52 protein-coding genes (1 of these 52 only partly in view) are annotated in these 57,273 nt (G+C 64.0%); 27 read left to right on the top strand and 25 right to left on the bottom strand.

Annotated elements, in window-relative coordinates:
- The 3 genes in view from AB4Z51_RS29610 to AB4Z51_RS29600 are tightly spaced (at most 22 nt apart) and all read right to left on the bottom strand, a layout consistent with a single transcriptional unit that may run on beyond the window.
- Window positions 1-238 carry the beginning of an invasion associated locus B family protein gene (locus AB4Z51_RS29610; protein WP_135216473.1) on the bottom strand. It extends 347 nt beyond the left edge of the window, so 238 of the gene's 585 nt are visible here — the first part of the coding sequence; its start codon is at window positions 236-238; its stop codon lies beyond the left edge, outside the window.
- 22 nt (window positions 239-260) lie between these two features.
- Window positions 261-1,148 (bottom strand): alpha/beta hydrolase family protein, encoded by an 888-nt coding sequence (locus AB4Z51_RS29605; protein WP_166100652.1) that lies wholly within the window; start codon window positions 1,146-1,148, stop codon window positions 261-263.
- Window positions 1,149-1,159: 11 nt separating this feature from the next.
- Window positions 1,160-2,848: an aspartate:alanine exchanger family transporter gene (locus AB4Z51_RS29600; protein ID WP_441498588.1), complete on the bottom strand. Its 1,689-nt coding sequence runs from the start codon at window positions 2,846-2,848 to the stop codon at window positions 1,160-1,162.
- A 133-nt stretch (window positions 2,849-2,981) separates the two neighbouring features.
- Between AB4Z51_RS29600 and AB4Z51_RS29595 the strand changes: the two genes are divergently transcribed.
- From AB4Z51_RS29595 to AB4Z51_RS29575, 5 genes are all read left to right on the top strand, one after another.
- Window positions 2,982-3,656, top strand: a complete 675-nt coding sequence (locus AB4Z51_RS29595) for a YoaK family protein (RefSeq protein WP_063981858.1) — start codon at window positions 2,982-2,984, stop codon at window positions 3,654-3,656.
- Window positions 3,653-5,350 (top strand): SulP family inorganic anion transporter, encoded by a 1,698-nt coding sequence (locus AB4Z51_RS29590; RefSeq protein ID WP_135216470.1) that lies wholly within the window; start codon window positions 3,653-3,655, stop codon window positions 5,348-5,350. Before AB4Z51_RS29595 ends, AB4Z51_RS29590 begins: the two co-directional genes overlap by 4 nt.
- A gap of 182 nt (window positions 5,351-5,532) precedes the next feature.
- Window positions 5,533-8,286 (top strand): beta-eliminating lyase-related protein, encoded by a 2,754-nt coding sequence (locus tag AB4Z51_RS29585; RefSeq protein ID WP_085402450.1) that lies wholly within the window; start codon window positions 5,533-5,535, stop codon window positions 8,284-8,286.
- A 12-nt stretch (window positions 8,287-8,298) separates the two neighbouring features.
- Entirely contained in the window at window positions 8,299-9,996 is a 1,698-nt protein-coding gene (locus AB4Z51_RS29580) for an aspartate:alanine exchanger family transporter (RefSeq protein ID WP_063981861.1), read from the top strand.
- Between the two features lie 35 nt (window positions 9,997-10,031).
- Window positions 10,032-10,466 carry a hypothetical protein gene (locus AB4Z51_RS29575; protein ID WP_441498587.1) on the top strand — a complete coding sequence of 145 codons (435 nt, stop codon included), beginning with the start codon at window positions 10,032-10,034 and terminating at the stop codon, window positions 10,464-10,466.
- 55 nt (window positions 10,467-10,521) lie between these two features.
- Here AB4Z51_RS29575 and ppk2 read toward each other — a convergent pair whose 3' ends face one another.
- Together ppk2 and AB4Z51_RS29565 are read right to left on the bottom strand one after the other, a co-directional pair.
- Complete coding sequence (gene ppk2, locus AB4Z51_RS29570; protein ID WP_085402452.1) at window positions 10,522-11,322, bottom strand: polyphosphate kinase 2; 801 nt, start codon at window positions 11,320-11,322, stop codon at window positions 10,522-10,524.
- A 2-nt stretch (window positions 11,323-11,324) separates the two neighbouring features.
- Window positions 11,325-11,777, bottom strand: a complete 453-nt coding sequence (locus tag AB4Z51_RS29565) for a hypothetical protein (protein WP_441498586.1) — start codon at window positions 11,775-11,777, stop codon at window positions 11,325-11,327.
- Between the two features lie 174 nt (window positions 11,778-11,951).
- On the opposite strand from AB4Z51_RS29565, the gene AB4Z51_RS29560 reads away from it, so the two are divergent.
- The 6 genes from AB4Z51_RS29560 to AB4Z51_RS29535 all read left to right on the top strand — a co-directional run bounded on the left by AB4Z51_RS29560 (window position 11,952) and on the right by AB4Z51_RS29535 (window position 18,851).
- Entirely contained in the window at window positions 11,952-12,362 is a 411-nt protein-coding gene (locus tag AB4Z51_RS29560) for a hypothetical protein (RefSeq protein ID WP_063981864.1), read from the top strand.
- A complete protein-coding gene (locus AB4Z51_RS29555; RefSeq protein WP_063981865.1) occupies window positions 12,355-13,587 on the top strand; it encodes an HlyD family secretion protein in 1,233 nt (410 codons plus the stop codon). The genes AB4Z51_RS29560 and AB4Z51_RS29555 overlap by 8 nt, the downstream gene beginning before the upstream one ends.
- A gap of 143 nt (window positions 13,588-13,730) precedes the next feature.
- A complete protein-coding gene (locus tag AB4Z51_RS29550) occupies window positions 13,731-15,620 on the top strand; it encodes a sensor histidine kinase (protein ID WP_085402453.1) in 1,890 nt (629 codons plus the stop codon).
- A gap of 141 nt (window positions 15,621-15,761) precedes the next feature.
- On the top strand, window positions 15,762-17,486 hold the full coding sequence (locus tag AB4Z51_RS29545; RefSeq protein ID WP_167768276.1) for a DUF3300 domain-containing protein: 1,725 nt from the start codon (window positions 15,762-15,764) through the stop codon (window positions 17,484-17,486).
- Window positions 17,483-18,403 carry a DUF2950 domain-containing protein gene (locus AB4Z51_RS29540; protein ID WP_441498585.1) on the top strand — a complete coding sequence of 307 codons (921 nt, stop codon included), beginning with the start codon at window positions 17,483-17,485 and terminating at the stop codon, window positions 18,401-18,403. The genes AB4Z51_RS29545 and AB4Z51_RS29540 overlap by 4 nt, the downstream gene beginning before the upstream one ends.
- Window positions 18,387-18,851: a hypothetical protein gene (locus AB4Z51_RS29535; protein ID WP_063981868.1), complete on the top strand. Its 465-nt coding sequence runs from the start codon at window positions 18,387-18,389 to the stop codon at window positions 18,849-18,851. The genes AB4Z51_RS29540 and AB4Z51_RS29535 overlap by 17 nt, the downstream gene beginning before the upstream one ends.
- 17 nt (window positions 18,852-18,868) lie before the next feature.
- Here AB4Z51_RS29535 and AB4Z51_RS29530 read toward each other — a convergent pair whose 3' ends face one another.
- A complete protein-coding gene (locus AB4Z51_RS29530) occupies window positions 18,869-19,216 on the bottom strand; it encodes a RidA family protein (protein ID WP_038958155.1) in 348 nt (115 codons plus the stop codon).
- 308 nt (window positions 19,217-19,524) lie between these two features.
- Between AB4Z51_RS29530 and AB4Z51_RS29525 the strand changes: the two genes are divergently transcribed.
- Window positions 19,525-21,846: a molybdopterin guanine dinucleotide-containing S/N-oxide reductase gene (locus AB4Z51_RS29525; protein WP_135216468.1), complete on the top strand. Its 2,322-nt coding sequence runs from the start codon at window positions 19,525-19,527 to the stop codon at window positions 21,844-21,846.
- A gap of 391 nt (window positions 21,847-22,237) precedes the next feature.
- Here the strand turns inward: AB4Z51_RS29525 and AB4Z51_RS29520 are convergent, their stop codons facing one another.
- Window positions 22,238-23,215 carry a helix-turn-helix domain-containing protein gene (locus AB4Z51_RS29520; RefSeq protein WP_441498584.1) on the bottom strand — a complete coding sequence of 326 codons (978 nt, stop codon included), beginning with the start codon at window positions 23,213-23,215 and terminating at the stop codon, window positions 22,238-22,240.
- A gap of 348 nt (window positions 23,216-23,563) precedes the next feature.
- On the opposite strand from AB4Z51_RS29520, the gene AB4Z51_RS29515 reads away from it, so the two are divergent.
- Together AB4Z51_RS29515 and AB4Z51_RS29510 are read left to right on the top strand one after the other, a co-directional pair.
- Entirely contained in the window at window positions 23,564-23,971 is a 408-nt protein-coding gene (locus tag AB4Z51_RS29515) for a winged helix-turn-helix domain-containing protein (RefSeq protein ID WP_441498583.1), read from the top strand.
- A gap of 42 nt (window positions 23,972-24,013) precedes the next feature.
- Window positions 24,014-26,443 (top strand): ATP-binding protein, encoded by a 2,430-nt coding sequence (locus tag AB4Z51_RS29510; RefSeq protein ID WP_441498582.1) that lies wholly within the window; start codon window positions 24,014-24,016, stop codon window positions 26,441-26,443.
- A gap of 6 nt (window positions 26,444-26,449) precedes the next feature.
- Here AB4Z51_RS29510 and AB4Z51_RS29505 read toward each other — a convergent pair whose 3' ends face one another.
- The 7 genes from AB4Z51_RS29505 to AB4Z51_RS29475 form a co-directional block, all read right to left on the bottom strand.
- Window positions 26,450-27,169, bottom strand: a complete 720-nt coding sequence (locus AB4Z51_RS29505; protein WP_441498581.1) for a hypothetical protein — start codon at window positions 27,167-27,169, stop codon at window positions 26,450-26,452.
- A 105-nt stretch (window positions 27,170-27,274) separates the two neighbouring features.
- Window positions 27,275-28,318, bottom strand: coding sequence for an alpha/beta fold hydrolase (locus AB4Z51_RS29500; RefSeq protein ID WP_441498580.1), 1,044 nt, complete (start codon window positions 28,316-28,318; stop codon window positions 27,275-27,277).
- Between the two features lie 38 nt (window positions 28,319-28,356).
- Window positions 28,357-29,313 (bottom strand): alpha/beta fold hydrolase, encoded by a 957-nt coding sequence (locus AB4Z51_RS29495; protein ID WP_441498579.1) that lies wholly within the window; start codon window positions 29,311-29,313, stop codon window positions 28,357-28,359.
- A gap of 41 nt (window positions 29,314-29,354) precedes the next feature.
- Window positions 29,355-29,516 carry a hypothetical protein gene (locus AB4Z51_RS29490; protein WP_441498578.1) on the bottom strand — a complete coding sequence of 54 codons (162 nt, stop codon included), beginning with the start codon at window positions 29,514-29,516 and terminating at the stop codon, window positions 29,355-29,357.
- Window positions 29,517-29,546: 30 nt separating this feature from the next.
- Window positions 29,547-30,245 (bottom strand): type 1 glutamine amidotransferase domain-containing protein, encoded by a 699-nt coding sequence (locus tag AB4Z51_RS29485; RefSeq protein WP_441498577.1) that lies wholly within the window; start codon window positions 30,243-30,245, stop codon window positions 29,547-29,549.
- Window positions 30,246-30,441: 196 nt separating this feature from the next.
- Window positions 30,442-31,149: a hypothetical protein gene (locus AB4Z51_RS29480; protein WP_441498576.1), complete on the bottom strand. Its 708-nt coding sequence runs from the start codon at window positions 31,147-31,149 to the stop codon at window positions 30,442-30,444.
- 118 nt (window positions 31,150-31,267) lie between these two features.
- Window positions 31,268-34,111, bottom strand: coding sequence for an ATP-binding protein (locus AB4Z51_RS29475; protein WP_441498575.1), 2,844 nt, complete (start codon window positions 34,109-34,111; stop codon window positions 31,268-31,270).
- 326 nt (window positions 34,112-34,437) lie between these two features.
- Between AB4Z51_RS29475 and AB4Z51_RS29470 the strand changes: the two genes are divergently transcribed.
- The 7 genes from AB4Z51_RS29470 to msrA all read left to right on the top strand — a co-directional run bounded on the left by AB4Z51_RS29470 (window position 34,438) and on the right by msrA (window position 39,924).
- Complete coding sequence (locus tag AB4Z51_RS29470; protein ID WP_441498574.1) at window positions 34,438-35,106, top strand: sensor histidine kinase; 669 nt, start codon at window positions 34,438-34,440, stop codon at window positions 35,104-35,106.
- 33 nt (window positions 35,107-35,139) lie between these two features.
- Window positions 35,140-35,841 (top strand): VOC family protein, encoded by a 702-nt coding sequence (locus AB4Z51_RS29465; protein WP_441498573.1) that lies wholly within the window; start codon window positions 35,140-35,142, stop codon window positions 35,839-35,841.
- A gap of 259 nt (window positions 35,842-36,100) precedes the next feature.
- A complete protein-coding gene (locus AB4Z51_RS29460; RefSeq protein ID WP_441498572.1) occupies window positions 36,101-37,414 on the top strand; it encodes an epoxide hydrolase family protein in 1,314 nt (437 codons plus the stop codon).
- A 65-nt stretch (window positions 37,415-37,479) separates the two neighbouring features.
- Window positions 37,480-38,328: an enoyl-CoA hydratase/isomerase family protein gene (locus tag AB4Z51_RS29455; RefSeq protein WP_441498571.1), complete on the top strand. Its 849-nt coding sequence runs from the start codon at window positions 37,480-37,482 to the stop codon at window positions 38,326-38,328.
- 121 nt (window positions 38,329-38,449) lie between these two features.
- On the top strand, window positions 38,450-38,872 hold the full coding sequence (locus AB4Z51_RS29450; RefSeq protein WP_014493564.1) for an OsmC family protein: 423 nt from the start codon (window positions 38,450-38,452) through the stop codon (window positions 38,870-38,872).
- Window positions 38,873-38,983: 111 nt separating this feature from the next.
- Complete coding sequence (locus AB4Z51_RS29445; RefSeq protein WP_441498570.1) at window positions 38,984-39,379, top strand: cupin domain-containing protein; 396 nt, start codon at window positions 38,984-38,986, stop codon at window positions 39,377-39,379.
- A gap of 29 nt (window positions 39,380-39,408) precedes the next feature.
- Complete coding sequence (msrA, locus tag AB4Z51_RS29440; RefSeq protein ID WP_441498569.1) at window positions 39,409-39,924, top strand: peptide-methionine (S)-S-oxide reductase MsrA; 516 nt, start codon at window positions 39,409-39,411, stop codon at window positions 39,922-39,924.
- Window positions 39,925-40,018: 94 nt separating this feature from the next.
- Here msrA and AB4Z51_RS29435 read toward each other — a convergent pair whose 3' ends face one another.
- Window positions 40,019-40,660 (bottom strand): TetR/AcrR family transcriptional regulator, encoded by a 642-nt coding sequence (locus AB4Z51_RS29435; protein WP_441498568.1) that lies wholly within the window; start codon window positions 40,658-40,660, stop codon window positions 40,019-40,021.
- Between the two features lie 139 nt (window positions 40,661-40,799).
- Between AB4Z51_RS29435 and AB4Z51_RS29430 the strand changes: the two genes are divergently transcribed.
- From AB4Z51_RS29430 to AB4Z51_RS29420, 3 genes are all read left to right on the top strand, one after another.
- On the top strand, window positions 40,800-41,942 hold the full coding sequence (locus tag AB4Z51_RS29430) for an HlyD family secretion protein (protein WP_441498567.1): 1,143 nt from the start codon (window positions 40,800-40,802) through the stop codon (window positions 41,940-41,942).
- Entirely contained in the window at window positions 41,939-43,432 is a 1,494-nt protein-coding gene (locus AB4Z51_RS29425; RefSeq protein ID WP_441498566.1) for an MDR family MFS transporter, read from the top strand. Before AB4Z51_RS29430 ends, AB4Z51_RS29425 begins: the two co-directional genes overlap by 4 nt.
- Window positions 43,433-43,515: 83 nt before the next feature.
- A complete protein-coding gene (locus AB4Z51_RS29420; protein WP_441498565.1) occupies window positions 43,516-44,454 on the top strand; it encodes an aldo/keto reductase in 939 nt (312 codons plus the stop codon).
- Between the two features lie 45 nt (window positions 44,455-44,499).
- Here the strand turns inward: AB4Z51_RS29420 and AB4Z51_RS29415 are convergent, their stop codons facing one another.
- Window positions 44,500-47,340, bottom strand: coding sequence for an ATP-binding protein (locus tag AB4Z51_RS29415; protein ID WP_441498564.1), 2,841 nt, complete (start codon window positions 47,338-47,340; stop codon window positions 44,500-44,502).
- A 287-nt stretch (window positions 47,341-47,627) separates the two neighbouring features.
- On the opposite strand from AB4Z51_RS29415, the gene AB4Z51_RS29410 reads away from it, so the two are divergent.
- Window positions 47,628-48,617 carry a Bug family tripartite tricarboxylate transporter substrate binding protein gene (locus AB4Z51_RS29410; RefSeq protein WP_063981885.1) on the top strand — a complete coding sequence of 330 codons (990 nt, stop codon included), beginning with the start codon at window positions 47,628-47,630 and terminating at the stop codon, window positions 48,615-48,617.
- A gap of 6 nt (window positions 48,618-48,623) precedes the next feature.
- On the opposite strand, the gene AB4Z51_RS29405 is transcribed toward AB4Z51_RS29410, so the two are convergent.
- From AB4Z51_RS29405 to AB4Z51_RS29370, 8 genes are all read right to left on the bottom strand, one after another.
- Window positions 48,624-49,784 (bottom strand): MFS transporter, encoded by a 1,161-nt coding sequence (locus AB4Z51_RS29405; RefSeq protein WP_063981886.1) that lies wholly within the window; start codon window positions 49,782-49,784, stop codon window positions 48,624-48,626.
- A gap of 1,313 nt (window positions 49,785-51,097) precedes the next feature.
- Entirely contained in the window at window positions 51,098-51,358 is a 261-nt protein-coding gene (locus AB4Z51_RS29400; RefSeq protein ID WP_084795022.1) for a hypothetical protein, read from the bottom strand.
- A gap of 117 nt (window positions 51,359-51,475) precedes the next feature.
- Window positions 51,476-51,739, bottom strand: coding sequence for a hypothetical protein (locus AB4Z51_RS29395; protein ID WP_080586857.1), 264 nt, complete (start codon window positions 51,737-51,739; stop codon window positions 51,476-51,478).
- Window positions 51,740-52,011: 272 nt separating this feature from the next.
- Window positions 52,012-52,188: a hypothetical protein gene (locus AB4Z51_RS29390; protein ID WP_166086818.1), complete on the bottom strand. Its 177-nt coding sequence runs from the start codon at window positions 52,186-52,188 to the stop codon at window positions 52,012-52,014.
- A 201-nt stretch (window positions 52,189-52,389) separates the two neighbouring features.
- Entirely contained in the window at window positions 52,390-52,578 is a 189-nt protein-coding gene (locus AB4Z51_RS29385; RefSeq protein ID WP_084795023.1) for a hypothetical protein, read from the bottom strand.
- Window positions 52,575-52,781, bottom strand: a complete 207-nt coding sequence (locus tag AB4Z51_RS29380; protein WP_084795024.1) for a hypothetical protein — start codon at window positions 52,779-52,781, stop codon at window positions 52,575-52,577. The genes AB4Z51_RS29385 and AB4Z51_RS29380 overlap by 4 nt, the downstream gene beginning before the upstream one ends.
- A gap of 533 nt (window positions 52,782-53,314) precedes the next feature.
- A complete protein-coding gene (locus AB4Z51_RS29375; protein WP_084795025.1) occupies window positions 53,315-53,608 on the bottom strand; it encodes an HdeA/HdeB family chaperone in 294 nt (97 codons plus the stop codon).
- Window positions 53,609-53,633: 25 nt separating this feature from the next.
- Window positions 53,634-53,918: an HdeA/HdeB family chaperone gene (locus AB4Z51_RS29370; RefSeq protein ID WP_223153946.1), complete on the bottom strand. Its 285-nt coding sequence runs from the start codon at window positions 53,916-53,918 to the stop codon at window positions 53,634-53,636.
- Window positions 53,919-54,648: 730 nt separating this feature from the next.
- Between AB4Z51_RS29370 and AB4Z51_RS29365 the strand changes: the two genes are divergently transcribed.
- The gene (locus AB4Z51_RS29365) at window positions 54,649-55,038 is read left to right on the top strand and encodes a nuclear transport factor 2 family protein (RefSeq protein ID WP_157790253.1); all 390 of its coding nucleotides are present in this window, start codon (window positions 54,649-54,651) and stop codon (window positions 55,036-55,038) included.
- A gap of 944 nt (window positions 55,039-55,982) precedes the next feature.
- Here AB4Z51_RS29365 and AB4Z51_RS29360 read toward each other — a convergent pair.
- Window positions 55,983-56,117, bottom strand: a complete 135-nt coding sequence (locus AB4Z51_RS29360) for a hypothetical protein (protein WP_256376473.1) — start codon at window positions 56,115-56,117, stop codon at window positions 55,983-55,985.
- Between the two features lie 306 nt (window positions 56,118-56,423).
- On the opposite strand from AB4Z51_RS29360, the gene AB4Z51_RS29355 reads away from it, so the two are divergent.
- Entirely contained in the window at window positions 56,424-56,681 is a 258-nt protein-coding gene (locus AB4Z51_RS29355) for a hypothetical protein (protein WP_028154361.1), read from the top strand.
- Window positions 56,682-57,273 lie beyond the last annotated feature (592 nt).

Below are 57,273 nucleotides of genomic sequence, written 5' to 3'. Positions count from 1 at the left end.
CGGTTGGAAACTTGCCGGTGATTGAGGTCCGGCACAGCGTCGGCGCACCGCCTGCCTTGAAGCAGAGCTTCTGCCAGTCTCCGTAGACGATGTCCTTTGCCTCGCGCTGGCCGCGCGTCGCGACCTCGGCGGGTTTATCGGACTGCGCGGATTTGGGCGCGGCGATGCCGGCACATGTCGCGCTTCCGGCGACCGCGACGACCAACAGGCCAGAGAAACAATTGCGGGGACTTGGCATGATGTGCCTCCGAACTTGAACTCTATTTCTGCGGGTCGAGGAACTTCGCCACCAGCGGCGACCACAGCGGGATCGCGTCCGGAGAGCCGATGAAGAAATGGCCCTCGTTGCCGAAGGGCGGCATCAGATGATACTCGGCCCTGCCGCCGGCCGCGGTGAAGGCCTCATGCATGCGCTTCGACAGGGCCGGCCCGAAGAACGTATCGTTTTCGATATAGAACCACAGCATCGGCACCCGCGAGGTCCGGCCAAAATCCGCGGTCGCTTCGACCAGTCTGTCCGGCGCGCAGTTGTTGTTGGGCTTGCCGTCGACGCGTCCGCCGCGACCTGCCGCAAAGGTGATGATCGCCTTGACCTGCGGCGGGTTCACGCTCGAGAGCGCAATGGAAGCCCAGCCGCCGGCGGACTGTCCGATGACGACGACGTCCTTTGGCAGAACGCGTTTCTCGGCGATCATGTAGTCGATGATCCAGAGATCGGCCAGCGCCAACGCTCGTCCGGCGTCACGGAAGTTCGGGTTGGTGCATTTGCCGACCTTGGCGAAGAACGGCCCGTAGAGACCGCGCTCGGGAATGTCGATGGCGGCTGCGCCATATCCGGTGCCGACCGGCGCCACGACGAAATAGCCGCGTTTGGCGAACCACTTCGCTGCATCGCGGAATTCCACCAGCGGAAAGAAGCCGCGATCGACCGGCTTGAGTGACACGCCGTGGTTCATGATCGCGAGCGGGAAGGGGCCGTCGCCGACGGGCCGCACCACATAGGCGAACATCGGAAGCGGCAGCGGCAGCGCCCAGATCTCCTCCTGGATGCGGACATTGTCCTCGGCGCGCACCGGCAGGACGAAGGCGGCGAGGGTAAGTAGAGCCATCACGAACGGTCGGATGATTGCGGCCAATTGCCTGCGCATCGTCGCCTCCGTCAGCCGGTGTAGGTGAGGGCCACGATAATCGGGCCGAGTACGGTCAGGACGACATTGCCGACGGCGTAGGGCACGGCGACGCCGAGCACCGGCGTCTGGCTCTCGGCGACGTCGCAGGCTCCGGTCACCGCAGCATCGACGGTCATGGCGCCCGCCAGCGCACCGCAGGTGATGACCGGATTCATGTGCACCACATAGCGCGCAAACAGCGTCGCGACGATCAGCGGCACCAGCGTGACGACCAGGCCCATTCCGACCAGCAACACCCCGTGGGCCTGGATCGCAGTCCAGGCCGCGGCTCCGTTGCCGAGACCGATGGCGGCGATGAAGCCGCCGAGCCCGAGATCGCTCAGCGTCTGCTGCGCGGCGGGCGGCAAAGCGCCGATAGTCGGCCGGCGCGACCGTAGCCAGCCGCAGACGAGGCCCGTGATCAGCGCGCCGCCGCCGCCGCCCAGGGTCAGCGGAATACCGCCGACCTTGAAGCTGATGAGGCCTGCGAGCAGGCCCGCCGCGATACCGGTTGCGAGAAAAGCGATGTCGGCGCGGTCGCCGGAGCGCAAGATCTGTCCGACTTTCGTGGCGGCGCGCTCGATGTTGCGGGTGCTGCCGACGAGCGTCATGACGTCGCCCACATAGACGCGGGTATCCGGGCCCAGGGGGACCTCGCGGCTCATCCGGGTCAGCGTGCGGAGATAGACGCCGCGTGCGTCGTTGCCGACGCGTTCGGCGATCTCCTTGATCGACCGGCCATGGAGATCGCGGCTGTCGACGAGGACGTTGATCACGTTGCCCGGAATAGCCTTCAGAATCTCGTCGGCRTCGATCTCCTTGCCGATGACCGGCTTTGCAGCGACGAGGGACGCCGTTCGCCCGGCAATGACGATGTCGTCGCCCGATTCGAGAATGGTGTCGAGGCGCGGCTCAACGTCGGCTCCATCCCGCACTATTCGCTCGACGACAGTGCGGCTGCCGATTTCCTCTTCGATATATTTGACCGTGCGTCCCGCGGCGGTCGAGACCCGATAGGCGCGCGCTTGGAATTTCCGATAATGGAGATTTTCGTTCTGTGGCGGATTGCCGCCGGAAAGCTCCGCCTCCAGCTTCGCCGCCTCCTCCTTCAAATCGACCCCCATCAGCTTCGGCGCGACAAACGGCACGTACAGGAGTGTGAGGAYGTAGCCGAGGACGTAAGTTACGGCGTAGCCGGCGGCGATGTTCGCCTCCTGCTGCTTAAAGGCGTCGTTGGGCAGGCCGAGTTGCGCCAGCGCGCCAGAGGCGGTGCCGATGATGGAGGATTGTGTCAGCCCACCGGCGGCAAGTCCCGAGGCCGTGCCCGGATCGAGCTTGAACGTGAAGGCGAATATCAGGACGAGGATCAGACCCGTGCCGCCGAGCACGAGCGCCATGACGACCTGCGCCAGAGTGCGGATGCTGAGGGACGCGAAGAACTCTGGGCCGGACCGGTAGCCGATCGTGAACACGAACAGACTGAACAGAATCACGCGCAGCAGCGAGGGGAACGTAAAGGTCCCGAGCTGGCCGATGAGCACGGCGACGACCAGGATACAGGCCGTCGTTCCGATCGAGAAGCCGCGAATCTTGACGCGACCAAGCACCGTACCAATCGCAATGGCGAGCAGCAGGAAGATCTCCGGAGCCGTGGAGATGATCCACCTAACGGTGCCCATGGCGCATGCCCTCCAGCAATTTCCGCCGAATCTGGTTCGTGGAACCAGGCGACGCTTGATCCAGATCAATCCTCCCCAAGGCAAGCTGTCGCCTATGGCCCATGCAGGAGTTAGGAGAGCCGATGTTTCGGACATGAGCACGATGGATATCGCCGCTGCTTCGTCGATACGCCGCGACGAGACGGTGCAAATTGCGTTGTTGCTCGCCTTCGCCGGCGGCTATCTCGATGCCTACACCTGGATCATCCACGGCGTGATGGCCAACGCGCAGACGGCCAATCTGGTTCTGCTTTGGGTCTATGGTTCGATCGGCAACTGGCCGGAAGCGCTGCATTTTGTCCCGCCGATCCTCGCATTCGCGGTCGGTATCGTGGTCGCAGCGTGGCTTCGCCGGGCGACCGGAGACCGTGCCAGCGCCATCAGCACGTTGATCGAAATACTGCTGCTGATTGCCATCGGCATCTTGCACAATCGCCTGCCGGACCTCGCCGGCACGCTGGGCATCTCGTTCGTCGCCGCCATGCAGACCGCGGTCTTCACCAAGGTCGAAGGTGTGGCCTACAGCTCGGTGATGATTACCGGCAACATGCGGCACGCGATTGAGAGCGTGTTCGCCGCAGTCTCAGGAGGCGGTTCGTTTCGGCGCCCCGGCATTTTTGCCGCACTATGCGGCACTTTCGGCTTTGGAGCCGCCGTCGGCGCCTTCGCGACCAAGCAGATTCCAAATCTGGCGCTTGGTGTCCCCGTGATCGCTCTCCTGATCGTGCTGCTGGGCTGCGAAGCCAACCGCGCCGAGGCCCGCACATGAACACGTTCGGGCCGATATCGCGATTCTTTCCGCCCGCGACCTGGCTTGCGGACTATCGCAGCGCCTGGCTGCGTCCGGATGCCATCGCCGGCATCACGCTCGCGGCCTACGCCATTCCGGTGTCGCTCGCCTACGCGGCGCTGGCCGGATTGCCGCCGCAGATCGGCATCTATGGCTATATGCTTGGTGGGATCGGCTACGCGCTGCTCGGGTCGTCGCGCCAGCTTGCGGTCGGTCCGACCTCCGCGATCTCGCTGATGATTGCGGCCACAGTCGGGGCGCTGGCCGGCGGAGACGCGGCGAAATATGCCGAGATCGCGAGCCTTGCCGCCTGCGCGGTGGCGCTGTTGTGCCTGATCTCCTGGCTGTTCAAGCTCAGCATTCTCGTTCGCCTGGTCAGCGACAGCATATTGGTCGGTTTCAAGGCCGGCGCCGGGCTCACCATCATCATGAGCCAATTGCCGAGCCTGTTCGGCGTCGCCGGAGGCGGTCACAATTTCTTCGATCGCGCCATCAAGCTCAGTGGTCAGCTCGGCGACACGAAGCCGCTCGTTCTGGCGATCGGGGCGATCGCGCTGGTGCTCCTGCTGCTCGGAGAACGGCGTCTGCCGGGAAAGCCGGTCGGACTCACGATCATGGCGCTGTCGATCGTGTTTGCGACGCTGCTTGGCCTTGCGTCCCTCGGGGTGCCGGTCACCGGGACGATCCCCGAAGGGTTGCCGGCGATCGGAATACCCAGGTTTGGTCTGCTTGAGCCCGACGAACTCTTCCCGCTGGCCGCGGGATGCGTGCTGCTGGCCTATATTGAAGGTGTGTCTGCGGCCCGCAGCTTTGCCGCCAAGCATGGCTATGCCCTTGATGTCCGGCAGGAGTTTTTGGGCCTGGGGGCGGCGAACCTCGTCGCCGCATTCGGCCACGGCTATCCCGTCGCCGGCGGCCTGTCGCAATCCGCCGTCAACGACAATGCGGGCGCGCGCACCCCCCTGGCGCTGGTGATCTGCTCGGCGACGCTCGCACTGTGCCTGCTGTTCTTCACGGGGTTGTTGACGAATCTGCCCAAGGCCGTGCTGGCGGCTATCGTCGTTGCGGCCGTCTACAGGCTGGTGGACATCCGCGCGCTGTTGCGGATGTGGCGCGTCAGCCGGTTCGATTTCTATGCGGCGGCGATTGCGCTCGTGTCCGTGCTGCTCCTTGGGATCCTGCAAGGCGTCCTGCTCGCGGCCATCGCGTCGATCGTCCTGCTGCTGGCACGCGCCTCACGTCCGAATGTCGCGTTCCTCGGACGGCTGCCCGGGACCGGCCGCTACTCCGACAACGCGAGGCACGAGGGTGTCGAGCCGCTCGTCGGCGTCATCGCCTTTCGACCCGAAGCTTCGTTGCTTTACATCAACGCCGAAACGATCCTGGAGTCGGTGCTGGATGCCTTGCTGAGATCGGTCGATATCAGGCTGGTGATTTGCGACCTCTCCGCATCGCCTTACATCGATCTGGCCGGCGCGGGCATGTTGCGCGACCTTTACGATGAGCTCGCCTCCCGGCATGTCGCCTTCTGCATCGTCGGTGCGCATGCGCAGCTGCGCGATCTGTTGCGGGCGGAGGGACTGGCGGAGAAGACTGACAGCGGCGACTGGCTGCGGTCGCTGGACAGCGTTCTTGGCGATGCCCAGCCCAACGATGCCCGAGGAACGGTCTGATCTCTCCGCTGCCCTCCAATCGGTCGGCGACGGCCTATTGCGTTGCGAAGAGGCGTCACGGCCGTGCTCCCCGCCCCGGCATATCGCGCGACCGTTGACTTGGATCAATAGAGCAAGCGGCGCTGCACTCACGATCCGGCATCACTCATGCCCTACGGCTTGATATGGATCGGGAGTGAAACATGTCCAAAGACGCCAAGCCCGCGCAGAAGCGCATCGATCAGTTCCTGTCTGGCCCCGGTGGACGGGCGGACGACTGGCGCGATCTGGTGGAAGCGGCAAAGGTGTGGGCCCGCGGCGGCGATCGTGCAAAATACGATGCCGCGCTGGCCGATCTGTCTGTGACGGAAGAGTTTCACGGCTATCCCGGTCTGCAACTGATGGGGGCCCTGCGGGAAGCAGCCGCCACTGGCGATGCGGCAACGTCGCTCGCCCTCGCGACGCGGCTGACACAGGCCCTGACGACGAGGTCCTTCCGCCAGCATACCGGCGACTGGAATGTGAATGATGAGGACAATGGCGACGCCTCCGATCTGGTGCCGCAGATGTTCGGGCAGCACACCGCGCGTCGCCCCTACTTCGAAACCCTGATCGTCACCGGCCTCTCGTCCGCCAAATGGCTCGCGCTCGCCAACGAATGGCGCAAGCTGCGGCGTCCGGTCGATCAGTTCGTCTATGAGCCGGTCATCGTCGGCAGCCTCGAAGACGCCTTCTGCGCCACGATGCTGAACCCCAACATCGCAGCCGTCGTCATCAACGAAGGCTTCACCCTGCGCTCGCGGCACGATGCCCCGGTGCTCCGCACGTTGACGGCATCGGCGGGACTGAATGACGAGTCCGACGCGTCAGCGCTCCGGCTGGCCCAAATCGTCAAGCGGGTCCGTCCCGAGCTCGACCTTTATCTCATGTCCAACCGCGACGTGGAGGAGATGGCCGGAAATCCGGAAGCAAACGTCGTTCGCCGCATCTTCTATTCCATCGAAGATCTGCTCGAGCTGCATCTCTCGATCCTCGAAGGCATCCAGGACCGCTTCGACACGCCGTTCTTCGACAATCTCAAGAAATATGCGCAGCGTCCGATCGGGACGTTCCATGCGCTGCCGATCGCGCGCGGCAAATCGGTTTTCAAGTCGGACTGGATTCGCGACATGGGCGAATTCTACGGCTTGAACCTGTTCCTGGCCGAGAGCAGCGCGACCACCGGCGGCCTCGACAGCCTGCTGGAGCCGACCGGAACCATCAAGAGAGCGCAGGACAAGGCGGCGCGCGCGCTTGGCGCGGATCGCGTGTTCTTCGTGACCAACGGTACCTCGACCTCGAACAAGATGGCGGTGCAGGCGCTGCTCGCGCCCGGCGACATCGCGATCGTCGATCGCAACTGCCACAAGTCGCACCATTACGGCATGGTGCTGGCCGGCGCCCAGCCGATCTATGTCGAAGCGTTCCCGATGACGGCATATTCGATGTATGGCGCGGTGCCGCTGAAGACCGTCAAGCAGGCCCTGCTGAATGCGAAGGCGGATGGCCGGCTCGACCGCGTCAAGATGCTCGACCTGACCAACTGCACTTTCGACGGTCACATCTACAACACCCGCCGGGTGATGGAGGAATGCCTCGCGATCAAGCCCGACCTGATCTTCCTCTGGGACGAAGCCTGGTTCGGCTTTGCGCGCTTCTCGCCTTACCTGCGGCGGCGCACCGCGATGGGCGCCGCCAATGAGATCGAGGCCTGGATGCACGACCCGAAATCGGTCACGGCCTACGAGAAGCAGCAGGCCGAGCTCGGCAAGAACCCGTCGAACGAGGTGCTGCTCAAGACCCGGCTGATTCCCGATCCGCGTCAGATCCGCCTGCGCGTCTACCAGACCAACTCGACCCACAAGTCGATGTCGGCGATCCGGCAGGGCTCGATGCTGTCGGTCAAGGACGTCGAATTCCATACGGTCGAGCAGCAGTTCAAGGAGGCGGTGTTCACGCACGCATCGACCAGCCCGAACCAGCAGCTCATCGCGAGCCTCGACGTGTCGCGGCGCCAGATGGAGCTCGAGGGCTATGGTCTCGTGGCCAATGCGATGGAGATCGCGTTCGCTATCCGTAATGCGGTCAACAACAATCCCCTGATCTCGAAATATTTCCGCATCCTTGGTGCGGACGCGATGGTACCCGCGCAATACCGCCAGAGCGGCTTCACCGACTATCTCGCGGCCGGCACGAACTGGGCGAACATCCTGAAGAGTCTGGACGACGACGAGTTCTGCCTCGATCCGACCCGGATGACGCTGGTGTGCGGCACCGCCGGTTACGACGGCACGCAGTTCAAGGGCATCCTGGCGAACGAGTACAACATCCAGATCAACAAGACCTCGCGCAACTCGGTGTTGTTCCAGTCCAACATCAACAACACCCGCAGCGACGTCGCGCATCTGGTGAGGGTGCTGGCCGAGATCGCGGGCGAGGTCGACCGCGGACTTGTCCAGGGTGGCGCCAATGCGAAGAAGACATTCGAGGCGCGGGTCAAGAGCCTGATGACCGACGTGCCCGACCTGCCGAACTTCTCGCATTTCCACGATAGTTTCCGCGGCGATGCCGGCACCAAGACCAACGAGGGCGATATCCGCAGCGGCTTCTACTCGGCCTATGACGCAGCCGGATGCGAATATATCCGGCTCGGCGATCCCGAGATCGACCGCCGCCTGAAGGCCGGCCCCGATCTCGTCTCGGCCAGTTTCGTGATCCCGTATCCGCCGGGCTTCCCGATCATGGTGCCGGGCCAGGTCATCACCCAGGAAACCATCGACTTCATGCGCAAGCTCGATGTGAAGGAAATCCACGGCTACGACGCCAAGGAAGGCTTGAAGCTCGTACGCACCGAAGCCTTGGCGAAGATCGGCCGGCCCAAGCCGGGCGCCACGCCGAAGCTGAAGGCCGCATCATAACAGGGGACGGTCATGCAAGGCTTTTTCACGTTCTTGCAGCAGAACCCGTTTCTGCTGCTGTTCTTCGTCGTTGGCCTTGCCGTCTGGATCGGCCGGGCCAGCATCAAGGGCTACGGCCTCGGCATGGTCGCCGGCGCCATCGTGGTCGGCGCCGGGCTGGCGGTGTGGGCCTCGACCTACGGCGTGAAGCTCGAGCTCAACAACTTTGCAAAGAGCTTGTTCTATTACCTCTTCATGTACGGCGTCGGCCTGCGCGTGGGGCCGTCCTTCATCAACAGCCTGAAGGGCGATGGCCTCAAGTTCTGCATCTTGGCGCTGGTGTCCAGCGTCCTTGGTCTGGCGCTCGTCGTCATCTGTTCAAGACTCTTCGCGCTTCCGATCGGCGCGGCTGGCGGCATGCTGGCGGGGTCGCAGACCATGTCGGCCGCAATCGGCTCGGCCGAGCAGGCGATCACCTCGGGCGTCGTCAAGCTTCCTGAAGGCATGAAGCCCGAGGATGCGTCGGGCATGATCGCGCTGTCCTACGGCATCACCTACATCTGGGGTACCGTCGGCATCATCCTGATCTGCAAGTACCTGCCGCGGTGGTGGGGCGTCGATGCCAAGGCGGCGGCCAGGCAGTACGAGAAGGAGTTTGGCGTCAAGGATCTCGAGGGCGGCGGCCTGACCGGTTATCGGCAGTTCGGTCTGCGTGCCTATCGGCTGGAAAATCCGACGCAGGTMGGCATGAGCATCGCCAAATTCCGCTCGATCCATCCGGAGTACCGGATCGTCAACGTGGCGCGCGGCGGCGAGCCGCAGGGAGCCGATCCTGCGTTCGTGCTGCAGAAGGGCGACGTCGTCGCGCTCGGCGGCTCGACGGAGCATCTCACCGACAAGATGGGCCTGATCGGCCCCGAGGTTGCCGACACCACGGCGCTGGGCATTCCCATGGATCAGGCCGACATCCTCGTCACCAACAAGGAGATGGTCGGACGCACCTTTGAATCCTTCCGCGACACGGCGATCGCCGGCCAGTTGCAGGTCACCAAGGTCGAGCGTGGTGGTGTACCACTTGCCGCCGGTCTCAAGACCGAGCTGCAGCGGATGGACATCGTCTCGGTAGTCGGCCTCAAGTCGGCCGTCAACGAACTCGGCGAGATGTGGGGACGCATCGCGCGGACCAATACGTCGACCGACCTGCTGACGCTGGCCGCGGGCATGATCCTCGGTTTCTTGATTGGCATGATCGAATTTCCGGCCTTCGGTGCCAAGATCGGTCTCGGCAATGCCGGCGGTCTGTTGCTGTCGGGCGTGATCGTGTCGTCGCTGGTCTCGCGGCTGCGCTTCTTCGGCAATACGCCGAACGCGGCGCGCAACGTGCTGGAGGACCTCGGTCTCGTGGTCTTCGTCGCCATCGTCGGTGTCAATGCCGGTGCCGGATTGCTGGCGCAGCTTACCGGTGCCGTTGCCTTGAAGATCTTCGTCGCCGGCTTCATCGCCTGCACGATCCCGCCGTTCATCGTCTGGGCGATCGGCTATCACGTCTTCAAGATCAACCCGGCCGTGCTGATGGGCGGCGTTGCCGGTGCGCGGTCGCACTCCGGCCCGTGCCGCGAGGCCGCGGTGGAGATCCAGAGCTCCGTGCCCTGGATCGGATTTCCGGTCGGCTACGCGGTGTCGGGCATCCTGCTCACCGTGTTCGGTTACTTTGCGATGATCCTGGCCTAATAGCTCGACGTCATAACAAGAGGAGAACGTGAGACATGAGAAAAGTCGCCATCTATGCCGCCTTGGCCGTCTCGCTCGCGGGCGTCGCCGGTTTCAGTACGTCATCGCGTGCCGACACCGGCCAGGTTGCCGTGGTCTTCACCAAGGGCGGGTTCATCGTCGGCGTCGGTGGCGGCGAGGGCGTTCTGCTGTACCGGGGCAAGAAATATCCCTTCACCGTCTCAGGCATGAGCGTCGGCTTCACGATCGGCGCCTCGACCACTAAGCTCRTCGGGCGCGCACTCAATCTGAGGGGGCCGGAGTCGATCGAAGGCTCCTACGCGGCGGGCGGCGCGGGCGGCGCGGTTGCCGCGGGCGCCGGAGCCGTTCAGTTGCAGAACGGCAATGGCGTCATCCTCCAGCTCAGCGGGCCGAAGGTCGGCGCGGAAGTATCGGCTGCGGTTGGCGGCGTCACGATCCGGCTGAAATAGGCCCGGGAGGGCGCTCAAGCTAAACGGGCTGCGTCATCGCAGCCCGTTTCGCGTTTCAGTAGCGTTCCTCGACGAACTTCAGGCCGCGCAGGCTTGCCTGGTCGTTGTAACGTCCCTTGTGGGACCGTGGCGGAAGCTTGACCTTCTCCCGCTTGACTTCCTTGTAAGGGATAGTTCTCAGGATGTGCGAGATAACGTTGAGCCGCGCTCGCCGCTTGTCGTCGGAGCGGATCAGTCGCCACGGTGCATGCTTCGTGTCGGTCGCCTCGAACATCATGTCACGCGCGCGCGAGTAATCGTACCAGCGCCCGAACGACTCGGTGTCCATCGGGCTCAGCTTCCACTGCCGCAGCGGATCCTCGATACGCGCCTTGAAGCGGAGCTCCTGCTCCTCCATCCCGACCTCGAGCCAGAGCTTGATCAGGACGATGCCGGCGTCCACGGCGAATTTCTCGACCAGCGGACACAATTCCAGGAAGCGCTTGTGTTCGGTCGGCGAGCAGAAGCCCATGACGTATTCAACGCCGGCGCGGTTGTACCAGCTGCGGTCGAAAATCACGATCTCACCGCCGGCCGGGAATTGCTCGATATAGCGCTGCAGGAACAGCTGGGATTTCTGCCGGTCGGAGGGCGCGGGCAGGGCGCAGACACGGAACACGCGCGGGCTCACCTTTTCGGTCAGCGCCTTGATGGTCCCGCCCTTGCCGGCCGCGTCGCGCCCCTCGAAGATGATGATCACCTTCAGTTTCTGGGCTCTGACCCATTCCTGAAGGTGACACAACTCGACCTGGAGTTTTTCGAGCTCCTTCTCATAGTCCTTCCGCTTCATCCGCTCCACGGGCGCGTCATTGGCCATGCTCAATCACCCCAGGAAATGGTCACGCCGATGTCGCCGGGAACACCGCCTGGAAAATCGATGATCTGATACRCGATGCGATAGCCGCGCGGTTTCAGGTAATCGCTCCAGAGCTGGAAGATTTCCTTCGGAATTCCGGTCAGGGTGTTCTCCCAGCCCGCTTCCATCTGATTGATAGCGCGGCCCTTGTCGGTGCACAGCGTGTTGGGGAAGCGATAGACCTGAACCTCGGTCAAGCCGTTCCGCACCGCACGCTGGATGATCGTCGAGGCGAGCTTGATCTTCTCGTCCTCGGTCTTGCCAGAAGGCTTGCTGAGGCGTTCAATGAGGGCGTGTTTCTCGGCTTCGGCGGCGGCGGCGAGGCGCGCATATTCGTCGGCCTTCGCTGCCTCCTTGAGGGCTGCTTCCTTGCGGATCTGCGTGGCACTGGGGATGAGATCATCGATGCCGGGCATGGCAGGCGGCTCCTGTTGTTGCACGTCAACTTTCAGGCGAGGCTAGGTGGGGCCGTTCCAGGCCCGTTGATCCAAATCAAGCAATTGCGCCACCCGATACCGACACTGCATTCGACGCATTCAAGTGGAAACGCGCCTGTCGAGGAGAGAACGTTGAGCGAGCAACTTCATCCGATGGCCCCGCATCATCTGCCGTTCTATCTCGCGCCGGGAAGCGGGGTGGACCCGCTGATGGTGGTGATGGGGATCTTCCTGATCGGCACCGTGCTCTGGGTGGGCACGCTCTATTGGAAGCTGCACAGCCTGCCTGAGCGCATGGCGCACAAGTCGCAGAAGCTGCAATTCGAGATCGTGGCGGTGCTGGGCATCATCTCGCTCTTTACGCACTTGCACATTTTCTGGGTGGCCGGCCTGCTGCTCGCGATGATCGACCTGCCCGATTTCGGCACGCCGCTGCGCAGCATTGCCGGCTCCGTCGAGAGGATCGCTGACGCCGCTCCGGGCGACGGGCGCGAACCCGAGCAACCGAGCCCCCCACCGGCAGAGAAGTCAGTCCCCAAGGAGAAGGAGCGCAGCCATGTTTGAGCTCATGTTCTGCTCCCTTCTGACCATCCTGCCCGACTATCTCTACCGCCGCTATGCGCAGGGCAAGCGCTTCGGCAAGGAGATCACGTTCTTTTCCATCTGGTACGAGCTGCGATGGGGCATCACCGGCTGCCTGATGCTCACGGTGTCGCTCATCACCATGATCTTCTACTTTCACCCGTCAACGACCTCGGCGACGCTGTATTACCGTACGGTGCCGATCCTGCCCGAGGGCTCCGGCCGGGTCGCGGAAGTCAATGTCGGCTACAGCCAGGCGGTGAAGAAGGGCGACGTACTGTTCACGCTGGATAGTTCGAAGCAACGCGCGGCTCTGGAAACCGCCAAACGCAAGATCGCTGAAGTCGATGCGTCGCTGACGAGCGCGGAATCCGACGTGGTCAAGGCCGAAGCGCAGATCCAGGAAGCCAAGGCCAACCTTCAGCAGGCCAAGGATGAACTGGACGTCAAATCCGAGTTGCAGCGTCGCAATCCCGGCATCGTGCCGCAGCGCGACATCGAAAAGCTGCAGGTGCTCGTCGATCAGCGRCAGGCTGGGGTCGACTCCGCCACGGCTTCGAGGCAGTCGGCAGCCTTGCGCGTTTCAACGCTCTTGCCGGCCGAAAAGGCCAGCGCCGAAGCGACGCTAGCCGAGGCGCAGGTGGATCTGGACAAGACTTTTGTCCGCGCCGGCGTTGACGGGCGTGTGGAGCAATTCCTGGTCCGCGCCGGCGACGTGGTCAATCAGCTGTTGCGGCCGGCGGGTGTGCTGGTTCCGGCGGGCGCCGGCCGGCAGAGTCTGCAGGCGGGCTTTGGCCAGATCGAGGCTCAGGTCTTGCAGGTCGGCATGGTGGCGGAAGCAACCTGCATATCGAGGCCGTGGGTTATCATTCCGATGGTCATCACCAATGTGCAAGACTACATCGCGGCCGGACAGTTCCGCAGCGGAGAGCTACTCGTTGAGGCGCAGAATGTCGTGCGGCCCGGTACGATCCTGGCATTCATGGAGCCGCTCTACAAAGGCGGCCTTGACGGCGTGACGCCGGGCAGCAGCTGCATCGTCAACGCCTACACCAGCAATCACGAGGAGATCTCGGCGAAGGAGACCAGCACCGGCCGGGCCATTGTCTTGCATGTCGTCGACGGCGTCGGGCTGGTGCATGCGCTGCTGCTGCGCATCCAGGCGCTGCTGCTGCCGATCAAGACGCTGGTGCTGAGCGGGCACTGAGGTCCCAGGTCGGATTGTTTCGCGAATGGACCGTCCTGCGTGCAGCTTGACTGCGTCCTCGGCACTGTCGAAGCGGCCCAGTTCTCGCTAGAATTGTGGTCCGGAGGCGCCGGAGCGCGGCCGAGGCGGAGGGGAGCGGGCGCATGATCAGGGCGTCGGTCAAGCAGTGGCTGGTTGCGACCACGCTGTTGGGTCTCGGCCTGTTGCTCGCCGCGTGCATGCTGTCTGGGCCCGCGCGAGCCGCTGAGCCCGGCTCGGCTGCGCGCAGCGAGCCAAAGCGCGTGCTGATCCTGCATTCCTTCGGCCGCGAGTTTCGCCCCTGGAGTGAATATGCGCGGAGCATCAAGGCCGAGCTCGAGCGGCAATCGCCCTGGCCGCTCGACGTCCAGGAGCACACGCTGCTCACCGCCCGTTTCAACAGTCCAGGCCCCGAAGCGCCTTTCGTCGATTATCTCGGTTCGCTCTACCAGGGCAGGCCGCCCGATATCGTGCTGAGCATCGGCGCACCTGCGGCGCGGTTCGTGCAGAGATACCGTGCGAAGCTCTTCCCGGAAACGCCGACGGTGCTGACCGTGGTCGAACAACGGCTGGTGAACCGCCTGGACCTCACCGACAATGACGTGGTCGTGTCCGTCCGCAATGATTTCGTGGCGGCCTTCGAGAACATTCTCAAGCTCTTGCCCGATATCAAAACGGTCGCCGTTGTGGTCGGTGCCTCGCCCCTCGAGAAATTCTGGATCGACGAGGTGAAGCGGGAGTTGAAACCGCTGGAAGGCCGGCTCGACCTCGTCTGGTACTCCGACCTGCCGTTTGAGGAGATCCTGAAGCGCGCATCGGTGCTTCCGCCTCATTCCGCGCTGTTCTGGGGGCTGATGTTGGTCGATGCCGGCGGCATTGTCCACGAGGGCGATATCGCCCTGCACAGGCTGCATGCTGTCGCGAACGCGCCGATCTTCTCGTATCAGGAACCTTTCTTCGGCGACGCCAGCGTCGGCGGGCCCATGCACTCCATCGCCGAAACCAGTTCGAAGACCGTCAGTGCCGCGATCCGGATCCTCGGCGGCGAGAAGCCGGCCCGCATCAAATACGAGCCGATCGGATTCGGGCCGCCGAAATATGATTGGCGGGAGTTGCAGCGCTGGGGGATCGGCGAGAGCAGTCTGCCGCCGGGCAGCGAAATCCTGTTTCGTGAGCCGGCCCTCTGGGATCGCTATCATTGGCAGATGCTGCTGATCGCGGCCGTGATTTTGATACAGGCCGGCTTCATCGGCGGACTTCTGAGCGAGCGCCATCGCCGCCAGTTGGCCGAGATCGAGTCGCGACAACGCCTGACCGAACTCGCCCACGCCAATCGGTACTCGGCCGTCGGCGAGTTGACGACGTCGATTGCCCACGAGCTGAACCAGCCGCTCGGCTCCATTCTGACCAATGCCGAGACGGCGGAGCTTATGCTCAAAGCCACTTCACCCGACATCAACGAGATCCGCCAGATTCTGGCCGACATCAGGCGCGACGATCAGCGGGCGTCCGAGGTCATCCGCAGGCTTCGAAGCGTCCTGAGGAAGCGGCCGTTTGAAATCAAGGACACCGAACTGAACGACACGGTACGGGAAGCAATCGGCCTGGTGACGGCGCTCGCCGACGGGCGCCGGATCACGCTGGCTTACGCGCCAGCCGCTGCGGAGCTGCACGTCAAGGGCGACCCCGTGCAGCTGCAGCAGGTCGTTCTCAACCTGATCATCAATGCGTTGGATGCGGTCTCCGACGCGGACATGAAGAAGCGCGAGGTCGGCGTATCGACCGGGCGCGCCGGGGGCCACGCCGAGATCCGGATCGCCGACACCGGTTCGGGCATTGCGGTCGGCGACCTCGCGAACATCTTCAATCCATTCTTCACGACCAAGCCTCAGGGCATGGGTATGGGGCTCGCAATCGTCAAGACCATCGTCGAGGCCCATCACGGCACCATAGCCGCCGAGAACCAGCCGTCGGGCGGCGCGCTGTTCACGATCAGGCTCCCGATCATCCACTAGCGCAGACGTTTAGCGATCCGGCGGCGCGGCATTGCTCTCGCGCCTCAACAAGGCGGCCAAGCAGGCCTTCGTTGATCTTGATCAATAAACGCCCATGCCGCGGCCCGATCTTGGTGGCCGGAAAGTTCGATGGAGGATGGCATGTTTCGCTGCGGCAAGATCCTGATGGCGCTTGCGTTGATGCTGACGATGCCGATCACCGCAACCGCGCAGACGGCTGACAAGCCGGCGGCGCCGAGCACGCAGGCACAGCCCGCAAGTCCGCCTCCGCCGAGCGCCGAACTCCTGAAACCCGAGCAGCTCGAGGCGCTGGTGGCGCCGATCGCGCTCTATCCCGACGAGCTGCTGGCCAATGTCCTGGCGGCATCGACCTATCCGCTGGAAGTGGTGCAGGCCGATCGCTGGCTGAAGGAGCGCAAGACGCTGAAGGGCGAGGCGCTGAAGGCCGAGGTCGACGAGCAGGCCTGGGACGACAGCGTCAAGGCGCTCGCCAGCACCCCCGATGTGTTGTCGATGATGAGCGACAAGCTCGAATGGACCCAGAAACTCGGCGATGCCTTTCTCGCCCAGCAGCCCGACGTGATGGACGCGATCCAGCGCCTGCGCAACAAGGCCTATGACAACAAGAAGCTGGTCACGACCAAACAGCAGAAGGTCAGCGTTCAGAGCCAGGAAGGCAAGCAGGTTGTCGTCATCCAGCAGGCCGATCCCGCCGAGATGTACGTGCCCTATTACGATCCGGCGACGGTCTACGGCACCTGGCCCTATGCGGAGTATCCGCCGTATTACTGGGGATATCCGTCCTATATCGGCGCCGGCGTGGTTGCGGCCGGCATTGCCTTTGGCACGGCCTGGGCGATCGGGCGCTGGGGCAGTTACTGGGGCGGCGGCTGCAACTGGGGCAACCGCAACGTCTACGTCAATCATCGCACCACCAACATCGCCAACGGCTGGCAGCACAATCCGGCGCATCGCGGCGGCGTGCGCTATAACAACACCAACGTCCAGCAGCGTTTCGGCAACAACAATGTGAGGGCGGGCGCGTCGGACCGGATGGATTTCCGCGGCCGGGACGGCAACCAGGTGCTGCGCCCGAGCCAAGGTGCGGGAGACCGGGCTGGAGATCGCGCCGGCGACCGTGCCGGTGATCGTGGCGGTCCGGGTGACCGTGCAGGAGATCGCGCTGGTGATCGCGGTGATCGTGCCGGCAATCGCGGCGACCGGCCCGGCGGCGGCGATCGTGCTGGCGCGGGAGATCGTGCCAAGGGTGGTGGAGATCGCGCCAAGAATGCAGGCAAGAATGTGGGTAAGGGCGGCGGCGATCGTGCAAAGGCTGCGAATCGAGCCGGCGGCGGCGCTGCCGCCAATCGAGGCGGTGGCGGCAATCGCGGCGGTGCGATGAACGTCTCGTCGGGCCGGGCGGCGGCCGCAGCATCGGCGCGCGGACGCTCCAGCATGGCGAGCATGCCGCGCGGCGGTGGCGGCGGAAGCTTTGCCGGGCGCGGCGGCGGTGGCGGAATGGCCATGCATGGTGGTGGTGGTGGCTTCCGTGGTGGTGGAGGCGGAGGAGGAGGCCGCGGCGGTGGCGGCGGTGGGCGGCGCTCCGACATCGCGCTGAAGCATGACATCGTCCTGCTCGGCCATCTCTCTAACGGCCTCGGCTATTATCGCTTCAGCTACATCGGCAGCGACAAGGCCTATGTCGGCGTGATGGCGCAGGAGGTGGAGAAGGTGATGCCTGACGCCGTGACGCGCGGCAGCGATGGTTATCTGCGCGTCTATTATGACAAGCTTGGCCTGACATTCCGCACCTACCGCGATTGGCTCGCCGACGGCGCGAAGATCCCTGCGGAGGTGACGCCATGATCGGCCTGAAATCGCTCCATCGCGCGATCCTGCCGGGCGTGGTGGCGCTCGCCATGCTTGGCTCGGCGGCACAGGCGCAGCAATCCTACAAGACACCGGAGGATGCGGCCGCCGCGCTCGCGGCCGCAGTCAAAAGCRGGCCGGGCGACATTTTGAAGGTGCTCGGCAGGGCCGCCGAGGATATCGTCTCGTCCGGTGACGAGGTCGCCGACAACGACATCCGTCAGCGCTTCACGTCGATGTACGACGCCAAGCACGGCATCAAGGCGGAGGGCAACAAGACCGCGACCTTGATACTGGGGCCGGACGATTTCCCGTTTCCGATTCCGCTGCTCAACACCAAGACAGGCTGGGCGTTCGACACCGACGAGGGGCGGATCGAGGTGCTTCGCCGCCGCATCGGCCGCAACGAGCTCGACGCGATCCAGACCGCGCTTGCCTATGTCGATGCCCAGAATGAATACGCCGACACGGATCGCGGCGAGGGCGCTGGTGTCTACGCGCAACGCTTCCTTTCCACGCCCGGCAAGAAGGACGGCCTGTTCTGGCGTGACGACAGTGATCCGAGCCCGCTCGGCGCGCTGGTCGCGGAGGCCTCGGCCGAAGGCTACAAGCAAGGCACAGGCGAGGCACCCGCGCCTTATCACGGCTACTACTTCCGAATACTGAAAGGCCAGGGTTCCGACGCGGCCGGTGGCGCGCTCAACTACGTCGTCAAGGGCAAGATGATCGGGGGCTTCGGACTGATCGCTTGGCCCGCCGAATACGGCAATTCCGGCGTGATGACGTTTCTCGTCAATCATGCCGGCACCGTCTACCAGAAGGATCTCGGCAACCGCACGGCGGTCATCGCCGAGCGCACCACGCTGTTCGATCCCGACCAGACCTGGAAGAAGGTCGATGCCGCGAAGCCATAAACCGGAACGCATGCGGCGCGCGACCGCAATCGGCCTTGCCGCGCTCGCGCTCCTCCTGCTCGCGATGCCGGCCACGCCGTCGTTCGCGCAAGCGAGCGGCCATGTCCAGGTGAGGTTCGTCAAGGCTGGCCTGCTGGTCGGAGGCGGCACCGGCAGTGGCGTGCTGAACTACCGCGGTCGGAATTATCCCTTCAAGGTCTCCGGCTTGAGCGTCGGCATCACGGCCGGTGCGACCGTCGGCAGATTTGATGGCCGGGCATCAGGCATCCGCGATGTCGGCGACTTCGTCGGCACCTATAGCTCCGTCGGCGGCGGCTTCGCACTCGTCGGCGGCGTCAACGGCGCCCATCTGCGCAACGAAAAGGGCGTGACGATCGTGCTGCAAGGCCCGAAGGCCGGACTTGAGCTCGCCTCCAACATCAGCGCGATCACGATCGCCTGGAAGTGAGCGCCTCGAGCCTGGGGTTACCGGGCCGCGATGGCCGTCATCTCGAGTTTGACGCCTGGACCGAGATCGGCCACGCCGATCGCAGCGCGCGCCGGCAGGTGAGCTTCCGCAAAGTGCGCCTTCCAGGCCGCATTGAACTCCGCCTTCTCCTTCAGGTTGGTCATGAAGATGGTCACCTGCAAGACGTTGGCGAGATCGGAGCCGAGCGTCGTCAACAGGCGCGCCAGCTGCCCGAGGACGTCGTTGGCCTGGCCCGACATATCGAGGCTGGTGTCCTCGGGGACGATCCCGCCGATGTAGAGCACGCCATTATGCTCGACCACTTCGTGGAGGAGTCCTTCGTAGGGCAAGACGCGCTGGATCATGATGAACCGATGCTGCTGTGGGGATGGGCGGCATATCGCACATTTCCATGTCGATGTCGTTTGAAGAGATTTCGCGACCGGGGCGTCTCGAAGGTCGTCCAACAAGATATTGAAAATAAAGAATAAATTGGCTTAAGAATCGCCGCTTGTCGTGCGGTCGGACGGTCACCCAGCTGCACTTGCGCGCGGGAGCCCGGCGTTTCCGACGGCCCTGATCCCGACGACATCATGATGCGGATCGGTATACTGCCACCGGAATCGACGCGGCAGCGGCTGGGTCCGTGCCGTACCGGAACAAGGATCAGACGATGGACGATACGATTGGCTTTCCCGACCCCGGCCTCGACCTGTCTGACGGCTTCAAGCCCCACACCTCGCATTGGGGCGTGTTTTCCGCGCGTCAGAGCGAAGCCGGGCTCGAGGTCAGGGCCTATGCGGGCGACCCCGATCCGAACGGCATCATCGGCAATTTCCCCGGCGCGCTGCGGCATCAGGCGCGCATCGCCCAGCCGGCGATCCGCCGCGGCTGGCTCGAGCGCGGACCTGGCCCGGACGATCGCCGCGGCCGCGATGAGTTCGTCTCCGTCAGTTGGGAGAAGGCGCTCGATCTGCTCGGCGACGAACTCGGCCGCATCCGCGATACGCGCGGCCCCGGCGCCGTGTTCGGCGGCTCCTACGGCTGGTCGAGCGCGGGCCGCTTCCATCACGCCCAGAGCCAGGTGCATCGCTTCCTCAACATCGCAATGGGCGGCTATGTGCGCTCGGTGAACACTTACTCTTCGGGCGCATCCTCGGTGCTGCTGCCGCAGATCCTTGCCGGCTACGAGGACATCACCAAGCGCAACGTCACCTGGGAGCAGATTGCCGAGAACACCGACATCGTGCTGGCGTTCGGCGGCATGGCGCTGAAGAACTCCATGGTGGCCGGCGGCTCGATCAGCAAGCATGTCGAGCGCGGCGCCATGGAAGCCGCGCGCCGGCGCGGCTGCGCGTTCATCCTGGTCAGCCCGCTGCGCGACGATCTTCCCGTCGAGGCCGGCGCCGAATGGATGACGTGCCTGCCCGGCACCGACACCGCCCTGATGCTCGGCATCGTCCACACACTTGTGAGCGAAGGTCTGCACGACCAGGCCTTCCTCGATCGCTACACCGAAGGCTGGCCCGTGTTCCTGCGCTATCTCAATGGCGAGAGCGACGGGCAGGCCAAGCATGCCGAATGGGCCGCCGCGATTTGCGGCGTCGATGCGGACGCGATACGCGAGCTCGCGCGCCGCGCCGCCGGAAAGCGTGCACTGATCACCGTTTCGCATTCGCTCCAGCGCGCCGAGCATGGCGAGCAGCCGGTGTGGATGGGCATGGTGCTCGCTGCAGCGCTCGGCCAGATCGGCCTGCCCGGTGGCGGTTATGCTTATTCGCTCGGCGCGATCGGCTATTATGGCCGCCGCGTCAACGACGTGCCGGGACCGACGCTGGGGCAGGGCCGCAACGGCGTGCGCGATTTCATTCCGGTCGCGCGCATCGCCGACATGCTGCTCAGTCCCGGCACGACCTATCGCTACAATGGCGAGACGCGTACCTATCCGGACATCCGCCTCGTCTACTGGGCCGGCGGCAATCCCTTCCATCACCATCAGGACATCAACCGCTTGCGCAAGGCTTTTGCGCAGCTCGATACGTTCGTCGTGCACGAGCTCGCCTGGACCGCGACGGCGCGGCACGCGGACATCGTGCTGCCCTCGACCATGACGCTGGAGCGCGAGGACATCGGCTATTCGACCAACGATCCCCTGATGGTCGCGATGCACCAGATCGCCGAGCCCTTCGGCCTTGCGCGTGACGATTACGACATCTTTGCCGATCTCGCCGAGCGCCTGGGTGCGCGCGAACCTTTCACCGAAGGGCGCACGTCGCGGCAGTGGCTCGAACATCTGTACGAGCCGACTCGCGCCTCGCTTCAAGCTCGTGGCCTCGAGGCGCCTGATTTCGACGAATTCTGGCGGCGCGGCAGCCTGGTCGTGCCGCAACAGCCCGACGACGGCGGCCGGCTGCGCAGCTTTCGCGAGGATCCGGCCAAACATCCTCTGCCGACGCCGAGCGGGCGCATCGAGATCTATTCAGCCAAGATCGCCGCGCACGGCGATGCCGATTGTCCCGGCCATCCGATCTGGCTCGACAAGACCGACATGCCGAAACCCGGCGCGCCGTGCTTCCTCGTCGCCAACCAGCCGGTGACGCGCCTGCACAGCCAGCTCGACTTCGGCGGCCATTCGCTGGGCGCGAAGCATCGCGGCCGCGAGGTGGCGCGCATGAATCCACGCGATGCCGATGCACGCGGAATCAAGGACGGCGACATCATCCGGCTGTTCAACGAGCGCGGCGCCTGTCTCGCCGCCGTCCACGTCACCGACGGCATCGCGGCCGGCGTCGTGCAGCTTCCGACCGGCGCGTGGTACGACCCGATGGAGCCCGAGGACGAAGCGCCGCTCTGCGTTCACGGCAATCCCAACGTGCTCACCCGCGACATCGGCACCTCGTCCTTCGCGCAGGGCTGCACCGGCCAGCTCACGACGGTCGAGGTGGAGAAGTTCACCGGCAATCTGCCGCCGATCCGCGCGTTCGATCCGGTATAGGCGCGTCGCCGGGATTGCTGCGGCCGTAGTGCGAAGGCGCCGGACTACGCTGCGCTCTATCCGGTCTACGCGAAATGCGCTCGCAACGACGACGTGGAGGGAGTGTGAGTCATACTGCGCTCTCGTGCCCGTGCCGTAGCGCGTCCAGGACACGAGAGGCAGAAAGAAAAGGGGCCGTCCTGTGTGGGCGGAGGGACGGCCCCGAGTGGCTCGCAGGCCCGGGAGGAAAAGGGCTCGAGCCGGCGTGAGTGGCAGGGCACTCACGCCAAAGAAATCGCAAACCGGTCGAACTGCAGATGGCGTGATGCCAAGTGCCTTGATCTCAAGTCGCTTGATTCCAAATCCCTTGATTTCAGATACCTCGATTCCAATTCGCCTGCCGCCGCACGAACTACGCGGCTGCGCCGACCATCCAGTCCATGTCCGCGGCAGGGCGCCGCCGCGGAAGCGCCTCCGTAGCAGGCAGCACAGCCCTGCTGGCCAGACGCCAGCGTGCCGGTGACTCGCCGCTGATGCGCTTGAACACGGTCGAAAAATGCGCCTGGGTGCTGAAGCCGACGGCAAGCGCGATCTCCGCCAGCGGCCGCTCGGTCGTCGTGAGCAAGGTCTTCGCATGCTCGACGCGATGATTGAGCAGATATTCGCGCGGACGGTAGCCGGTCGCGGCGCGGAACTGTGCCGCGAAATGCATCCTCGAGAGGCCCGCGACATTGGCGAGCTCAGACAGACTGATGCAGCGATCAAAGTGATCGGCGATATATTGCTCGACGCGCCGTAGCCGCCATTTCGGCAAGGCATTGACTTTTGAGCGTGGCAGCTCGAGCCGGGTCAGATGCATCGCAAGGGTCTCGCCGATGCAGCGCGCGAATTGCTGGTCCGCGGTATCGCCATGCTCGGTCAGTGCCTTGGCGAGCTCGGCTGCGAGCGGGTCGCGCAGCAGGACGAGGTCGTTGAGGCCCTCGGTCGCCGGCCGCGCCGCCGAAAAATGATCGGTGGAGATGTGGAAGTGCAGGAAAGCGCAGGGCGAATGGAATTGCACGCCGAGAAGCTTCGATGGCGCACTGACGTACAGCGTGCCCGCGGGCATGGTGCCGTCGAAGATGATCTGACGGTCCCGCGTCAGCTTTACCCGAGCGGTCTTCAGCGCGATGGCGACGAAATAGCGGTCCGCCGGCGTCGTCGCTTCGTGCGACGAGATGGCCCGCGAGTCTTCCCATCGCGAAATCGTGATGTCCGCGTCCAGGCCGCGATCGATCTTGCGCCATCCGCTTTCCTGCGCGATTGCACGCATCCCGTGCGAAGCCTCGCGATCACACCGGCTGGCGGGAARTTCGATCCAGGCATGCGCTGCTTGCAAGTCATTGAACATCGCTCGTCCTCTCCTGGCCTCGTCGCCGCTTGCAGCGATCAGCCAACTCTCAGTGCTTTCCACGATCAGAGGATAGGCGTGAGCCAGGCAAGAAGCCCGTTAGTGATGATTAGGAGGTGTTAGATTTTGTGCGAGCACATGAAGTGTGACAGCCCGCCGCAGGACGTTTGATTTTGTCCAGCTTTTCAATTATTTGCGCAGATCGGTGCGGTGTGAGGACATTGCAGAACATCGCGCTGCGATCGATGTGCCGGTATGAGGCCGGCTCGGCGCCTTGCTGGACCGCGCATCGACGGCGGGTATAGTCGCCGCGCATTTGAATGAAATGGCCGTCAAGATGAGTCAGAAGTGACCGAACCCCCGGCAGCACATGGCTCGCCCGGCAATGGCGCCGGGGCGAGCCTTGATTTCGACGCAGTCTCGTTCGGACCGTTTTCGCTGCGGTCGCGGTTGCTCGAGAGGGACGGAGCGCCGGTCAAGCTCGGCAGCCGCGCGATGGACATTCTGCGTCTGCTCCTCAGCCGTGCCGGCGAAGTGGTGCCGAAGAACGAGATTCTGAGCTACGCGTGGTCCGGCCTCGCGGTCGAGGAAATCAGCCTGCGCGTCCATGTCGCGGAGCTGCGCAAGGTGCTTGGCGACGGCAAGGACGGGGCCCGCTACATCACCAACGTCCCGAGCCGCGGCTATTGCTTCGTCRCGCCCGTGCAACGTGGCGAGCGCAACGCCGCTCCGGCACTCGCGCCGCGTGCACCTTAAAGAACGGCGCCGCCTGCAGCCTTGCCACACCGGCTGGACCGGATGATCGGTCGGGACGACGTGCTGCCCGAGTTGTCGGCGCGTCTGCTGAGCGACCGCTTCGTCACGCTGCGAGGACCGGGCGGCATCGGCAAGACCACGGTTGCGACCGCGCTCGCGCATGACATGTGGCAGGCGTTCGAGGGGCACGTTCATTTCCTCGAATTCGGCCCACTGAAGGACGCCACGCTGGTCGCGAGCACGGTTGCCGCCGCTCTGGGTCTCGTCGTTCATCACGATGATCCCTCAGGCAGCATCGTCAATTTTCTGCGCGGCCGGCGGCTGCTTCTCATCCTCGACAGTTGCGAGCACGTCATCGACGAGGTCGCTCGTCTGGCCGAAAACATCTATCGCGAGGCGCCGGGCATCGCGATTCTCGCCACCAGCCGCGAGTCGCTGCTGGTGGAAGGCGAGCAGATCTTCGAACTCGTTCCGCTGGCCGGCCCGCCGCAAGGGGCGCGCCTCAGCGCCGGCGAAGTGCTGGATTATCCGGCCGCGCAGCTGTTCATCGATCGTGCCGCGGCCGCAGGCCATCGCGGCGATATCACGGACGAGGATGCCGAGGTCCTGGCCGAGATCTGTGGCAAGCTCGACGGCATCGCGCTCGCGATCGAGCTCGCCGCCGTGCGCGTCGGCGTCTACGGATTGCGGGAGATGGCCGCGCTGCTAGACTCCAGGCTCAAGCTCGAATGGCGCGGACGGCGAACGGCGCCGCCACGGCAGCAGACGCTCGGCGCGACGCTCGACTGGAGTTTTGGCCTGATCGGCGAGAGCGAACGCACAGTGCTTCAGCGACTCGCCATCTTCGCCGGCCCCTTCACGCTCAAGGGCGCGATGTCGGTCGCCGCGGATGAGGGCGCCGCGGCCGATCGCGTCGTCGATGCGCTGGAGCAGCTCGTGGCCAAGTCGCTGGTGTCGGCGCAGCCCGATGGCGCATCGCGGCGCTATCGCCTGCTGGATGCCACGCGCGCCTATGCCATGCAGAAGCTGGTCGACGCAGGCGAAGCGGCGGCGACCGCGCGCCGTCACACGGCCTATGTTCAGCGCACGCTCGAAGCCGGCATGGCCGAGCAGGGCGGCGACCCGGCTTCGCGCCTGCAGGCGCGCGCGAGCCTGCTCGCAGATGCCCGTGCGGCGTTGGAATGGAGTTTTGCCAACCACGACGGTGCCGCCTTGCGCGTGCCGCTCGCCGGCAGCGCCGCAAGGCTGTTCGTCGAGCTCAATCTGCTGAACGAGGCGCGCATCTGGTCGGGCCGCGCGCTCGCGATGCTCGACGATGCCAACCAGGGCGGCAAATGGGAACTCGAGCTGCAGTCGACGCTCGGCCACGCCTTCATGTTCACGGAGCGCAACAGCGAGCAGGCCGAGGCCGCACTCCGGCGCGGGCTGGAGATCGCCGAAGTGCTCGACGATCACGCCAATGCGTTCAGGCTGCTGTCGCGGTTGAACATGTTCTATCGCCGCACCGGCGACTACAGGCACCTCGTGCCGACCGCACTCCAGGCCGAGCGCATCGCCCGCCAGATCGGCGACACCGCGGGGATCGCAGGCAGCAAGGCGCTGCTCGGCGTGTCCTATCATCTCGCCGGCGACCAGGCCGAGGCGCAGGCCCATCTCGATGCAGGCGTGCGCGACGACGCCGCGCTGCGCGGGACGGAGCCCGGGCATTTCGCCTATTCACGCACGCCGCAGATTCCGCTCGCACGGGTGCTGTGGCTGCGTGGCTTTCCCGACCGCGCACTCGATTGCGTCCGTCCGCTCGTCGGCGCCGCCGCGCCGCGCGATGTGGTGATGCATTGCATTGCGCTGTGCTGGTCATCCTCGGTGTTCGGCTGGGTCGGCGACTGGGCCGCCGTCGAGACGATGACGGGACGCCTCGCGACCCATGCGAATTTGCACGGACTCGCGCCGTACGAAGCCGTCGCGACCGGCTTTCGCGCGCAGACCATGATCGCCCGCGGTGAGCCGGCCGGCGGTGTCGATCTGCTGGGGAGCGCGCTGCCGCGCCTGCATGCGGATCGCTACGAGCTCTACGCATCCGCCTTCGCCGCAGACCTGTCGCAGGGACTGGCGGCGCTGGGACGGTTGACGGAAGGGCTGCAGGTCCTGCACGAGACGATCGCCCGCGTCGAGCAGGGCGGCGGAGGTTTTGACATGCCCGAGCTCCTGCGCCGGCGCGGCGACCTCGAGGCGCGGACCGGTGATCTCGGTGCCGCCGAAGCGAGCTTTGCCGCATCGCTCGCGCTAGCGGAGCAGCAGGGCGCGCTGTCCTGGCGATTGCGGACGGAGATGTCGCTCGCGGCGCTTCGGCTTCGGCAGGGCATCAAGAATCCGCTCGACGATCTCGCCGCAACCTATGCCCGATTCTCGGAAGGATTCGAGACGGCGGATTTGAAGGCCGCGCGGCTCGTGCTGGACGAGGCATCGGCCTGACAAGGCTCAGTCGAACCGGAAATCCGCGAGATCGATCGACACCATCAGCTCGTCACGCAGCGGCATCAGATCGTCGCCGCGCAGATAGATGCGCCGGCGGCTCGGGAGCTTGAAGCCGTCGACGGTGACGGGATCGGATACGTACTGAGCTGCCGGAAAATTGCCGGCGATCTCGACCCGGTAATCATGCCGGCGGATCAGCATGTCGGGGCCAAAATAAAAATCCTGCTCGGCGCTGTGGCTTGCGATCACGGCCGGGAAGGTCGCCCGCAATCCGCGCCAGACCTCCGCGCCCTCGCGCCAGGGTGYGATCTCCCGGACCTCGAACCCGTCCGCCGCCAGCAGGAACGGCGCAGTCATGTAGGTCCAGAGCGCATAGCCGTTGAAATAGGCGCGATGCAGCGGATCCCAATGCGTGCGCATATCGTGCCGCGCGAACGCGGCGCGCGGATTGTTGCGCTCCGCGACGATGCGGCCGTCCGCGGCCACGATGGCAATCCGCTCCGGGCTGAAGTCGGTGCGCTGGCCGGGCTTGCCGAACGGCTCCACGGAAGCGCGCTCACGATGCAGCTCGATCCGCATCGTGCGCGGCGCCTGGTCCTGATCGACGCCCTTCAATATCCAGAGGTCGCCGCCCGTCACGATCGTGGCGGTGAGTCGCTCGTGGGCGTTCCATCGATCGAGCCCGCCATGGGCTTCGATCGCATTCGCCAGCAGCGGAATCATCCGGCCGTTTCCTCTCGCATCGGTGGTGTCGCCCCAATAGAAATACCCCCGTGCGCAGACGATCGCCCGTTAAGCGTTGTTAAGTGCCGTTGGCAGGCCCGGCGCCTAGGCTTCGGCCATGACGTCCAGCACCGCGTCGGCAAAGGCCTTCGGCGCTTCTTGCGGCAGATTGTGGCCGATACCGCCCTTGATGGTCCGGTGCGAATAGCGCCCGGAGAATTTCTTCGCGTAAGCGGACGGTTCCGGATGCGGTGCCCCGTTGGCGTCACCCTCCATGGTGATGGTGGGCACGGCGATCACGGGGGCCTGCGCCAATTTCGCCTCGTCGTCGGCGTATTTCGCTTCGCCTTCGGCGAGGCCCAGCCGCCAGCGATAATTGTGGATCACGATCGCCACATGGTCCGGATTGTCGAACGCCTTCGCGCTGCGATCGAAGGTGGCGTCGTCGAAATGCCATTGGGGCGAAGCGAGYTGCCAGATCAGCTTCGAGAAATCGTGGCGGTACTTGTCGTAACCCTCGCGGCCGCGCTCGGTCGCGAAATAGAACTGATACCACCATTGCAGCTCGGCCTTCGGCGGCAGCGGCATCTTGCCGGCCTGCTGGCTCCCGATCAGGTAGCCGCTCACCGAGACCATCGCCTTGACCCGCTCCGGCCAGAGCGCAGCGATGATGTTGGCGGTGCGCGCACCCCAGTCGAAGCCGGCAATCGTCGCCTTGTCGATTCCGAGCGCGTCCATCAGGGCGACGATGTCGGCCGCGATCGCCGCCGGCTGCCCGTTCCGCATCGTCGAGTCGGAGAGGAAACGCGTGCTGCCGTAGCCGCGCAGGTAAGGCACGATCACGCGACGGCCGGCCGCGGCGAGCAGCGGTGCGACATCGACGAAGGCGTAGATGTCATAGGGCCAGCCATGCAGCAGGATCACGGGCGGGCCATCCGCGGGACCCGCCTCGGCATAGCCGACGTTGAGGAGGCCGGCGTCGATCTGTTTCAGGGACGCGAACGAGGTGTTGGCGCCGGGCTTGACGACGGTGGCAGACTTCGCCGGCTTCGCCGTAGCCGTCGTGCTCAGCGCAAGCTGGGCCGCGGCAAGCGCCATCGCAGCCCTGCCGACGAAACGACGTCGTTCGTGGCTGATGTTATCGGTCATATGTGCCTCCTGTGGTCGGTGCATTGTGCAAGTCGCCGTCAGCCCTTGTGCCCATCCAGACGCGCAAGGAAGTCGCGAACCAGCGTGGCGATCTCGTCGGTCGCCTCGTCGAGCGCGAAATGGCCGGCTTCGAGGATGTGGACCTCCGCCTCCGGCACATCGTCGCGATAGGCCGAAGCGCCGGCGACGGCGAAGGACGGATCGTACTTGCCCCAGACCACCAGCGTCGGCGGCCGCGCCTTGCGCAGCCACTCCTGCCATTTCGGATAGGAGGCGACGTTGGTCCGATAATCGAGGAACAGCGTAGTCTGGATCTCGGCCTCGCCGGGACGCGTCAGGAACGCGTATTCGTCGGTCCAGGTGTCAGGGTCGTAGCGTTCGGGGTGCGGGCTGGACCCGAGGTGCCGCTGGCGCGTCGCGGCCAAGGATGTGAAGTTGGCCTTGAGCGCCTCGAGCTCATGCGCCGGATCAGCCCAGTATCTGCGACGCGCTTCCCAGAGCGGGCTCAGTCCCTGTTCGTGCGAAACGGCATTCTGGATCATGATGGCGCGGACGCGCTCGGGATGCGCCAGCGCCATGCGGAAACCGACCGGACCGCCATAGTCCTGCATGAACAGCACGTAGTTGGTCAGGCCGAGCTTGTTCGTCAGCTCGCCCATCACGCCGGCGATGTTGTCAAAAGTGTAGGTGAAATCGGACGGCGGCGGCGCGCTGCTGTTTCCGAAGCCGGGATAATCAGGCGCGATCAGGTGATATTTGTCGGCGAGCAGCGGCAGCAGGGATTCCCACATCCGCGACGAGGATGGGAAGCCATGGAGCAGCAGCACGGTCGGCGCGTCGGCGGACCCGGCCTCGCGGTAGAAGATATTGAGACCCCCGATATCGATCGTGTGATAGCTGATCGAGCGTCGGCTCGACCGCAGATCCTGTGCCGAGGCCTGCACGGTGGTGCAGGCGAGGGCGGCTGCGAGGGCGAGGGTGGCTGGAATGTTCATGTCATCGCTCCGATGTGGGCGCGTCGAGACGTGSCGGCGCGTCATGCGCCGGCAACCGCTCTGACGGGATTGAGCGGCACGCTCCCACCTTGATCGCTGTTGTGCGCAGCAGCTTCCGCTCGCCGGATCACATTCGTAAGCTCCGGCGTAAAGCTTTCGTCATCATCCTCGATGTGTCCGGTCAGTGCCGGGGCGGTGCTCATTGATGAGCACCGCTCCGATGCGAGCCTGACTTACGCGGCCGACTTCGCCTTCTTGGCGAGGGCGGCGAGCAGCGTCTGCGCAGCCGGGCCGGAGGAGTGCGGATTCTGTCCCGTGATGAGCCGGCCCGCGCTGACGACGTGTACGCCCCAGTTCGCCGTTTTCGAGAAGACCGCGCCGAGCTTCAACATCTCGTCCTCCACGAGGAACGGCACGACATTGGTCAGGCCCACGTCCTCTTCCTCGCCGTTGGTGAAGCCGGTCACTTCCTTGCCCTCGACCAAAGGCTTGCCATCGGGGGTCTTGACGTGGCGCAGCGCACCGGTCGAGTGACACACCACCGCGATGGTCTTGCCGGCGGCGAGGAAGGATTCGATCAGCTTGACCGAGTCCTTGTCTTCGGCGAGGTCCCACATCGGGCCGTGACCGCCGGGATAGAACAGCGTGTCGAAGTCTTCCTGCTTGACGCTGTCGAGGCGCACCGTCTTGTCGAGCTGGGCTTCAGCGGCAGCGTCCGCCTCGAAGCGCAGCGTCAGGTCAGTGCGGAACTCGGGCTCGTTGCTCTTGGGATCGAGTGGCGGCCGACCGCCCTTGGGCGAAGCCAGCGTGATCTCCGCGCCGGAATCCTTGAAAACGTAGTAGGGGGCGGCGAGCTCCTCGAGCCAGAACCCGGTCTTGCGTCCGGTGTTGCCGAGCTGGTCGTGGGAGGTGATAACCATAAGAATCTTCATGACGATCTCCTTGAGTGCGTTCGCTGCAATGACGCATTCCCTCGTGGTGGAGGTGCGCCGGCCTCGGTCTCGTTCGAGCACAACACTGTTCGTTGCTCGTGAGCCCAATGTTGCACCCAAGGCCGCGTGTTAGCTCGTTATGTATTGTTAGGCGTTGAGAGCAGTGAACGGTTCCCGCTCTCGCGCGTCGCCACCGCTATTCGAACACGGCGTCGAAGATCTCGACGTCCATCAGCACGGGCCTGGCGATCACGCTTCCATCAGGCCGCAGCGTCTGCACACGCCGCAATGTCGGCACGACGATGCCGCCGAAGCTGTCATGGGCCCAGGAATAATGTGCGACCTTGTTTCCGAACAGATCGTGATCCGTCCGCCGTTGCAGGGCGTTCTCGTCGAAGTAGAAGATCTGCTCGGGCGCGAGCGTGATCAGGTTCGGCGGGAACTGCGCGCGCAGCCGCCGCCACGTGTCAGCGTTTTCGCGCCACGGCGGAAGCTCCTCCGTGACGACGTCGGGATGGGCGAGCAGAAATGGGTTGGTCAGATAATTCCAGATCGCAACGCCGCAGAAGAAGACGAGGTGCAGTTCGTCCGCGAGCGCAGGAGAGCCGGTCTCGGGAAATGCAGGGCTCGGGTTATCCCAGGTGCGCAGGACCTCACCCTCGAGGCTCTCGATCGTGATCGCGTCGGGCTGAAAGCAGCCGGAGTGTTCACCCCCGGTGATGCCGGTGAAGCGGACCGACTGGGCGCGGATCGAGCCCTCCGCCGTCACGTCCTTGAATTCGCTGGCATGTCCGGCGCTGGAGAACAACGAGCCGCCGACGGAAAGGTGGAGCGTGAATCGGGTCAAGCTATTCCAGCGGGCCATACCGCCGCTGGCATCAATTACATCGTCAAGAAGCGCCATATCCCGCCATATCCACCGTGAAGTGCCACCACCATGGCGGGGCGGATGCGGCTTGGCGTGTTAGAAGTTGTTAGGACTTGCGAGCAGGTGCTTGGACGGTATCCCGTTGAAGATACTGTCAATTCAGCGCGCTCAGGAGCTCCCTGGCGGCCACGAGATCGCGGGTCTGGAGGCCTTCCTGGTATCGCGCGACGAGCGGGGCGAGCAGAGCGCGTGCTTCGCCCGCCTGTCCGGCCTGGCGCCAGACCCGGCCGAGGCTGATCGCCCCCCGCAGCTCCCAGCCGAGCGCGCACTGCTGGCGCGACAGATCGAGCGATTTCCGGAGGCAACTCTCGGCCTCGGCGGTGTTTCCCGACCGGACGAGGATGTCGCCCTTGACCCGGAGCATCTCCGGCATGTCGAAGGATTCGCCATGATCTGGAATCTGCGCAATGGCCTCATTGATCGTGCGCAAGGCCTCGTCCGGCTGGTTCTCCGCGACGAGGCCCTCCGCCAGCGCCGTCGCAAACACCGTCGTCATGATCCGGTGCCGCGTCGCGTACAGCGTGGCCTGGCTGCGGCGAAGATGCTCGATCCCGCCGGCGATGTCGCCGCGGCGAAGCATGAGCTCGCCCTTCTGGCCGATGCCGACGGCGTGATAGGGACCAAGGAAGTGCCGCGCCGAATGGTCGATCAGCCGCTCGATCAGGATTTCGGCATTGGCCCAGTCGCCGACCCAGAGGAACACGTAGATCGTCCAGATCAGGGAGATGCCGAGGGTGAGGGGTTGTTCGAGCAGTTCCGCCTCGCGAACGGTGTATCTCGCCGCCTCGATCGCGCGATCGGGCCGGCCGGTGAGCCAGAGCCCGCGCGCCAGCGCGACCAGCGCGACGATGCGGTCGTCATAACCGAGGTGCCCGATGTTCAGCCGCTGCGAGCCGGGATTGTGCACCATCGCGCTCTCGCAGAACTGCACGGCCTTGTCCTGATTGCCGATCAGATGGTGCGCGACGCCCAGCATCCATTCCACGTTCAGCGCGGCGGCCGGATCATTCAGCTTGCGCGCAACGCTCTCGCCCTGCTCGCCGGTGCCGAGCGCGCCGTGAAAATCCCCGACCCTGGTCAGGTAGATGTGCAATCCGCGCAGCAGCCAGAGCTGCCAGTGCAGATCCTCGAGATCCCGCGCAAGCTGAAGACTTCGTGTGAACGTCGACCGGACCGCTTCGGTATTGCCCTGCGTGAACATCACGGAGACGCCGAGCGCGGCCTGCAACGTCATCTCCTGGCGGCGGTCGATCGAATTCGTATCGAGAGAGACAAGCGCCTGCTTCGTCCAGCGATAGCACTCCGTCAGCAATGTCAGTTCGAGGAAAAACTGGGCCGCCGAAGCCGCCAGATCCACGCCGATCGTCCGGTCGGCGTTATCCGAAAAGCTCCAGGCCAGCGCGGCCCTGACATTGGGCAAATGGTCGGCATAGGGAAGGAAGCCGCCCGCGGTCTGCATGCCCGTGGATTTGAGCGCGATGTCGCGCAGGAAGTCGCGGAAATATTCGGCGTGAGCGCGCGCGACACGGGGCGCTTCGCCGTTCTCGACGAGCTTCGCGCCGGCGAAGGCGCGGGTGGTGTCGAGCAGACGATAGCGCAGCCGCCGCTCCGCAGGTGAGGTTGCGATCAGCGATTTGGAGAGCAGGTTCGAGATCGCCTCGACCGCCTCGGGCTCGCTGATGCCCTGGCTGGACGCAACGGCGAGCGCGGCCTCCATCGTGAATGGCCCGACGAACACCGACAAACCGCGCAGCGTCGCGCTTTCGGCCGCCGGCAACAGATCATAGCTCCAGGCGAGCGCCGCGCTCAGGGTCTGGTGCCGCGGGATCGCGGTACGGCGTCCCCGCCACAGCAGCGCGAAGCGGCTGTCGAGCAGCGAGGCGGTTCCGGCAATGCCATAGGCGTTCACGCGTCCGGCGGCGAGCTCGATCGCGAGCGCGATGCCGTCCAGTCGCCGGCAGATCTCGGCGACAAGCGGTGCATCCTCCTCGCTCAGTTGGAATTCGCCCAGGCTCTCGGCAATGCGTTCCACGAAGAGCTGGCTTGCGGGATAGGCAAGGATCTCGGCGATGCCGAGCCCGTCGCGCTGGGGCGGGCAGTCCAGCGGAAACAACCGGTGGACGCGTTCGCCTTCGGTGCGAAAGGATTCGCGGCTGGTGGCGAGAATGTGCAGCTCGGGCGCCTCCTGGACGATGTGCTCGGCCAAGGGCGCGAGCTCGTCGATGATGTGCTCACAGCTGTCGAAGATCAGCAGCATCCGACGGTTGCGCAGCACCGTCAGCAGGCCCGGCATCGGGTCCTCGGAATTGACGGTCAGGCCGAGCGTGGCGGCGATGGTGCTTGGAACGAGCCTGGCATCCGTCAGCGCGCCGAAATCAACGAAGTTGACCTGACCGTCGAAGGCCTGGAGTTCGCGATGCGCGACGGCGAGCGCGACGGAAGTCTTGCCAATCCCGCCGGGGCCGACAATTGTCACGAAGCGATGCTGCGCAAGCTCGGTGGAAATCCGCTCGACCGCGTCGTCTCGTCCGATCATCCTGGCAAGCGGCGGCGGGAGTATGTGAGGCGACGGGACGGCCGGGCTTGTCCGCGTCTCCGGCGATTCGGACCGGACCAGCGGGCCCGCGAAGCAATAGCCACGGCCGGGCACATTGACGACATAGCGGGAGCCTTCACCGGCATCCCCCAAGGCCTTGCGTAGCGTCGTGATGTGGAAGCGCAGGCTGCCTTCATCGACCGTCACGTCGGCCCAGACGCGCYTGATCAACTCACGCTTGTCGATGACCTCGCCGGCGCGCTCGACGAGAAAAATGAGGATGTCGAGTGCGCGGCCGCCGAGGTGAAGCGGAGCGCCGTCCTTCTCGAGCAGGCGCGACCTTGCGTACAGCCGGAATGGCCCGAAGGAAATCGCCGCATCCTGGTCGTTAGTGTCCACCACGCGCCAATGAATCCAGTGAAGGGGCTGTTGTCCGCATCCTGATCTAGCAGAACGAGGTTATGAGTAAACTGGTCGAAAGTGGCGAAATCGCGCGGCAAGTCATTCGGCCGCACCGGGATGATGCGTGACAAATTTCGCTTAAACGCGAGCGGCTTGGGAAGCGATCGGGACGACCCGTCAGCGTGCTTGACCGTCGAGAGGACGGTCTGGCCGCCAACTTGTGCCGCCGATCATAACAAAATCTTGCAACGTCTAACGAGCAAAACGCGCGCGGTGCATCCAGTATACGCTTCGAATTAGGTCCTAGATCCAACGGGGAGGCTATCATGTCCGCTATCGGCTTGGAGACGAGCGACCATTTCGTTCGTTCTCAGCACATTGCCAGCCTTGATGATCAGTCGCGTGACTGGGAACTGGTGCTGCGGGAATCCCACCATCGGATGAAGAACACGCTGACGCTGCTGGGTGCGTCAGTCCGCCGCGACTTCTCGCGGCCGGGTACCAGGGATATGTCGGGCGCGGTGGACCGGTTCGAGCAGCGCATCGTCGCGTTCGGCAGGCTCTATCAGCTTTTGTCCGACAGCGACAGTCTGACCGCCGTCTCCGTCGAGGCCTTCTTCGAAAACCTGTGCGAGGCGCTCTCCGAGGCAGTGCTGGAACCGGCCGGCATCCGCTGCGAGGCCGCGATCGAGAGCGGGGCGCTGCCGGCATCGCAGTGTCATCGGCTGGCGTTGATGCTGACGGAGCTGGTCACGAATGCCGCCAAACATGCCTTCCCGAACAAGAACGATGCGCTGATCCGCATCGAAATGGCCAACCGCGACGGCGCCTGGTTCTGCACGGTGGCTGACAACGGCATCGGTGCGACCGGTCCGCTTCAGGGCACCGGCAGCCGCATCCTTGAAGGGCTCGCACGCAGTATCGACGCGCGGTTGCAGGGCGAAGCGAGCCAGGGCGGCACACGCGTGACGATCGTGATGCCCACTGCCGCTTGAAGCTCGCTTCAATTTCAACTCAGGGAGTTCGACATGGCCACCACCGAAATCGACCGCGACGCCGAGGCCGGGTCCCCGAACACGTCTTCGACATCGCATGGCGTTGACCTGAAGCTCGAGATCGTCGTCATCCCCGTGTCGGATGTCGACCGCGCCAAGGCGTTCTACGCGCGCCTCGGCTGGCGATTGGACGCCGATTTTGCCTCAGGTGACGAATGGCGCGTGATCCAGTTCACGCCGCCGGGTTCGGCCTGTTCTGTGATCTTCGGCAACAACGTCACACCGGCAGCGCCCGGTTCGGCGCGCGGGCTGTACCTGATCGTTTCCGATCTGGCCGCGGCGCGACAGGAACTGCTCGACCGCGGCATCGCGGTGAGCGCACCATTCCATGGTGCGGGCGACGTTCACACCGGTCCGGACGAGCCGTATCTGTTCGGCAGCGTCCGGGTCAGCGGTGCTGACCCGAAGCGCGGCAGCTACAGCTCGTTTGCCTCGTTCAGCGATCCCGACGGTAATGGCTGGCTGTTCCAGGAGGTCACGACGCGACTGCCTGGACGCATCGCGGGTGATGGCACGACGTTTGCCTCAGCGGCCGATCTGGCCGCAACCCTGCGACGTGCCGCTGTCGCGCATGGTGAGCACGAGAAGCGCATCGGCGGACACGACGAGAACTGGGCGGATTGGTACGCCGACTACATCGTCCGCGAGCAGGCCGGTCAACCGCTGCCCTCCTGAGTTGTAATGAACTCATCGCCTGAATTCACAGACAGGGCGCGCGCCGATTGAACTCGTCGCGCGCCGAGTTGCTTCTGCATCGCGCGCATCGTCATCGTCGCTCGCTCTCCTGCATCCCGCGGACTCGCAACGGCTAACGCGGCCTAACAACCGATAACGAGCTAATTGCCAGGACCTGCGCCAATCTCTCTTCACGACGAAACGACGCGTCGATTTCGAATTCGGTTGGCGTCACCGGCCAAAGCAAGGGAGATCTGCCATGACAACGCAAGCACGAGCCGACATTCTCAATCCCGACCGCCGTCAATTGCTGAGCCAGGCCGCAATGACCGCGGTCGCCGCCAGCGTGGCGAGCCTGCTGCCGCTGCGTCCGGCAAAGGCCGCTGCAAGCGGCGCCATCCGGCCGTTCCGCGTCAGCGTGCCCGAGGAAGATCTGCTTGACCTCCGCCGCCGCCTCGCAGCGACACGCTGGCCCGATCGCGAGATCGTCGCCGACCAATCGCAGGGCGTGCAGCTCACGACGCTCCAGCAGCTCGTGCGGTACTGGCAGAACGACTACGACTGGCGCAAGATGGAAGCGCGGCTGAACGCCTTGCCGCAATTCGTCACCGAGATCGACGGCGTCGACATCCACTTCATTCACATCCGCTCCCGCCACGAGAACGCACTGCCGATGGTCGTCACGCATGGCTGGCCGGGCTCGATCATCGAGCAGATGAAGATCGTCGGCCCGCTCACCGACCCCACCGCGCATGGCGCGAAGGCCGCGGATGCATTCGACCTGGTGATCCCCTCGCTTCCGGGCCACGGCTTCTCCGGCAAGCCGACGGAGCTCGGCTGGGATCCCCAGCGCATCGCGCGTGCCTGGATCGTGCTGATGAAGCGCCTCGGCTACAACCGCTACGTGGCGCAGGGCGGCGATTGGGGCAATGCCGTCACGGAGCAGATGGCGGTGATCGCGCCGCCGGAGCTGCTCGGCATTCACACCAACATGCCCGCCACCGTTCCCGACGACATCGCCAAGGCGCTTCAGCCCGGCGGGACGCGGCCGTCAAACCTCTCGGCCGACGAGCGCATTGCCTACGACCAGCTCGACGATTTCTACAAGTATGGCCTCGGTTACGCGATCGAGATGTCGAACCGGCCGCAGACGCTCTATGGCCTCGTCGACTCGCCGACCGGCCTTGCGTCCTGGATGCTCGATCACGACGCACGTAGTGCTGCGATGATCGCGCGGGTGTTCGACGGCAAGACCGAAGGCCTGTCGCGGGACGACGTGATCGACAACATCACGCTCTATTGGCTCACTAACACCGCGGTGTCGTCGGCGCGGCTCTACTGGGAGAACAAGCTGGTGTTCTTCGCGCCCAAGCACATCAAGATCCCGGTCGCCRTCAGCGTGTTCCCTGACGAGATCTATGCCGCGCCGCGCAGCTGGGCCGAGAAGGCCTATCCGAAGCTGATGYACTACAACCGGCTCGACAAGGGCGGCCACTTCGCAGCCTGGGAGCAGCCCGCGCTGTTCTCTGCGGAAATGCGCACCGCGTTCCGCCCGCTGCGCCAGTCGATCTGAACCGAGCAGGGGACGCGCGCTGCCGTTCGTCCCTTTTCCGAACACAAATATCAGGAGTGCCAACAATGAACCGCCCCGTACAGATATTCACCACCGAAGACATTCGCCTGGAGCRGCGCCTGCCGACATACTGGCGCGTCACCTTCGACATGCCGCCGGTGAACATCTTCGGTCCAAAGCACCTTCCGCTGCTCAACGAGATCATCACCGCGATTGAGACCGATCCGGACGTGAAAGTGGTCGTATTCGACAGCGCCGTTGAAGGCTTCTTCATCACGCATTACGACTTCCTGGCGCCGCTTGAGGACTCGCTTCGCGTTCCACCCGGGCCGACCGGCCTGCAGGCGCTGCCCGACATGCTGGTGCGCCTCAGCCGCGCGCCGGTCGTCTCCATTGCCTCGATCCGGGGCCGTGCGACCGGGGTCGGCAGCGAGCTCGCGCTGGCGAGCGACATGCGCTTTGCCAGCCGCGAGAAGGCGATCCTGTCGCAATGGGAGGTCGGCGCGGGACTCGTGCCCGGCGGCGGACCGATGGCCCGGTTGCCGCGGCTGATGGGCCGAGGCCGTGCGCTCGAAGTGTTGCTCGGTGCCGACGACATCCACGGCGATCTCGCCGAGCGTTACGGCTACGTGAATCGTTCGCTGCCGGATGCGGAGCTCGACGGCTTCGTCGAGGCGCTCGCCATGCGCATCGCGTCGTTCGACAAGGAGGCCATCGCCGAGACCAAGCGTCTTGTCGATGTTGCGAGCCTGCCGCCGGATGACGAGATCAAGCCGGAGTGGGACGCGTTCCTGGCCGCGCTCGGCCGTCCCGCCAGCCAGACCCGCATCGAGGCGCTGATGGCGCGCGGTTTCCACCGCGCTGGCGACGTCGAGAACCGGCTTGGCTTCCATGTGGGTCAAATCAGCGGCTAACGGAACCGCCGTGGCGTTCGGCCGGTTGGAGGGGTGACAGGCGGTCGTGCCAATGTCGCTTTCCTCCGCTACCGAGCGCCGGTGCTAAAAACCAACCTGAAAACCAGCAAGGAGAATTGAGATGATCCGCAAGGCAACAGCAGTCTGGAAGGGCACCGGTCGCGACGGCACCGGCCATCTTTCGAGCGAATCCGGCGTGCTCGCCGGCACACCCTATTCGTTCAAGACCCGCTTCGAGAACGAGAAGGGCACCAATCCCGAGGAGTTGATCGCCGCGGCCCATGCCGGTTGCTTTACCATGGCACTGGCCTTCGGCCTTCAGCTCGCCGGCTTCACGCCGGACGAGCTGTCGACGGAAGCCGCCATCACGCTCGAGCCGGAAGGCAAAGGCTTCAAGATCAGCAAGTCGGCACTGACGCTTCGCGCCAAGGTGCCGAACCTTGACGACGCAGGTTTCGCCAAGATCGCCGGCGAGGCCGAGAAGAACTGTCCGGTGTCGAAGGTGCTCAACGCCGCGATCACGCTCGACGCCAAATTGACCTGATCCAACACAGGGAGCGGTGCCATGCCTCGCCAAGATCTGTCTCGCCAAGATCCGCCTCGTCAAGATTTGCGTCGCCAGCATCAGCCGGATGAAGACAGGTTCCGGGCGATCTTGCCCGAGGACATCGCTTGGCAACCGTTCCCTGCGTTCCCGCCGGGCGCGCGGCTGGCCGTGATGGTCGGCCATCCCAGCGAACCCGGACCTTACGTGGTCCGGGTGAAGGTGCCCGGGGGCACAAAACTGATGCCGCACAAGCATCCGGAAGATCGCATCTACACGGTCATGTCGGGTGTGTTCTACATCGGCCTCGGCGAGCGTTTTGATGACGACCAGGTGAAAGCCTATCCGCCGGGCAGCGTCATCGTGCTGCCCGGCGAGACCTGGCATTTTCACTGGGCGAAGTCCGGCGAATACGTCACACAGGTCTCCGCCATCGGGCCGCTGGGCCTCGAATATCACGACGACCACGATGACCCGCGCTTGCATCCGGCAGCGGACAAGCGCTGACTATCTCGACGAAACCAATGGAGCATCAGATGACGACAGAGCGCGCAGTTTTGGCCGGAGGCTGCTTCTGGGGCATGCAGGATCTGATCCGCAGGCAACCGGGGGTGATCTCCACCCGTGTCGGTTACACTGGCGGGCATGTGAAGAACGCCACCTATCGCAATCACGAGGGCCACGCCGAGGCGATCGAGATCATCTTCAATCCCGCCAAGACGAGCTTCCGGACCATGCTGGAGTTCTTCTTCCAGATCCACGATCCGACCACGCTCAATCGCCAGGGCAATGATCTGGGCACGAGCTACCGCTCGGCGATCTTCTATACCAGTGACGAGCAGAAGCGGATTGCCGAAGACACCATCGCCGATGTCGAGGCGTCCGGTCTCTGGCCCGGCAAGGTGGTGACCGAGGTTGCGCCCGCAGCGGAGTTCTGGGAAGCCGAGCCCGAGCATCAGGATTATCTCGAGCGCTATCCCGATGGCTACACCTGCCACTTCATCCGGCCCGACTGGAAGCTGCCGCGGCGTGCGGCCGCCGTGGGAGGCTAAGCGGATTGTCGCGTAAGGCCGCCGAGGGCCTTTTGACGAGGAGTGCAAATGTGCGAACTCCCCTCATCGTACGATCACGAGAATTCCTCGCGGCTCAATGCGCCTCTGGTTGGCGTCGGCAGATCACAGTCACCGCCTTGCGGGCAATCTCCCTCAGATCGGCGCGGCGCGCGCCGGCGCGGGCGCGGATGGCGATCGTCTGCATCGTGGCGGCGGCAAGGATCGCAAGTGGAGCCGGATCGGCCTCGCGATCCAGCTCGCCCTTGTCTTGCGCCAGGCGGAAGCGGGCCTCGAAATCGGCATCGATCGCCCGCAGTCCCGTCGCAACGCTGCTCCGGATCGCCGCATCCTCGGCGACTTCGGTCACCGCGGTACCGACCACGAAGCAGCCGCGCGCTGATCCCTTGCCGGAAAAGTAGATCGACAGCGCCGCGTCATAGGCCAGCATCAGCGCTTCGTCCAAGGGATGGTCCCCTGCGAGAGCCTCACGCGTTGCCGCGAGGCTGATCTCCCAATAGCGCGCCAACGCCTCGAGATAGAGCGCGTGCTTGTTGCCGAACACCGCGTAGAGGCTCGGTGGGCTCATGCCGGTCGCGGCCGCGACCTTGTCCAGGGACGTGCCGGAATAGCCCGTCCTCCAGAACGTTTCTGTCGCCCGCTTGAGGGCCGTCTCAGTGTCGTAGGCGGGTGGCCGTCCCCGGCGCGCCGGTCCCGTCTCGCTCTTTTTCCGTGCCATGTCGTTCGAACCTGGTTGCCATGTTCCACACGTATATTTGTATGGATCGTTATAAAAATCAATGGCCGCGCGGCTTGATCGCCGCGTCGGGGTACAATATTTGTAACGAACGTTAGTAAATGAGATGAGGACGAGGACGATGGGTTTGAACTTTGCGCCAATCGCCGGCTGGCTTGGCGATCGCAGCTTCCGCGGGAGCGAGGTGGCGGCGCCGTTGTTCGGAGCGGATCTTGCCAGGCGACTGCGCCGGCCCCTGATGCTCGTGGTGCCCGCCGCGGCTGCCGTGTTCGGCGCCTTCATGTATCTGGCGCAGGAACAATACGTCTCGACCGACGATGCGTTCGTGCGCGCCGCGAAAGTCACCATCAACGCGCGGGTGTCCGGTCAGGCGGTCGAGATCGCCGTGCGCGACAATGAGCGTGTCCGGCAGGGCCAGGTCCTGTTTCGAATTGACCCGGAGCCCTACCAGATCGCCGTCGATCAGGCCGAGGCCCGGCTCGGCAGCGCGCGGCTCCAGATCGACTCCCTCAAGGCGACCTACCGCCAGCAGCAGGCGGAGCTGCAATCGGCGATGGACTCGGCCTCTTTCGACGAGCGCGAGTTCGACCGCAAGAGGATGCTGGTCGCCTCCGACTTCACGCCGCGCGCGGTCTACGAGCGGGCCGAGACCGATCTCAAGGTCGCGCGCCATCGGATGACATCGATCGAACAGCAGATCGCCAATACGGTCGTCGCGCTCAACGGCGACCCCGACATCGATGTCGACCGTCATCCGATAGTCCGCGCGGCCAGGGCGCAGCTCGATCGCGCGCGGCTCGATCTCTCCTACGCCACGGTGAGGGCACCCGACGACGGTATCGTGACCAAGGTCGACGATCTGCAAATAGGCGGTTTCGTCAACGCAGGCGCGCCCACGTTCTCACTGATGTCGAGCCGGGACGTCTGGATCGAGGCGAATTTTCGTGAGACGGGCCTGACCCACATGCGGCCGGGCCAGGAGGCGACGATCGACGTCGACGCCTATCCGGATCGAAAATTCAAGGCGCATATCGTCAGCATGAGTCCCGGCACCGGGTCGGACTTCTCGATCCTGCCACCGGAGAATGCGACCGGGAATTGGGTCAAGGTCGTGCAGCGGCTGCCGGTGCGCCTCGAGCTCGACGATCCCGATTCGACCCGGCCGCTGTTCTCCGGCATCAGCGTGACGGCGCGGGTCGACACCGGCCATCGTCGCAACTGGCTGCATCTGCTCGAGCCTGCGCTTGCGACGGAGGTCAAATGAGTACGCCCCTCCCATCGACCGCGACCGGCGGTCATCATGCAATCTCGGCGGCCGCCTTGATGGCGACCTACATGCAGGCCGTCAACATTTCGATACCGAACGCCGCGCTGCCGCACATCCAGGCCACGCTCTCGATGGCCAATGACGAGGTCGGCTGGGTGTTCTCCTCGTATATCGCTGCAAGCGCCGTGACCATGTCGATCACGCAATGGCTCGCGGGACGCTATGGCCGCAAGGCGGTCTATCAGACAGCCCTTGCCGTCTTCACGCTTGGTCTTGTCCTCGACACGCTGGCGACGACGTCGATCCAGTTCGTGCTGGCGCGGATTCTCCAGGGCGCGGCGAGCGGACCACTTGCGCCGCTCTCATTGGCGGTTCTGCTCGAGGCGACGCCGGCGGCGCGACAAGCGCGCATGGGCCTGGCATTGACGGTCTGCTCGCTGCTCGGCATCAGCACCGGCCCCGCTCTTGGTGGCTGGCTCAGCGAATATTACGGCTGGCCGTCGATCTTCTATGTCAGCCTGCCCATGACGGCCTTCATCGCCTTGACGATGGCGCTGTTGCTGGGCGAGAAGCGGGCAGAGCGGAGCCAGCCCTTCGACGTCTTCGGCCTGACGACCTTCTCCGCCGGCATGATCGGGCTGCAGATGCTGCTGGATCGCGGCGAGCGCCTCGAATGGTTCGCCTCGACGGAGATCTGGGTTGAAGCGATCGCCTCGGTCCTGGGATTCTATCTCTTCATCGTGCACGTTCTGACGAAGAAGGAACATTTTCTCCGCACGGCGCTGTTCAGGGATCGCAATCTCGTCCTCTCGACGGTGATCTCCTTTGCGCTCGGCTTCGTCCTGCTGCCGACATTGGCATTGACGTCCCCGATGCTGGAGGAGTTGCTCAACTACCCTGTCGACACCACCGGCTACATGAGCATTCCACGCGGCGTGGCGCTGGTGGGAGCGCTCGTGCTGACGAGCCTGGTTCCGGGACAGGTCGACTGCCGGCCGTTCCTCATGGGTGGAATGGCGCTGGTGGTCTATGCCAACTGGCTGATGCTCGGCTATTCGCCGGCGATGGATTGGCGGCCGGTCGTCGAAGCAGGTTTCCTCCAGGGCGCAGGTCTCGGCATGTTGTTGCCGGCGCTGGTGAGGGCCGCGTTCGGAACGCTCGATCCGAAGCTTCGCCCTGAAGGCAGTGCGCTGATCAACCTGTCGCGCCTTTACGGCAGCACCATCGGCATCGCGGTGGTCCAGCTGTTCTTCTATGCCAACACTCAGGCCGTGCATATCGCGCTCGCCAAGCATCTCACGCCTTATCGTGTCGCGGCGAATGTCACGGGCCCGATCGGGAAGCCAGGCCTTGCCGCCCTCAACGGCATGGTCACGCGCCAGGCGGCCACGGTCGCGGTCATCGATCAGTTCGAGATCCTGATGTTCGCCATGCTCGTCGTGATCCCGCTGGTGTTCTTTCTTCGTAGGCCGCGTCCCGTCGGCTAACGCCGGAGAGTCGTGAAAAAGTGTCCGCAACCTCGATCGCTTGGTCCGCATCGCGCGGCCAGCAGTCAACAAGGAGTATTACCATGACGACCTCCGATTCACTTCGTTACACGAGAATTCCCACGCATGAGGCCGTGACGATTCCCGCAGTCGGATTTGGCACGCTCATTCCCGATCCGCACGTGACCCGGCAGGCGACCAGGGCTGCATTGGAAGCCGGATTTCGACATCTCGATTGTGCCGAGCGCTATCGCAACGAAGCGGCCGTCGGCGAGGCGATGCAGGATGCGTTCAAGGCGGGCACGCTTCGGCGCCAGGACCTGTTCGTTACGACGAAGCTATGGAACACCAATCATCGGCCGGAGCGGGTCAGGCCTGCCTTCGACGCCAGTCGCAGACGGCTGCAACTCGACGAGATCGACTGCTACATCATCCATACCCCCTTCGCCTTTCAACCCGGCGACGAGCAGGACCCGAGGGATGCGAGCGGCCATGTCATCTACGATTCAGGCGTGACGCTGGCGGAGACATGGGGGGCGCTGGAGCGCCTCGTCGACGAGGGGCACTGCAAGTCGATCGGGCTGTCGGACATCACCTTGGAGAAGTTGCGCGAGATCGTCGAGGTCGCGCGGATCAGGCCTGCCATGGTGCAGGTCGAATCGCATCCGTACCTGCCCGAATGGGAGCTGCTCGACTTCTGTCGGGAGCACGGAATTGTCCTGCAGGCGTTTGCCGCGCTGGGACACGCCATGAAGCCGAACCTCCTCGCTGATCCCGTGATCACCGCCATCGCGGAGCGCCTGCGCAAGACGCCGGCTCAGGTCGCCCTGGCCTGGGCCGTCCAGCGCGGCACGGCTTTCCTGACGACCTCGACCAATCCTCGGCGTATCGAGGAAAACTTCGATATTTCGACGCTGCCTGCAGACGCCATGCGGGAGATGCGGGACCACATCACGACGAATGTCCGCTTCAACACCGTTGTCGAGACCGGCGTGCCCGGATTCATTCCGCGGGCAGGATGAAGCGCGCGGCGCGGTGCGAAAGCCGAAGGCCTTCGGCCGGCCTCGTCAAGTCCGGAGTTGCGCGATTAAATCGCGCGCGCTGCGGATATCGGCGATGCCGGCGCCCTCGCTGAACGCCCCGCATGCACGTTCGAGAATTGCCAGGGCCTCTGCATTCTGGCCGGCTCCGATCATGAACCGCGCGAGGCTGATCGCACCGCGCAGCTCCCAGAACCGCGCGCCCTGCTGGTTGGCAATGTCCATGGCCTCGCGAAAGCGCGCCTCGGCGTCCCCCGCATGCCGCGGGCTCTTGAGCAACAACTCGCCCTTGATGCGCGTCAGTTCCGGCAGATACCACAGCTCCTGCCGGTCGTTGCAGCGGGTCAGGACGTCCTCGATCACGTCGAGGCCACGGTCGACCTGGTGGGCCTCGCCGGAACATGCGGCGAGTTCACCGAGCAGCGGAAGAAAGCGCGGCAGGAAACGCGCATCGCCGGCGCGATTGAGCTCTTCGCGCAGCAGCGGCAGGCCGGTCGCGACGTCACCACGCTTTACGACGACCGCCGCGTTGAAGGCCCGTGCCCACAGGCCCCACAGCCGGATGGCGTGGCGCTCGGTGTGTTCGAGCAGCTCGGCGCCGTGGCGCTCCGCGGCCTCGAAATCGCCGGACCAGAAGGCGATCGGGCAGGCGGCTTGCCCCAGCACGCTGCAGAAAGTCAGCGCGTGGCCGTTGGCGCGACCTTCCTCGATGTTTCGGGCGGCGAGCGCCTGGGCCTGATCGGCGAGGCCCTGAAGCCACAGGATGCGGGCCCGGAAATATTGCGTCGATATCCTGAGGTCGAGCGGGAAGATCTTCGGCTTCTCCGCCAGCACATGCAGCGACGCGTTCACGCGCTCGATGCGCAGCCGTGCGTCGTTCTGATCGCCGAGATAGTGCAGCGCCACCGCCATCAGCCGGTCGCCCAGCATGAGATCGGTCCTGTCCGACGAGTTCGCCGCTGCATTCGCAAACCGGTCGGCGAGCGCACGGGCCTTGCCGAACTGTCCGTTGTTGAACTGGTCGATGCACAAGCCCCAGAGCGCGCGCAGCCGGAAGTCCTTGTCGTCGAGCCTGTCAGCCAGCTCCAGGGTCGTCTCGAGGATCGGACGCGCCTCGCGGGCGCGGCCCTCGCCATACATCAGCGACCAGCCGAGCGCCGACAGGAGTTGCATGCGAATGCGATCGTCGCCGCCGCTGTCGCCGAGCGCGGTGAGCGCCGTCTTGGCGCGCTCGCGGCATTCGGCGAACAGGGACAGGCGGACCCACAGCGTGACGGCAGCCGCCGTCAGCGCGATCCCGAGTGCGGCGTCACCGTCGGGCCCGAAGGCCCAGTTCAATGCGGCGCGCACATTGTCCAGCTCCGCGCCATAGATACTCAGCCATTCCGGCAGCGGCGTCGATGTATCGGCCTCCGCGCGCTCGAAGAAGTCGCGAAAATGCTCTGCATGACGGCGCGCGAACTGACTGGTCTCACCGAGCTCGTTCAGCTTTCCATGCGCATAGGTGCGTGTGGTGTCGAGCAGGCGATAGCGCAGCGTTCGCGAGCCGGATGGCGAGATCAGCGATTTGGTAACGAGGCTGTCGATCGCCTCCAGCGTTTCGGACGCGCCGAGGCCGTCGCCGGCGGCCACCGCGGCAGCCGCCTCTGGCGCGAAGGGCCCGGCAAAGACCGAAAGGCGTCGCAGCGTGGCACTCTCGGCGGGAGGTAGCAGATCGTAGCTCCAGTCGAGCGCCGCGGCGAGCGTCTGGTGTCGTGGCACGGCGGTGCGCCGACCCCGCCACTGCAACGAGAAGCGGCTGTCGAGCAGCGACGCCGTGCCGGCAATGCCGTACGCATTGACACGGCCGGCCGCGAGCTCGATCGCGAGCGCAATGCCGTCGAGGCGCCGGCAAATGCTCGCGACGAGCGGCGCTTCTTCCGCACTGAGCTGGAACGGACCCGAACTCTGCGCAATGCGCTCCACGAAGAGCTGGGCCGCGGGGTAAGCGAGGACCTCGGCGACACCCAGGTCCTCGCGCTCCGGCGGGCAATCCAGCGGGAACAGGCGGAAAATCCTTTCGCCGTCGCTCCGGAACGACTCGCGGCTGGTAGCGAGAACGCGAAGCTGCGGTGCGTCGCGAACGATGCGCTCGACGAGCGGCGCCAACGCATCGAGCACATGCTCGCAACTGTCGAAGATCAGCAGGGCTGGGCCGGTCTTCAGAAATGTCAGCAGGGCCGGCGTCTGATCCTCCGCGCTGATGGTCAGTCCCAGTGCGGAGGCGATGGTGGTCGCGATGTGGCTGGCATCCCTCAGTGGACCGAAGTCGACGAAGAATACGCGCCCGCCGAAATCCGCCGATCTGCGATGCCCGACGGTGACGGCGACGGCGGTCTTGCCGATGCCGCCGGGGCCGACCACCGTCATGAAGCGATGCAGCGAAAGCCCGTTCGATATCTTCTCGACGATCTCCTCCCGTCCGACCATTTTCGAGAGCGGCGAGGGAAGGGAACGGGGAGGTGCAATGTTCACGGCGGGCTGAGCGGCCGGCGGAGCCGCGTGAGCGAGCGAGGCGACAAAGCAGTAGCCGCGGCCGGGCACATTGACGACATAACGGGCCGACTTGCCGGTATCGCCCAGCGCCTTGCGCAGTGCCGCGACGTGGAAGCGCAGGCTGCCCTCGTCGACATTGACGTCGGCCCAGATGCGCTTGACCAGCTCTCTCTTGTCGATGACTTCGCCGGGGCGCTCGGCGAGGAAGATCAGAATATCGAGCGCGCGGCCGCCGACGTGAAGCGGCGAGCCCTCCTTCTCCAAGAGCCGCGACTTCGGAAATAGTCGAAATGGCCCAAAAGAAATGGCCGAGTCTTCGGTACGATCTGGCACGCGCCATTGCCCCCGCAACGGGAGTCAAAATGTATTACTTTTTGGTCTATCAGAACGAGGCGTACAGTAAACTGGCCGAAAGCAGTGGGCAGAGCTGGTAGCCCTGCGCGCATGGCTTCGATCGGTCGATCCGAATAACCCTTAAGAAGTAAAGGGTTATGTTGACATGACAAGGCGATGACACCGGTGATCTCACCCGGATGGCGCATTGACGGTGGTAGCCGATTGCTGAGATTGGACGGCTAGGGAGCCGGTCCCGCCTCGACATCGACTTCCGGAATTCGAACATGGCTTCCTTCTCGCGGCGACGATTCGTCCATGCGCTATCGGGCGCAGCGGCGCTGGCGGCGATCCCGCGCAGCGGACAAGCCGCTGATTATCCGTCTCGTCCCATTCGCCTGGTGCTTCCGTACGGAGCCGGCGGAGCGGGGGACCAGATCGGGCGTCCCTGGGTGGACAAGATGTCGTCGCTGCTTGGGCCGACCTTCGTGGAATATATCGGCGGTGCGGGCGGCGCGATCGGGGCTGCGACGGTCGCGCGCGAGGAGCCCGACGGCTATTCGCTGCTGCTTGGCAACGGCAGCACGCAGGTCATCATTCCCCTGACCTCGAAAAATCCCGGCTATTCCGTCGACGATTTTCGCGCCATCTATCGCTTGATCAGCAGTGCACTGGTTTTCGCGGTCCATCCGTCGGTGCCTGCCACGGATCTGCGTGAGCTGATCGCCTACGCGAAGGCCAATCCGGGAAAGCTGTCCTACGGGACACCCGGCATCGGCACCGGCAATCATCTGGTTGGCGAATCCTTCAAGCAGCAGGCCGGCGGGCTGGATATCGTCCACGTTCCGTATCGGGGCATCTCGCAGGCAACCAACGACCTCGTCAGCGGTCAGATCTCGCTGATCATTGCCGTCATGTCCGTTCAATTGCAGCAACTGGCTCAAACCGGGAAAGTGAGGCTGCTGGCGGTCACCACCGAAACGCGGCTGAGCGGGGCGCCGGAGATTCCGACCGCCGTTGAATCCGGCATGCCCGACATCCGCTACGGGGGATGGTTCGGCCTGTTCGCGCCCAAGGACACGGACGATGCGGTCATCGACAAGATCGCGCAAGCGACACGTCTCGCCATGGCCGATCCGGCGCTTCAGGCAAGCTACCGCGCGCAGGGCATGGAGCCGGACGGCGATTCGAGCCCGGACAAATTCCAGCGTATTGTCGATGCGACGACGGCAAGCCTGGCGCCCGTGATCAAGTCGATCGGGCTGAGCAATTTGTGAGGCCGCTCAGGCCTCCACGCGCGACGTCTGCCGGCCCTCCGCCGTGACGATGCGGGCCGACAGCGTGACGAGACCCATCAGCGCGGCCAGAAGCCAGAATGCAGTCGGCAATCCGCCAAGGCGTGCGACGAAGCCGACGCCGGCGGGGCCGATCAGGATGCCGGCATAGCCGGCTGTCGTGATTGCGGCGACGGCGAGCCCCGTCGGCATCACCGTTTGCCGCGCCGCCCGGCGGAACAGCACCGGCACGAGGTTCGATGCACCGAGGCCGATCAGCAGGAAGCCGCCGATGGCGACCGCCGCTACGGGCGCCATGAGTAGGACTACGAAGCCCGCGATTGCAATGATGCTGCCCCAGAACAATGTCGTGCGATCCCCGATGCGTGCAACGACAGCGTCGCCGCCGAGCCGCCCCGCGGTCATCGCGATCGAGAACACGATGTAGCCGATCCCGCCTTGCGTCTCCGAGACGAGGCCCGCGCCGATGACGAGCAGCGCCCCCCAATCGAGCATCGCGCCCTCGACGAGGAAAGTGATGGCGCCGAGCAGCGCTAGCAGGAGCACGGAGCCATGCGGCAGCACGAAGAGCGGTCCGTCCAGCACCTGCACCGAACGAAGCAGGCGCGGCCAGGCCGCCAGCATCGCGACCAGCATCAGCACGGAGCAGATCAGCGTGCAGGCGAGCGCGCCGAGTTGCAGCGAAAGCAGCGCAGTCATCAAGGCTGATCCCGCGAAGCCGCCGATGCTGAACAGCGCGTGGAAGCCGGACATCAGCGGGCGGCCCGCGTCGCGCTCCACCTCGACCGCGTGGATGTTCATGGCGACGTCGATGGAGCCGAGCGCGGCGCCGAAGGCGAACAGGGCCAGCGCCAGCGTTGCCGGCGAGCTCGCGATCGCCAGCAGGGGCAGCACCAGCGCCAGACCGAGCCCGCCCGCAATGATGATCGGCTTGCTGCCGTAGCGCGCGCTCATGACTCCGGTCAGAAGCATCGCGACGACCGAGCCGATGCCGAGGCTGAGCAGGAGCAATCCAAGAACGCCGTCATCGACGCCGAGCCGCGTCTTTGCGAACGGCACCAGCGGCGCCCAGCACGCGATGCCGAAGCCCGCGACGAGAAAGGCGAGCCGCGTCGCGAGGCGCGTTGCCGGCCGGTCGGCAGAATGCATGGGAACTCCGGGGAAGCAGTGGCGGGGCGATCGACAAGCCCTGAGATTGCCGCGCCTTTATGTCCGAGGCATGCTCGAATTGTCGCAGACTGTGCTCAACAACGGCGCGACGTCAACCTAGGTTCCGAAGCGTGTTGCGTTCGGGACGATATTCGTAAGCGCGCCGCCGGATTCGCGAGCGCGCCGCCGGGCCCGGCCGTCGGGCAAAACACCGGGTCATTCCGAGCTGCGCCGGTGTCAAGCCGCGCTTGCAAGAATATTCCACTTTACCGAAATTCGGAAATGGCGTATGTGTCGCCCATCCCGGCTCACCAAGAGGGGCGATCTTGTGTCGTCACGTGTCACGTGTCGCGAGCCGGGCTTGCGGTGGACGCGACAGCGTCGGGCGCGAGAGGCTAAGGGCAGGGCGGATTGCTCTCCGTGAGCCCAGAACTTCGTGCCGGATGAGCGGCGCTGTCAGGTTCGTCTCGTCTGTAAGTTTCCGGCTCCGTCGACAGGGCTGGAAAAACTGCGGCGAAATGGCGGGCCGTGCGTACGGCAAAACCGTGTGGTCCTTTCCGCAAGCGCTGTTTTCGGCCGGTTAAAAGCGGTGAAAGTACCTGAAACTAAAGGTATATTTCGGTTTTTGTCGCACTAACGAAAGGCCCGCCCGAACCTGCCGGGCCCTATTAGGCCCTAGTTTCACATCCTGCCGTTGGGCGCGAGTTGGAGTTCGGGAAGCTTAAGCCGCTCGAACGGCCTGAGGATCGCGGCGCGCCCCATGCGGTGGCCCTGCGATCCGCGCGCGCTGTACGGCCTTCCCGGGCCTGCGCTGCGGCCCGGTTGCCGTGGTTGGCCCGAATGAACGGACTACTTTTTCTGCTCGGTGGTGGTTGTAGTGGTCGGGGTGCCGTCGCGCGCGTCCCGTCGCTCGTCGCGTCCTGTGCGCCGGTCTTGACGCCGTTCTGTGCGTCCGGTCCGGCGTTCCTGGCGCCTTTCTGTTCGCCCGCTTCGCCGCTCCTGACGGCGCTCTGTCCCAGACATCGGCGCGTCTGCGGGCGGCGTCGTGGGCGTGGCGGGCGCCGTGGTGGTCTGAGCTTCCGCCTCTGACACCGCCAAAATTGCGGGCGAGGCCATAAGCCCAAACACGGCCGCGTATCCAAGGAAAGTGAGTGCGTTGCGACGACAGACCTGTTTCGGCTCCGAACGTTCACTCATCGTCAGGCTCCCGGTTGCTGTTGCCCCAGAGCATGGCACCTGAGGTCGAGAGCCGGCGCTTGATCTAGATCAAATAGGCGCAGTTGCACCCGGCAGCGTGCCAACGTCGTCAAAGATTACTTTTTGGTCGGCCCGCTGCTCTCATTTACTTCGTCAGCTTCAAGCCACGCTGGAATTTCCGGCGACGGGATTGACGTTCTCGGCAGGTGGGGGATCATGGTCCCCGCGGTGACGACCAATCCCTCGTTGAATTTGGTTCGCGCAAAATCCTTCGCTTCTGCTTCGGTTTCAAACGTCTTGGTTAAGCGCGGATGTCGCCGTCTTAACAGCGTGCCATCCGGCGGCACTTCAAAAGTGACGTACCAAGTGTGTTTCATGCCGTGATGCCGCCCCCGGTATCGGTCGCCTGCGCCCGCGCCGGGGGCGATAAAAAAGCCGCCACCGGGACGAAGCGGTGACGGCTTCTTTCTCGCTCGTGACCGCGAAACAAGTCTTTACCGCCCCGCCCCAACGCGATTGACGCCGCCATTTGCATTGCCACCGGCGTTATGACGGACCGCAGCGCGCGCCACCGGACGAGGCCTCAGCACGACGCCTGCCCGGGCAACGCAACCCACTGGATATTCAACGTACTGGCAGTACACGACCGCCTGGGCTGGCGCTGGATTGAGCGTGACACCTGCAAGCCCCAACAGGGCGCTAGCAGCAATCCCGGCAACAGTCGCTGACTTGATCGAAAGACGCTTCTCCGGATGCATGTTGGACCTCCCTCTTCGCGCTTGCGTCACTGAAAGGTGACGGGAGCCGCCTCAGGTGCGGCTGAACATGGCATGAGCGCTAAAGGATCGCTGACGTTGACCTAGATCAACGGAGGGTCTGTGCGCTGTTGCCCCTCCCGGTGTCCGCCCTATGGCCCGGCGCTGGCGGCGCGCTGTACGGCCTTCTGCCGGGCCTTGGCGGTGCCGTAGGCCGCCTGTCGCCGTTGCGGTGACGTGCTGCCGCGCTCGACGGGTGATGAGGCGACGCCGCGCTAAGGGTTCTCCTCGCTGTGTTCTTCGAGCAGCTTCCGGGTAGCCTTGATGCGGGCGGAGACGTTCTGAAGCGTTGCGTCCGAACTGATACCTTGCGAATGCAGGAGCATCCACAGGGCTTCGGCAAGGATGACTTGATTTTCTAAAATGGCGCGTTGGATTTTATCCATCATCATCCATGCTCCGTTGGTTGCCGTCCGCTGTCGGTCGCCTGTCCGCGCCGTGATGCTGGCGCGGTCGAGCGCGCGGCTTCGATCAAGTTGCAGATTTTGCGCTTTTGTCCCAAGAACAGAACTGCGCTTGCGTTGCGCGGCGGCTGACGATGGTGACGCGGTGGCGCTGCCGGTGCGAGCCGCTGCCCGTGGGCACTGAGGGCGTTACGCCCGCTTCGCCGTCTTGGAAGCTTCGATCATCGCAAGCTCAACATGATCGGCAAGGCTGGTCAGATGCAGGGCCAACATATCGAACATTTCCCGCTTGGTCGGGACAGTGGCAAGATCGCGGATTAGCGCGGCCTCAGCAGCATCCTTCCGAAGCTTTTCAAGAGCCGCTTGATAATCCCTCATGGAGTTGCTTTGGGCGGCCGCTGGGCGGTTGACCCTAAGCTTTCGTTCAGCCAGTCCGCCGTATCGGCCCCGGACGCCTTGCGGAGCAGTTTGTCTTTTTCTGCCCCGGGGGGAAGAAGCGCCGCAACTTCGCGCGCCGTCTTGGCGAATGACGCAAGACGATCTTGCAGCGGCACTTGTTGCTTGAAACGACGCCGTTTCATGGCGCGCTCCTTTCTTCAAGAGGAAGGCGGGAAGCGCAACCGGCGTTCACATCACCGATAAGAGCCTATGACCGGGCGGTGATGCAGGACCAACACTCTTCGAGCAAGTCTGTTCCGGGCCCGCTCAGTCAAAGAGGACCGGGGCCATGACCAATCGGTCGTCAGGGTCCTGTGGAGGGCGCGAGTTCCTGCGGGGACCGCGCGACGGCCCCGCGCAAGCGTGTTTGCAATCGCGCAATCCCGGCTTTATTTATGCGAATTGGTACACAAATTCCGTGTGTGCCGATTGGCCATAAGCAGGCCGCAAACTGCGAATGTTTAATGCCCGCTTCAGCCGCGTGAGCGGACATTATCAGCCAAGTCTGTCGAGTCCGAAAGGGGCCAACAAAAGGAGACGTATTGAAGCACGCGCGGTTATGCGCGCAACAATGAGGCGGTTGCGCAGTTCCAGTGGCCCGTTCAACTCTCGGTCGAGGAGTGGCAATGTGGCCGGCCAAGACTCCGGCCGCGACGCCGCCGTCGGGGCCCACAACCTAGCTGGCGCTTTTTTGAATGGCGGTTGGCAGCGTTTCGGATTTGTGCTTTTTGCAATAGGCGACAACTTTTTCGGAATTCTTTTGCAGGCGGTCGTAGTCCAAAACATTATTATTTGCAGCCGCGTTATAGTAGCCGCTCATGAAATACCTTACGAAATCTCGGTCTGCTGAACCGTATCCTAGCCAATTTCCGCAAGTGATCTTGTTCATGTCCAGCTTGATCTGAGCCGCGGCTGGCGCTGATGCCGCGCCTATCAAAATCACAGAAACGACAAGAGCCCTGCATTTCATAGCGATCCTCCAAAGTCCCGAGCCGTCAATTTTTGCCTACCGATTGTTGCAAGCCATACATAACGCTTTCCGCCGGATGGTATTGGCACCATGCCTTTACGTTGGCGATATTTTGTTGATGCAAAGCAAGGTCCACAAAGGTCCTGTTGTTCTGATAACTGAACCAACCGCTCATCCAGGCAGAAAACTTATCTGACTGTGACTGCGGCATAGCAAGATATTGGCTACATATGATCTTGCCCATATCAATGGTTACCTGCGCATTCGCAACGATTGGAATTAAAGAGACAGCAAACGTCAGACTGATCAATCTACATCTCATCGAGGTTGTCCTTGATGCTGATCTACAGGGATCTGGAGAGGGCTGCCACTACAAGGACGCAAGAAAACGAAGTCTCGCGCCGCTCATGTTGATCTAAATCAACAGAAGTCCGCTTGGGGTCATTCGCGTCGTTTTGACCCTGCGCTGACTACTTCCGGTTTCCATCCAACACCGGACATATCGTTGCACTAGGTCGCGGTCACTTGCCCTGCTGCTTGATCGCCCACAGCCGATAGGCTTCGGCCTCGTAGGCGTCCCGCTCTGTCGGCGGCGGGATCAGCTTCGCGCCTTCGCTGCGGAAGTGATCGAGGCCGCGCCCGAGCGCCTTGCGAAGATCTCGGCGCGCGCGCCAAGCTTACAGCCCATCGTGTGCCTCATCGCCGCTCCGCCGTCGCCGCTCTTTGCGCCTGCCACGTTCGGATTGAACGGAGTTGCGCGAGGTCGTCCGGGTCCTGTGAGGCGTGTAGAAAACGCGGGGACCGCGCGACGCCGGGAGGTCTGGATATTTGCTGCGAGAAAAACCGTTGTTGCAGTTGCWGGCGAAGGCGAACGTCCGCCTTGGTCTGACAGCGACGAACTTTCGCTCCGTATGAAAATGACGCTGGGCCCAAGAGGAGACATTTCGAGGCGACCGATTGGTTGCTATATTCGGGCTTTGTACTTCACCGTGACTACGATTAGTCCCGTAGGAGTGCTAACCCTTTTAGGGGAGACAACAATGGGCGATTTGAATTCGGTGATTATCCGCAAGGCCTACGAAGACTTTGCGATAGGAAGCATCCCCTCGGTTTTCGCGGTTTTCGACGCCGGCATCACATGGCACGTTCCCGGTCATAGTCCCCTATCAGGCGACTATACCGGTCACGATCAGGTCGGAGGCTTCTTTCAACGCACGATGGAGCTTTCGGGAGGCGCGTTCAGCATGGATGTGCACAATGTGCTGGCTGAAGACGATCTCGTTGTCGCCTTGGTTACCGTGAACGCAGAACGAAACGGGCTGTCCGCGTCGTTTCCGGAGATCCACGTCTGGCAGATGAAGAACGGAAAGGCGACCGACTTCCGCGAGTATCAAGGCGATGAGCAGCGGGAGGACCAATTCTGGTCTTGAGACGCCGTCATTTCCTCAAGCGATAGACGGCACAATGAGGGCGACGCTAAGATCGACGATCCTTCAAAAGCGGCGCGGCGCAACAGGAATGGCTGATGTCCGAGACCGTCACCGTTGATTGCCCTCATCGCCAAAGGGCTACGACCGTCAGCGCGTCGGGCCAATGACGCTGCACCTCGATTGCAGCCGGGCCTACATCGGCAAGGCGGCAAGGTGACGGCTTCCCGCTAGATCAGAGCCGCGTGGCTTACTTGCGATACCTGCGGCGGGAGCGGCGGCAATCGTCGCGCAGTGAAGCCGATGCTGCGCACGTCGCGGCAATGAAAGCGTGTTTTCGAGAACGCTGCAATCTCCTCATGCTGTTGCCGAAAGGCAACTGATTTATTGTTCTTCGTTGAACTGTTCCATTTTGCGTTTACGCCGCAACAAACAGTTCTAGATTTGCGGTCTCCGGGCTGGGGCGTGTTTTACAACAGCGAATTTTCGAACCCGGAGGCTTTTCGAAATGATTTTGGAATTTCTCGCAATTCTTTCTCTCGTTCAGTTCGCCAACATGATTTCGCGACTGATCGGTCGGCGGCATGACGTACTCTCCTACGTTTCAAGATCAGGTCCTCACCGGTAAGCGTGGCTAAAGCGTCACAAAAGCGAAAGCGGGATGGCCGCTCCGCCCGTGGCACAGTCTGGCTCTGATCGTCTGCTACTTGAAGAGTTTGAGCTGCCTTGTGTCGGGGGCCTCCTTGAGGGGCGCGGTGGTGGCGTGAGTGTTCTGGTCGTCTCTCGAATGAGCTACTCGCTCGTTCTGGTAGAACCCAAGGGGACATATCCCCAGCTTCCGGACTGAGGCTCAAGCCACCAATGCTGACCTGCATTTGAATACCGACGCAATTCGAGATCGGTCAGTTGCAGAAGCCGCCATGGTAAGATCGCTCGTCACTTCCCGCTCACTGGGACCAATCCATATAGAGCGTGATGCCGATCATGATCAGCGAGCCGATCGCGACCGCCACCGGGCAGATAAACGGCAACTCCTCCAGAACGCCGACAACGACCGCCCGAACGCGGAGACTTCTCTTCATGTGCGCAAAGCGCGAGCCTGCCGCACCCATCGGACATCCCCGTTTGGCCCCCAGCAGCAGCGGTCTCACTCTTCAGCATCAAGTGATCTTCGGCTATCGCCCATTCGGATGTATCCGTGAGTGAAGGTGAAGGAACTCTTGCTAGTCCGTTGGTGACGTGTGTTGCCGAGGCGGGCTCAGGAGGGAATGAGCGAGCAGATTGCGCCCGTTGACCAGCCACGCAGGTTTGATTGAACATCGCGCACACCGTGGCCGTTGATGGCATCCCTGATGGTACGCCGTTCGAACGACTGGGAATATCGCACCATGTGGAACTGGATGATGCTAGGGCTAGAAAGCAATCGCGTGATCGGACTTCGGATCGCGAAGCTGATGCGCGGCGGCAAAGCGGCTCAACGAGAAGCCCAGCGCATGGTGAGTGAAAAGGTCTTGGCGGCGGCGAAGGCCGGTACAAGCCTGATGGCTGGCGCATCTGGAAACAAGATTGTTGAGCAGTATCGAAGAAAGGTGGCGGCAAACGCCAAACGGCTCAGCAGCAAACGGATACGGCGCAGACGAAAATGACGCGGGCCTCTCGGACACTTGCTCTGCTGCTTGATCGCCCACAGCCGGTAGGCTTCGTCCTCGTAAGGATCGTCGCGGTCGGTGGCGGGATCAACCTCGCGCCTTCCTTGCGGAAGTGTTCGAGACCGCGGCCCAGCTTCTCCCGGCGAGTGTGTGTTGATCGTTGGCCCGGTCGGGATCGTCGGCGCGTAGTCCTCAAGCAAGGATCGAAGCCGATGGCGGCAGCGAAGTGGTAGCCCGCGCGGGACTTCGGCGCGCACGCCATCATGCGGATCGCGATGCCCCACCATCAGGCGGGCTTCGCCGATCGATAGCGCTCCCTCGACTTGCGCCAATGCCGTCGCGACGAAGGGGGCGACGTGCGGCGCGGGCAATGGTTGTCAATCGGCCCTTTAATTGCGGTTTGTTGTCAAGCTACCATTCTTCCTCTCTCCAGTGACACGCCGGTAGCGATTGCTCCGTCGGAGCTGGTCTGTCAAGCTACCATTCTTCCTCTCTCCAGTGACACGCCGGTAGCGATTGCTCCGTCGGAGCTGGTCAGGTTGCGGAGACGGAGCGATCGCGGATGGCGAGACGATTGCCTAGCGGGATT

Origin of the sequence: Bradyrhizobium sp. 2TAF36 (assembly GCF_052114925.1) — a bacterium.
GTDB lineage: Bacteria > Pseudomonadota > Alphaproteobacteria > Rhizobiales > Xanthobacteraceae > Bradyrhizobium > Bradyrhizobium barranii.
Note: the sequence above shows the minus strand (reverse complement) of the source record. Positions and strands in the feature narration are given on the sequence as shown.

What these genes read in the sequence shown, in the direction of transcription:
- AB4Z51_RS29400 (WP_084795022.1), bottom strand. Translation starts at nt 51,358, where the DNA reads ATGAAACACACTTGGTACGTCACTTTTGAAGTGCCGCCGGATGGCACG.
- AB4Z51_RS29525 (WP_135216468.1), top strand. Translation starts at nt 19,525, where the DNA reads ATGGACGATACGATTGGCTTTCCCGACCCCGGCCTCGACCTGTCTGAC.
- AB4Z51_RS29410 (WP_063981885.1), top strand. Translation starts at nt 47,628, where the DNA reads ATGGCTTCCTTCTCGCGGCGACGATTCGTCCATGCGCTATCGGGCGCA.
- AB4Z51_RS29560 (WP_063981864.1), top strand. Translation starts at nt 11,952, where the DNA reads ATGGCCCCGCATCATCTGCCGTTCTATCTCGCGCCGGGAAGCGGGGTG.
- msrA (WP_441498569.1), top strand. Translation starts at nt 39,409, where the DNA reads ATGACGACAGAGCGCGCAGTTTTGGCCGGAGGCTGCTTCTGGGGCATG.
- AB4Z51_RS29390 (WP_166086818.1), bottom strand. Translation starts at nt 52,188, where the DNA reads ATGATGATGGATAAAATCCAACGCGCCATTTTAGAAAATCAAGTCATC.
- AB4Z51_RS29535 (WP_063981868.1), top strand. Translation starts at nt 18,387, where the DNA reads ATGCCGCGAAGCCATAAACCGGAACGCATGCGGCGCGCGACCGCAATC.
- AB4Z51_RS29495 (WP_441498579.1), bottom strand. Translation starts at nt 29,313, where the DNA reads ATGAACATTCCAGCCACCCTCGCCCTCGCAGCCGCCCTCGCCTGCACC.
- AB4Z51_RS29355 (WP_028154361.1), top strand. Translation starts at nt 56,424, where the DNA reads ATGTGGAACTGGATGATGCTAGGGCTAGAAAGCAATCGCGTGATCGGA.
- AB4Z51_RS29605 (WP_166100652.1), bottom strand. Translation starts at nt 1,148, where the DNA reads ATGCGCAGGCAATTGGCCGCAATCATCCGACCGTTCGTGATGGCTCTA.
- AB4Z51_RS29465 (WP_441498573.1), top strand. Translation starts at nt 35,140, where the DNA reads ATGGCCACCACCGAAATCGACCGCGACGCCGAGGCCGGGTCCCCGAAC.
- AB4Z51_RS29595 (WP_063981858.1), top strand. Translation starts at nt 2,982, where the DNA reads ATGAGCACGATGGATATCGCCGCTGCTTCGTCGATACGCCGCGACGAG.
- AB4Z51_RS29385 (WP_084795023.1), bottom strand. Translation starts at nt 52,578, where the DNA reads ATGAGGGATTATCAAGCGGCTCTTGAAAAGCTTCGGAAGGATGCTGCT.
- AB4Z51_RS29425 (WP_441498566.1), top strand. Translation starts at nt 41,939, where the DNA reads ATGAGTACGCCCCTCCCATCGACCGCGACCGGCGGTCATCATGCAATC.
- AB4Z51_RS29380 (WP_084795024.1), bottom strand. Translation starts at nt 52,781, where the DNA reads ATGAAACGGCGTCGTTTCAAGCAACAAGTGCCGCTGCAAGATCGTCTT.
- AB4Z51_RS29550 (WP_085402453.1), top strand. Translation starts at nt 13,731, where the DNA reads ATGATCAGGGCGTCGGTCAAGCAGTGGCTGGTTGCGACCACGCTGTTG.
- AB4Z51_RS29365 (WP_157790253.1), top strand. Translation starts at nt 54,649, where the DNA reads ATGGGCGATTTGAATTCGGTGATTATCCGCAAGGCCTACGAAGACTTT.
- AB4Z51_RS29395 (WP_080586857.1), bottom strand. Translation starts at nt 51,739, where the DNA reads ATGCATCCGGAGAAGCGTCTTTCGATCAAGTCAGCGACTGTTGCCGGG.
- AB4Z51_RS29470 (WP_441498574.1), top strand. Translation starts at nt 34,438, where the DNA reads ATGTCCGCTATCGGCTTGGAGACGAGCGACCATTTCGTTCGTTCTCAG.
- AB4Z51_RS29590 (WP_135216470.1), top strand. Translation starts at nt 3,653, where the DNA reads ATGAACACGTTCGGGCCGATATCGCGATTCTTTCCGCCCGCGACCTGG.
- AB4Z51_RS29530 (WP_038958155.1), bottom strand. Translation starts at nt 19,216, where the DNA reads ATGATCCAGCGCGTCTTGCCCTACGAAGGACTCCTCCACGAAGTGGTC.
- AB4Z51_RS29420 (WP_441498565.1), top strand. Translation starts at nt 43,516, where the DNA reads ATGACGACCTCCGATTCACTTCGTTACACGAGAATTCCCACGCATGAG.
- AB4Z51_RS29585 (WP_085402450.1), top strand. Translation starts at nt 5,533, where the DNA reads ATGTCCAAAGACGCCAAGCCCGCGCAGAAGCGCATCGATCAGTTCCTG.
- AB4Z51_RS29485 (WP_441498577.1), bottom strand. Translation starts at nt 30,245, where the DNA reads ATGAAGATTCTTATGGTTATCACCTCCCACGACCAGCTCGGCAACACC.
- AB4Z51_RS29405 (WP_063981886.1), bottom strand. Translation starts at nt 49,784, where the DNA reads ATGCATTCTGCCGACCGGCCGGCAACGCGCCTCGCGACGCGGCTCGCC.
- AB4Z51_RS29430 (WP_441498567.1), top strand. Translation starts at nt 40,800, where the DNA reads ATGGGTTTGAACTTTGCGCCAATCGCCGGCTGGCTTGGCGATCGCAGC.
- AB4Z51_RS29545 (WP_167768276.1), top strand. Translation starts at nt 15,762, where the DNA reads ATGTTTCGCTGCGGCAAGATCCTGATGGCGCTTGCGTTGATGCTGACG.
- AB4Z51_RS29435 (WP_441498568.1), bottom strand. Translation starts at nt 40,660, where the DNA reads ATGGCACGGAAAAAGAGCGAGACGGGACCGGCGCGCCGGGGACGGCCA.
- AB4Z51_RS29490 (WP_441498578.1), bottom strand. Translation starts at nt 29,516, where the DNA reads ATGAGCACCGCCCCGGCACTGACCGGACACATCGAGGATGATGACGAA.
- ppk2 (WP_085402452.1), bottom strand. Translation starts at nt 11,322, where the DNA reads ATGGCCAATGACGCGCCCGTGGAGCGGATGAAGCGGAAGGACTATGAG.
- AB4Z51_RS29510 (WP_441498582.1), top strand. Translation starts at nt 24,014, where the DNA reads ATGATCGGTCGGGACGACGTGCTGCCCGAGTTGTCGGCGCGTCTGCTG.
- AB4Z51_RS29450 (WP_014493564.1), top strand. Translation starts at nt 38,450, where the DNA reads ATGATCCGCAAGGCAACAGCAGTCTGGAAGGGCACCGGTCGCGACGGC.
- AB4Z51_RS29480 (WP_441498576.1), bottom strand. Translation starts at nt 31,149, where the DNA reads ATGGCGCTTCTTGACGATGTAATTGATGCCAGCGGCGGTATGGCCCGC.
- AB4Z51_RS29375 (WP_084795025.1), bottom strand. Translation starts at nt 53,608, where the DNA reads ATGAAATGCAGGGCTCTTGTCGTTTCTGTGATTTTGATAGGCGCGGCA.
- AB4Z51_RS29360 (WP_256376473.1), bottom strand. Translation starts at nt 56,117, where the DNA reads ATGAAGAGAAGTCTCCGCGTTCGGGCGGTCGTTGTCGGCGTTCTGGAG.